This window comes from Rhizobacter sp. P2_H3, from assembly GCF_056403355.1.
The window spans coordinates 1-57671 of sequence record NZ_JBFUFQ010000012.1 but is presented as its reverse complement, the minus strand read 5'-3'; the positions used below and the strand labels follow the sequence as shown (position 1 = coordinate 57671).

At 70.1% G+C, this 57671-nt stretch carries 44 protein-coding genes (1 of these 44 running past the window's edge); 28 read left to right on the top strand and 16 right to left on the bottom strand.

Features of this window, described 5'->3' with window-relative positions; genetic code table 11:
- The 6 genes in view from AC1D1T_RS04255 to AC1D1T_RS04230 are tightly spaced (at most 37 nt apart) and all read left to right on the top strand, a layout consistent with a single transcriptional unit that may run on beyond the window.
- Positions 1 to 1100, top strand: the 3' portion of a protein-coding gene (locus AC1D1T_RS04255; RefSeq protein ID WP_477839004.1) for a hypothetical protein. It extends 1015 nt beyond the left edge of the window; 1100 of the gene's 2115 nt are visible here — the last part of the coding sequence; its start codon lies off the left edge, out of view; the stop codon is at positions 1098 to 1100.
- Positions 1101 to 1137: 37 nt separating this feature from the next.
- Positions 1138 to 6117 (top strand): hypothetical protein, encoded by a 4980-nt coding sequence (locus tag AC1D1T_RS04250; RefSeq protein WP_477991467.1) that lies wholly within the window; start codon positions 1138 to 1140, stop codon positions 6115 to 6117.
- Entirely contained in the window at positions 6114 to 7562 is a 1449-nt protein-coding gene (locus tag AC1D1T_RS04245) for a hypothetical protein (RefSeq protein WP_477839002.1), read from the top strand. Before AC1D1T_RS04250 ends, AC1D1T_RS04245 begins: the two co-directional genes overlap by 4 nt.
- A 17-nt stretch (positions 7563 to 7579) precedes the next feature.
- On the top strand, positions 7580 to 9475 hold the full coding sequence (locus AC1D1T_RS04240) for an ATP-binding protein (protein ID WP_477991463.1): 1896 nt from the start codon (positions 7580 to 7582) through the stop codon (positions 9473 to 9475).
- 4 nt (positions 9476 to 9479) lie between these two features.
- The gene (locus tag AC1D1T_RS04235) at positions 9480 to 18686 is read left to right on the top strand and encodes a hypothetical protein (protein WP_477991461.1); all 9207 of its coding nucleotides are present in this window, start codon (positions 9480 to 9482) and stop codon (positions 18684 to 18686) included.
- Positions 18683 to 19636: a hypothetical protein gene (locus AC1D1T_RS04230; RefSeq protein WP_477991459.1), complete on the top strand. Its 954-nt coding sequence runs from the start codon at positions 18683 to 18685 to the stop codon at positions 19634 to 19636. The genes AC1D1T_RS04235 and AC1D1T_RS04230 overlap by 4 nt, the downstream gene beginning before the upstream one ends.
- A 294-nt stretch (positions 19637 to 19930) precedes the next feature.
- Here the strand turns inward: AC1D1T_RS04230 and AC1D1T_RS04225 are convergent, their stop codons facing one another.
- From AC1D1T_RS04225 to AC1D1T_RS04215, 3 genes are all read right to left on the bottom strand, one after another.
- Positions 19931 to 20848 (bottom strand): hypothetical protein, encoded by a 918-nt coding sequence (locus AC1D1T_RS04225; protein ID WP_477827022.1) that lies wholly within the window; start codon positions 20846 to 20848, stop codon positions 19931 to 19933.
- Between the two features lie 36 nt (positions 20849 to 20884).
- On the bottom strand, positions 20885 to 21406 hold the full coding sequence (locus AC1D1T_RS04220) for a hypothetical protein (RefSeq protein ID WP_477827021.1): 522 nt from the start codon (positions 21404 to 21406) through the stop codon (positions 20885 to 20887).
- Between the two features lie 125 nt (positions 21407 to 21531).
- Positions 21532 to 22866, bottom strand: coding sequence for a S8 family serine peptidase (locus AC1D1T_RS04215; RefSeq protein ID WP_477827020.1), 1335 nt, complete (start codon positions 22864 to 22866; stop codon positions 21532 to 21534).
- Positions 22867 to 22935: 69 nt separating this feature from the next.
- Here AC1D1T_RS04215 and AC1D1T_RS04210 point away from each other — a divergent pair, with 69 nt between their 5' ends.
- The gene (locus tag AC1D1T_RS04210; protein WP_477844940.1) at positions 22936 to 23427 is read left to right on the top strand and encodes a sigma-70 family RNA polymerase sigma factor; all 492 of its coding nucleotides are present in this window, start codon (positions 22936 to 22938) and stop codon (positions 23425 to 23427) included.
- On the top strand, positions 23424 to 24176 hold the full coding sequence (locus tag AC1D1T_RS04205) for an anti-sigma factor family protein (protein ID WP_477844939.1): 753 nt from the start codon (positions 23424 to 23426) through the stop codon (positions 24174 to 24176). The genes AC1D1T_RS04210 and AC1D1T_RS04205 overlap by 4 nt, the downstream gene beginning before the upstream one ends.
- A gap of 175 nt (positions 24177 to 24351) precedes the next feature.
- Here AC1D1T_RS04205 and AC1D1T_RS04200 read toward each other — a convergent pair whose 3' ends face one another.
- The 7 genes from AC1D1T_RS04200 to AC1D1T_RS04170 all read right to left on the bottom strand — a co-directional run bounded on the left by AC1D1T_RS04200 (position 24352) and on the right by AC1D1T_RS04170 (position 32148).
- On the bottom strand, positions 24352 to 25320 hold the full coding sequence (locus tag AC1D1T_RS04200) for an ABC transporter substrate-binding protein (RefSeq protein ID WP_477991457.1): 969 nt from the start codon (positions 25318 to 25320) through the stop codon (positions 24352 to 24354).
- A 74-nt stretch (positions 25321 to 25394) separates the two neighbouring features.
- Entirely contained in the window at positions 25395 to 26399 is a 1005-nt protein-coding gene (locus AC1D1T_RS04195; RefSeq protein WP_477825060.1) for an NAD-dependent epimerase/dehydratase family protein, read from the bottom strand.
- Entirely contained in the window at positions 26396 to 27538 is a 1143-nt protein-coding gene (locus tag AC1D1T_RS04190; RefSeq protein WP_477825059.1) for a mannitol dehydrogenase family protein, read from the bottom strand. Before AC1D1T_RS04190 ends, AC1D1T_RS04195 begins: the two co-directional genes overlap by 4 nt.
- An 11-nt stretch (positions 27539 to 27549) precedes the next feature.
- Positions 27550 to 28560 (bottom strand): zinc-binding alcohol dehydrogenase family protein, encoded by a 1011-nt coding sequence (locus AC1D1T_RS04185; RefSeq protein ID WP_477825058.1) that lies wholly within the window; start codon positions 28558 to 28560, stop codon positions 27550 to 27552.
- Positions 28561 to 28579: 19 nt separating this feature from the next.
- Positions 28580 to 29524 (bottom strand): ABC transporter substrate-binding protein, encoded by a 945-nt coding sequence (locus tag AC1D1T_RS04180; RefSeq protein ID WP_477825057.1) that lies wholly within the window; start codon positions 29522 to 29524, stop codon positions 28580 to 28582.
- 64 nt (positions 29525 to 29588) lie between these two features.
- On the bottom strand, positions 29589 to 30572 hold the full coding sequence (locus AC1D1T_RS04175) for an ABC transporter permease (RefSeq protein ID WP_477825056.1): 984 nt from the start codon (positions 30570 to 30572) through the stop codon (positions 29589 to 29591).
- A gap of 16 nt (positions 30573 to 30588) precedes the next feature.
- Positions 30589 to 32148: a sugar ABC transporter ATP-binding protein gene (locus tag AC1D1T_RS04170; protein ID WP_477825055.1), complete on the bottom strand. Its 1560-nt coding sequence runs from the start codon at positions 32146 to 32148 to the stop codon at positions 30589 to 30591.
- A 184-nt stretch (positions 32149 to 32332) separates the two neighbouring features.
- On the opposite strand from AC1D1T_RS04170, the gene AC1D1T_RS04165 reads away from it, so the two are divergent.
- Positions 32333 to 33013, top strand: a complete 681-nt coding sequence (locus AC1D1T_RS04165) for a FadR/GntR family transcriptional regulator (protein ID WP_477825054.1) — start codon at positions 32333 to 32335, stop codon at positions 33011 to 33013.
- A gap of 179 nt (positions 33014 to 33192) precedes the next feature.
- On the opposite strand, the gene AC1D1T_RS04160 is transcribed toward AC1D1T_RS04165, so the two are convergent.
- On the bottom strand, positions 33193 to 33531 hold the full coding sequence (locus AC1D1T_RS04160) for a hypothetical protein (protein WP_477825063.1): 339 nt from the start codon (positions 33529 to 33531) through the stop codon (positions 33193 to 33195).
- Between the two features lie 44 nt (positions 33532 to 33575).
- Here AC1D1T_RS04160 and AC1D1T_RS04155 point away from each other — a divergent pair, with 44 nt between their 5' ends.
- On the top strand, positions 33576 to 34403 hold the full coding sequence (locus AC1D1T_RS04155; RefSeq protein WP_489739960.1) for a glycoside hydrolase family 62 protein: 828 nt from the start codon (positions 33576 to 33578) through the stop codon (positions 34401 to 34403).
- Positions 34404 to 34437: 34 nt separating this feature from the next.
- On the opposite strand, the gene AC1D1T_RS04150 is transcribed toward AC1D1T_RS04155, so the two are convergent.
- Together AC1D1T_RS04150 and AC1D1T_RS04145 are read right to left on the bottom strand one after the other, a co-directional pair.
- Positions 34438 to 36192, bottom strand: coding sequence for a methyl-accepting chemotaxis protein (locus AC1D1T_RS04150; protein WP_477838962.1), 1755 nt, complete (start codon positions 36190 to 36192; stop codon positions 34438 to 34440).
- A 222-nt stretch (positions 36193 to 36414) separates the two neighbouring features.
- Positions 36415 to 37803, bottom strand: a complete 1389-nt coding sequence (locus AC1D1T_RS04145; RefSeq protein WP_047512774.1) for an aminotransferase-like domain-containing protein — start codon at positions 37801 to 37803, stop codon at positions 36415 to 36417.
- A gap of 296 nt (positions 37804 to 38099) precedes the next feature.
- Between AC1D1T_RS04145 and AC1D1T_RS04140 the strand changes: the two genes are divergently transcribed.
- The 9 genes from AC1D1T_RS04140 to AC1D1T_RS04100 all read left to right on the top strand — a co-directional run bounded on the left by AC1D1T_RS04140 (position 38100) and on the right by AC1D1T_RS04100 (position 46178).
- Positions 38100 to 38582 (top strand): MSMEG_0572/Sll0783 family nitrogen starvation response protein, encoded by a 483-nt coding sequence (locus AC1D1T_RS04140; protein WP_047512776.1) that lies wholly within the window; start codon positions 38100 to 38102, stop codon positions 38580 to 38582.
- Entirely contained in the window at positions 38582 to 39571 is a 990-nt protein-coding gene (locus tag AC1D1T_RS04135) for a Nit6803 family nitrilase (protein ID WP_047512779.1), read from the top strand. The genes AC1D1T_RS04140 and AC1D1T_RS04135 overlap by 1 nt, the downstream gene beginning before the upstream one ends.
- A gap of 61 nt (positions 39572 to 39632) precedes the next feature.
- Entirely contained in the window at positions 39633 to 40715 is a 1083-nt protein-coding gene (locus AC1D1T_RS04130; RefSeq protein ID WP_047512974.1) for an MSMEG_0568 family radical SAM protein, read from the top strand.
- A gap of 18 nt (positions 40716 to 40733) precedes the next feature.
- Positions 40734 to 41300, top strand: coding sequence for an MSMEG_0567/Sll0786 family nitrogen starvation N-acetyltransferase (locus AC1D1T_RS04125; RefSeq protein ID WP_477838960.1), 567 nt, complete (start codon positions 40734 to 40736; stop codon positions 41298 to 41300).
- Positions 41301 to 41304: 4 nt separating this feature from the next.
- Positions 41305 to 42477, top strand: coding sequence for a sll0787 family AIR synthase-like protein (locus AC1D1T_RS04120; RefSeq protein ID WP_477991455.1), 1173 nt, complete (start codon positions 41305 to 41307; stop codon positions 42475 to 42477).
- A complete protein-coding gene (locus AC1D1T_RS04115; RefSeq protein WP_477825050.1) occupies positions 42474 to 43682 on the top strand; it encodes an MSMEG_0565 family glycosyltransferase in 1209 nt (402 codons plus the stop codon). The genes AC1D1T_RS04120 and AC1D1T_RS04115 overlap by 4 nt, the downstream gene beginning before the upstream one ends.
- A gap of 12 nt (positions 43683 to 43694) precedes the next feature.
- Entirely contained in the window at positions 43695 to 43985 is a 291-nt protein-coding gene (locus AC1D1T_RS04110) for an MSMEG_0570 family nitrogen starvation response protein (RefSeq protein ID WP_477838956.1), read from the top strand.
- 19 nt (positions 43986 to 44004) lie between these two features.
- Positions 44005 to 45321: an MSMEG_0569 family flavin-dependent oxidoreductase gene (locus tag AC1D1T_RS04105; protein ID WP_477828295.1), complete on the top strand. Its 1317-nt coding sequence runs from the start codon at positions 44005 to 44007 to the stop codon at positions 45319 to 45321.
- A 35-nt stretch (positions 45322 to 45356) separates the two neighbouring features.
- Positions 45357 to 46178 carry an IclR family transcriptional regulator gene (locus AC1D1T_RS04100; RefSeq protein ID WP_477828294.1) on the top strand — a complete coding sequence of 274 codons (822 nt, stop codon included), beginning with the start codon at positions 45357 to 45359 and terminating at the stop codon, positions 46176 to 46178.
- On the opposite strand, the gene AC1D1T_RS04095 is transcribed toward AC1D1T_RS04100, so the two are convergent.
- A complete protein-coding gene (locus AC1D1T_RS04095; protein ID WP_477991453.1) occupies positions 46179 to 47438 on the bottom strand; it encodes a Zn-dependent hydrolase in 1260 nt (419 codons plus the stop codon).
- Positions 47439 to 47684: 246 nt separating this feature from the next.
- Between AC1D1T_RS04095 and AC1D1T_RS04090 the strand changes: the two genes are divergently transcribed.
- Genes AC1D1T_RS04090 through AC1D1T_RS04065 form a run of 6 tightly spaced genes read left to right on the top strand, consistent with a single transcriptional unit; the run spans position 47685 to position 54410 of the window.
- The gene (locus AC1D1T_RS04090) at positions 47685 to 49313 is read left to right on the top strand and encodes an ABC transporter substrate-binding protein (protein ID WP_477825344.1); all 1629 of its coding nucleotides are present in this window, start codon (positions 47685 to 47687) and stop codon (positions 49311 to 49313) included.
- A 2-nt stretch (positions 49314 to 49315) separates the two neighbouring features.
- Positions 49316 to 50269, top strand: coding sequence for an ABC transporter permease (locus AC1D1T_RS04085; protein WP_465113505.1), 954 nt, complete (start codon positions 49316 to 49318; stop codon positions 50267 to 50269).
- 37 nt (positions 50270 to 50306) lie between these two features.
- Complete coding sequence (locus tag AC1D1T_RS04080; protein ID WP_477825343.1) at positions 50307 to 51176, top strand: ABC transporter permease; 870 nt, start codon at positions 50307 to 50309, stop codon at positions 51174 to 51176.
- Positions 51173 to 52201 carry an ABC transporter ATP-binding protein gene (locus AC1D1T_RS04075; RefSeq protein WP_477825341.1) on the top strand — a complete coding sequence of 343 codons (1029 nt, stop codon included), beginning with the start codon at positions 51173 to 51175 and terminating at the stop codon, positions 52199 to 52201. Before AC1D1T_RS04080 ends, AC1D1T_RS04075 begins: the two co-directional genes overlap by 4 nt.
- Positions 52202 to 52222: 21 nt before the next feature.
- The gene (locus AC1D1T_RS04070; RefSeq protein WP_477825340.1) at positions 52223 to 53209 is read left to right on the top strand and encodes an ABC transporter ATP-binding protein; all 987 of its coding nucleotides are present in this window, start codon (positions 52223 to 52225) and stop codon (positions 53207 to 53209) included.
- 16 nt (positions 53210 to 53225) lie between these two features.
- Positions 53226 to 54410: an amidase gene (locus AC1D1T_RS04065; RefSeq protein WP_477825339.1), complete on the top strand. Its 1185-nt coding sequence runs from the start codon at positions 53226 to 53228 to the stop codon at positions 54408 to 54410.
- Here AC1D1T_RS04065 and AC1D1T_RS04060 read toward each other — a convergent pair.
- A complete protein-coding gene (locus AC1D1T_RS04060; protein WP_477825342.1) occupies positions 54398 to 54907 on the bottom strand; it encodes an ureidoglycolate lyase in 510 nt (169 codons plus the stop codon). The genes AC1D1T_RS04065 and AC1D1T_RS04060 overlap by 13 nt on opposite strands.
- Positions 54908 to 55022: 115 nt before the next feature.
- Positions 55023 to 55511 (bottom strand): hypothetical protein, encoded by a 489-nt coding sequence (locus AC1D1T_RS04055; protein WP_477842648.1) that lies wholly within the window; start codon positions 55509 to 55511, stop codon positions 55023 to 55025.
- 294 nt (positions 55512 to 55805) lie between these two features.
- Between AC1D1T_RS04055 and AC1D1T_RS04050 the strand changes: the two genes are divergently transcribed.
- The 3 genes from AC1D1T_RS04050 to AC1D1T_RS04040 form a co-directional block, all read left to right on the top strand.
- Positions 55806 to 56696, top strand: a complete 891-nt coding sequence (locus AC1D1T_RS04050) for a DUF535 family protein (protein ID WP_477825337.1) — start codon at positions 55806 to 55808, stop codon at positions 56694 to 56696.
- A 4-nt stretch (positions 56697 to 56700) separates the two neighbouring features.
- On the top strand, positions 56701 to 57366 hold the full coding sequence (locus tag AC1D1T_RS04045) for a response regulator (protein ID WP_047512810.1): 666 nt from the start codon (positions 56701 to 56703) through the stop codon (positions 57364 to 57366).
- Positions 57363 to 57671 (top strand): hypothetical protein (locus tag AC1D1T_RS04040; RefSeq protein WP_477991451.1); only part of this gene is annotated, 309 nt, incomplete at its 3' end. The genes AC1D1T_RS04045 and AC1D1T_RS04040, both read left to right, overlap by 4 nt.

Below are 57671 nucleotides of genomic sequence, written 5' to 3'. Positions count from 1 at the left end.
CCTTGCCGCCGATCGATTTCCTCGCCAGCGAGGCGGCGCTCGACCTCACCGCCGTGCTCGTGCTGGCGCCGGTGCCGCGCAGCGACTTCCGCAGCGTGCTCGCCAAGCTGCAGACGCGCAACCGCGTGTTGAAGCCCTCCGCGCCCAACCAGGTCGCGCAACGCAAGCCGCTGGAGATCCTGCAGCGGCTGCGACTGCCGCTGCCCGTGCCCACGGTCGATCCGTCCAACCCCGCCGATGCCGAGTGGGCACGACTGGCGCAGCTGCCGACGCTGTGGTTCGTGCGCCGGCGCAACCTCGCCTACCGCGACGACCTCGTCGGCGCGCCGATCGCGATGGCCGGGATCAACGAGGTGGCCGTCGAGGGCGTGGTTCGCGAACGCATCATGACGCTGGGCCTGGCGCCTTCGCTGGACGGCCTGCTGCAGAAGTCCAGCAGCAAGGCGGCGGCCTCGGTGTTCTCGCTGCTCGCCTCGCCACGCGTCGCGGCCTCGCCCGCGCTCACGGCAGCCACGCTCGGTGCCTTGTCGGCGCAGACCGGCAGCGGTGCGGACGCGGGCCTGGACCACGCGAAGGTGCTCAGCGTGAGTGCGGAGATCAACGGCGGCGCGCTCGGCGAAGGCTTGCTCCGGCTGGAGAAGAACGCCGAAGGTGGCGTCACCAAGATGGCCCTCTCGACGCTGGCCGGCAGCGACGCCTGGCGCAAGCTCGACAGCAATGCGCTGAGCGCGTCGGGCGCGCAGTTGTCGCAGCTGACGGCCCGGCTGACCCGCACGCCGGGCAGCAAGGGCGAGGCCGAAGGCGGCACGCCGCCGGTACCGGTCCCTGCGCCGGAGCCGGCGCCTGTCCCGAGACCTGCACCCGCTCCCGTGCCAAAGCCTGCTCCGGCCCCGGTGCCCGCGCCGGTTCCCGTCCCCGCACCGGTGCCGCGGCCTTCGCCGACGCCGCCGAGTCCACGGCCCGGTCCGTCGCCAGGACCCGTCCCGCGCCGCGAATCTGCCCTTCCCGCGAAGAAGGCGGCCACGAAGAAGGCCCCGGCCGGGAAAGTGGCCGCCAAGAAAGTGGCCGCCAGGAAGACCACCGGGAAGCCGAGCCGCTGAACCGAGTGCCTGACATTCCAGGAGAACCGCCGTGAACATGACCCCTGTGCGCGACCCGGTGTCCGGCGAACGCGTGATCGCCCTGTCGCCGGCCAACGCCACCGAAGCGGCCGCCGCGTGGCTGCGCCGGCCGAACATCTTCCCGGGCCGCGCGCTGACGCAGGGTGCGCTCCAGCAATCTCAGGAATGGGCCGCAGGCCACCTCGCCAAGCGCGGCCAGGACTGGGTCGCCGGCATCGTCGATGGGCTCGAGCTGTCGGTGCAGCAGGTCGCGGTGGATCCGGCCGAGCCATCTGCGGTGCGCCAGCAATTCCTCGCGACCTCGCTGCAGGTCTCGCCCGGCCGCGGCCTGGCCACCAGCGGCGAAGACGTGGTGCTGACGCGCACGCTGCAATGTTCGCTCGCCGACGTGCCCGTGGTCGCGCCCGCGGCCTTCTTCGCCAACGGCGGCGGCGTCGGGAACGGCACGCCGGGGCAGCCACCGACGCTGCTGCCGCGCGAGGTCGGTGTTCCCCTGGGTGCGTTGAGCACCGTCTCGCTGGCCACGCTGCCGCCGGTCGGCGTGCTGGTGATGCAGCCGGTGCGCGTGGAAACCGCGCCGCTCGACCCGATGGACCCTTGCGAGCACAACGCCTGCGACGAAGGCACGGTCAACAACGCCGACAGCTTCATCGACTGGCGCAGTGCCGATGCCGTGCGCCTGCTCTGGTTCGTGTGGCCCGGCGAATGGCGGCCCTTGCCGGGCGTGCCGCCGGCGCAGTGGCGCAACGCGCTGGCCTGGACGGTGTTCGAGGCCGAGCGCCAGCTGGCCGTCGACGGCACCCTGCCCTGGGAAGACTGGGGCGTACCGATCGCGATGGTGAACCTCGACAACCAGCACCGTCCGCTGTGGCTCGACCGGGCCAGCGTGGTGCGCGAGGGTGGCCGTGCGCGCGACTCGCGCATGTACTCGCCGGGGCCGACCTTCAGCGGCGCACTCGCCTGCAACAGCCGCCTGCCTTCGTTGTGGCAGGCGCAGATCGAACAGCTGGCAGAGCAGATCGCCGCGACCGGCGAACCTTCGCCTGCGGCCAACCAGCTGGCCGACGCCTTCACCACGCGCCTGCCGCCGGTGGGCCTGCTGCCGAAGAACACCTTCGAGGCATCGACGCGGCGCAGCGGCTTCTTCCCGCCGGGTTTCGACATCGATGCGGTGCCCGTTCCCGTCGAACAGCTCGACCTCGCGGTGCGCGGCAGTGCTTCGCTGGCGCCGCTCAATCCCTCGGCGAGCGAGAGCGTGCGCATGCTGGTCCCGGTGCCGCTGCAATCGTGGGAACCGCGGCTGTTGCGCACCGAGGTGATCGACCCGCTGTTCAAGCAGACGCTCGACGAAAACCTGCTGCGCCGCGCACGCACCCTCGGCCTGCGCCAGGGCCTGCGCAACCGCGCCGCCATGCTGCAGCACGCGCTGAACGGCAGCTCGCCGGCCGTGCCGCTGATCCGAGACGATCCGCTGGCCCTCGAGACCGAGAGCCTGTCGCCCTGGGGGGAGCCGCCGCCGGGCGGGGGCCATCGCAGCACCCTGGCCGAGGGGCAGCACCAGCACTTCTTCGATGGCGCCAACCCGACCTTCCTGGTGCCGTCGGGCTGGTCGCTGTTCGTCTGGGTCTGCCTCGATCCCGACAACCCGCCCACCGAAGTGATGTTCCAGTGGCATTCGGGCGGGAACTGGGAACACCGTGCCTACTGGGGCGCGGACCAGATCAAGTGGGGCACCGCCAACACGGCCTCGCGCATGCGCATGGGCGACCTGCCGCCATCCGGACAGTGGGTGATGTTGAAGGTGCCGGCCAGCAGCGTCGGCCTGAACGGTGCGCAGCTCGACGGCATGGCCTTCACGCTGTTCGGCGGCCGCGCCGCCTACGGACTCACCGGTGCCCGCATGGGCGATCAGCAGTGGACGAAATGGTTCTGCAACTTCCTGCCGACTGGCGCGCGCGTGCAGGGCGACGAGGTGTGGGACCTGCTGGCGCCCAACGACCTTTGGGCGCCGTTCGAGCCGCACGACGGCGTGGTGCCCAGCCTGCCGCAACTGGTGGGCAGCACGGACGGCGACATCTTCGGCGAATCGACGTCGCAGACGCGGGCCGTGCCCGTCAGCGGCTTCAACCTCACCTACCCGACGGCGGCTGGCTGGCGCGGCCACACCATCGGGAATTTCGCCAACGTGACGATCAGCACGGACGGCAGCGACCGCCTGACCAACTGGATCTACCTCGACGAGCTGGCGCCGCCGCGTGCGCTGCTGGCCCTGGTGGTCACCCGGCGCAGCACGACGGCGCCCGAAGAGACGCGCACCGTGTTCTGGGGCGAGAACCACCTGGAGCAGCTCGCGGCCGCATCCTCCGCCTTCCAGTCGGTACTGACGGCCGAGCGTGCGGGCCCGCTGCCACAGTCCGGCACCTGGGTGCAGTTGAACCTGATGGCGCTGCGGATCGCGGAGATCGCCACGCAGCAGCTGGTGCGCGTGCGCTTCCTGGCCTTCGGCGGAACCGTTTCCTTCAGCGAGATGTCCCGCTATCCCACGGTGGCGTCCACCACGCCGCAGCGCCTGTGGCCGGTCAGCATTGCTTCGGGCGGCGGATCCACCACGCCGCCCTACTCGACGCTGCTGAACGGCACGCTGGTGCCGCAGAACAACCTCGGTGTGCTGACGCCGACGCCTTCCTCGCGCATCGGCACCGTGCGCATCTACACCGAGCTGGTGAGCGACCCGCTGATCAAGAAGCTGTCGGGCCACGAGCAATCCCAGTTGCTGTTGCGCGGCGTCTCCGGCTTCGCCGACTACCTGCGCGCGCGCATCGACCGCGCCGACGACATCACCGACTTCGGTTTCGCGCACATGCAGGTCGACATCTACCGGATGCGCCAGCTGACCATGAGCACGACCGATGCGTCGCGGCTCGCGGTGTCGCCAATGCTCGCGAGCATCGCCAAGTCCGACAGCGCGCTGGTGGTGCAGAACCAGATCCGCGACTACCTCACGACCGTCAAGACCTCGCCCRTGCGCGGACTGACGGCCGCGGCGGCGCCGTCGCCGTCGGTGCCGACCGCGTTGGCGGCCGCCAGCAGCCTGGCGATCAACAGCCTGGTGCCGGCCGCGCAATTGGCGATCTCGACCGGTGCCGCAGAGGTGGGCGCCGTCTCGCTGGCCAGGGTGGTCAGTCCCAGGGTCTCGACCTCCGGCCGCGTGCTGCTGCAGCCCCGCGCACCGCTGCCCGTCGTCTACTCGACGCCCATCATCGGTGCTTCCGAGGTGCGCACCACCGCCATCGCCGACCGGCTGCGCAGCCCGCCCTCGCCCGAGGCGCGCGACTATGCGCTGCTGAACCGCTATAACACCGTCAAGTCGCTGCTCGCGCTGCTGGACCAGTTCATGAAGGAGGACAGCGGCGAGATGCCGGCACTGCTGGATGGATTCAGCATCCCGGGACTGACCAACGATCCGTTCGTGCTCGGCAGCAACACGCCCGGCAGGCGCCTGCTGATGGAGTTCCGCACCACGCCGTCGCTGCTGGAGTTGCTGAGGCAGGCACCGCCGCCCGTCAATCCGAATTCGGTCGACGAGGCCACGATGTTCACGCAGACCGTGTCGCTGTCGGACCTCACCATCTCCATCCTGCGCCAGCTCGAAGCGCGCCTGGTCGTCTACCGCGACGCCCTGACGCGCGCCCAGACCGCGCTCGACCAGCTGCAGTCCGAGAACGACGCGAGCCAGGCGCGCCTGTCCGAAGTGGCCGACGAACTGGCCGAGGCGCGCCATGACGTCAGCGTGGCGCGCGCCCTGATGACCGAGGAACAGGAACGCATCGCCGCCGTCAACGCGCGGCGCGCCAAGGTGCTGAGCGAGGAGGTGAAGTTCGTCGCCTACATCCGCCCGCGCGAGACCGACACGGTGCTCGCCACGCCGACCCACTCGGTGGATCCAGGCCTGCTGGAGGCGCCCGTCCCGGCCTGCCTGCGCGAGCATCCGGACACGCCCGATGAACTGATGGACATGCTGCAGGTGCTGCGCGAGGCGCCCAGCAACTGGTTCGTGCGCGCCCCGAAGATCCTGCAGCAGCTCGACCGGCTGGAGCCCATGGTCAAGCTGATGCAGAGCGCGCAGCTGCGTGCCGTCACGGGCATTGCGGTGCCCAGGCCCGTGCAGCCGGCGGCCAGCGCCACGGTGCTGGCCAAGGGCATCGCACGTGTCGCCACGCGCCAGGTCGAGGCGCTGGCGCCGCGCCTGACCGCCATGCAGGGCTTCAACCTCGCGGCGCTGTCCACCACCACCACCTGGCAGAGCCTGCGCGTGCAGGCCGAGGCGGTGGTCAGCTTCGGCGACCTGGCCGAGGGCGGGCATGGCCGGCCGGACGTCGCGCGCGCCGCGGCCGTCGAGCTGCAGAACATGCGCAGCATCGTCAGCTGCCTGCATGCCGAGTTCTCCGGCGTGCCGGCCGTGCTGCGGCTGCAATGGGCGGAGCTGCTGTCCGAGTTCGACGACGCGCCCAACCTGCGCAACCTGGCGACGCTGACGGGTTGGGCGAGCATCGGCTACATCGACCGGCGCCAGATGCAGGCGTACGTCGACTGGCTGTTCGCGCAGATCGTCGACAACGTGCCGCAAGCGGTGGCGCTGGTCAACGACATCGTGCGCATGTGCCTGCTGCTGGCCAGCCACGCGCCGGTCGATCGCATCGTCAGCGGCCGCATGGCGCGGCCGGTCACGGGCATCAGCCCGGGTGTCAGCATCCCGCTGTCGGTGCTGGACGCGGCGCCGCTGCGCGTGGGCATGCAGGCCCTGCTGTACCGCAACGATGCGCTGGTCGCGCGCGCGCTGGTCGAGGACCTGGGCGCGGAGATCTCGGCACGGGTGATCCACACCTCGAGCGCGCGGGTCGACCTCGGCGACGACGTGCGCGTGCATTTCGACAGCAGTGCCATGGTCAGCCTGAAGGCGCAGACGGCCGGCCGCACGCTGTTCCGCACGCCATGAGTGAACGCAGGGTCCACCGGCTGCAACTGCGCGCCGCCGACGAGGCGTCGGTGACGCGCATGCTGCCGCGGCTCGAGGATGCGCTGCGCTGCGCCAGCCTGCCCGGCGACGACGCGCGCGTGCTGCTCGTGCGCCGGCTGGCGCTCGGGTGCATCGCGCCCGACATCAGCCCGCAGGCCTTGTCGATGCTGATCGAGCGTCAGGTGGCGCAGGCCGGCACGGCCTGGGCCGAGAACGATCCCGCGGCTGTTCCACCGCCGCAGGCCGAGGTGGTGTGTTTCGCGAGTCCGCTGGACGCGCGCGTGCGCCTGGGGCTGAGGTTGTTGCGCGGTGCGTCCTGCGAGGCGTGGTACTGGCCGCTGGCGGTGCCGGAATTCGAACCGGGGCTGCCTTTCGTGCTGCAGGCGCGCCGCGTGCTTCGGACGCTGGCCGCCTGGCCGCAGGCACGCATCGCGGTGCCGGCCTGGGTCGCCGCCATGGTGCGTGCCGGCGGTGCGGCGACGCTGGCCGCGGCGATGAACGAGCGCGAAGGCACGGGCTTGCTGCAGCAGGCCGCGCTGCCCGTCCTCGAGGATCTCGACGAACGTCCGGCCCCGCAAGACAGGCCCTCCGAGTCCGGACCGCATGGCGTTCAGGTGCCGGATGCGCCTGCGGATCCGCTGCTGTCTCTGCCGCGCTGGCTGCGCAGCGTGCTGCAGGCCTCCGGTGGATTCGATGCCGAGCTCGCCCCGCTGCGATCACACCGTTCACGAAGCGAGTCGGTCGGCGCGACACGCGCTACGGTGCCGGGTGGCGGGCCAGAAGCCCTCGAGGCGACGGCCTCGGTCGACACGGCACGGGCGCAGGAACGCGCAGGCGCATCACCGACGTCCCCGAAGGCCGAGCTGCGGCAGGCCACCGAGGGTCCGCGGAAATCGCCGGAGGCTTCCCCTGTGGTGGCCAGGCCGACGGACTTTCCACCGCTCGCCACGAGCCTGCATCACGTCCTGCTCGAGCAGTCGCCCTATCTCGAGCCCACCGCCTGCGGCGGCCTGCTGTTCCTGCTGCCGGTGCTGGCGCGGCTGGGATTCGCCGGCCAGGACCCGCTGCCTGCGGACCTCGCGCAACACGTGCTGCATCTCGCCTTGCAGCGATTGCCGGTGGACGACGACGACCCGGGCTGGCAGCTCGCGCGGCCCGCACCCGATCTTGAAAGCGGAGCGCGCGCGCTGCACTGGCTCAGGCTGGCCCGCCGCTGGCTCTGGCGTGCCGGCCGCCTCGGCTTGCGCCGCCTGGTGCTGCGTCCCGCGCGCCTCGGCGTGAGCGCGACGCATGCCGACCTGCACTTCACGCTCGACGACGTCGACCTGCGCGTGCGCCGCCTCGGCCTGGACATCGATCCCGGCTGGCTGCCCTGGTACGGCCGCGTCGTCGGTTTTCATTTCGAGGGGCAGGCCCGGCCATGAACGCACCGGAACGCCTGTTGCCACCGATCGCTGGCCTGACGCTGGCCGAACAGGCGTTGGCACAGCTCGCGCCGGACGAGGTCGACGCGATGGCTGCGCCGGAAGCCCATTGGCTGGTGAGCTTGCGGGACCGCGAGACCGCAGCCGGGCCTTCTGCGCTGGATCGCGCGGTCCAGCGGCTGTCGAATGCCCTGGCCCTGCTGCCGGTGGAACGCCATGCCGTGGCCCTCGCGCTCGCCGCCGACACCGACCCGATGGTCTCGCGCGCCCTCGCCTGGCTGCAGGCGCCGCTGCGCGAGATGCATCCGAGTGTCGGGCTGGTCGCGGCGCTGCATCGCGATGCGAACGGCGGCACGACGCAGGCGCTGGCGCAGCTGGTGGACGGTGTGGCGGTGCGCAGCGGGCTCCTGCAGCTGGATGGGGGCAACCGGACGCTCGCGGACGCGCCCTTGCGCGTCCCGTCGCCCATTGTTCTCGCAGCCTGCGGCGCACGTGGACAGTGGCCCGGCGTGACGCTGGAGGATGCGGCCGGTGTGCTGCCCGCGAGCCTGCAGCAGCAGGCCACCCAGTGCGCACGCAGCCTGCCGGCGCAAGGCGTGCTGGTCGTGCGCGCCGGCCACCCGCGCGAAGCCCGCGATGCGGCAGCGGCGGTGGCGCGTGCGCTCGGGAGGCGCACGGCCTTCATCGACGGCACCGACACCCTGCCCGGCCTCGCTGCATGGCTGGCCTTGCACGACGCCCTACCGGTGTTCTGCAGCGAGACCGCGCCGGGCGAACGCCAGCGCGTGCCCGTGCTGCCTGGGTACCGCGGGCCCTCGCTGGTGGCCACCGGCCTCGACGGCGCATGGACCTGCGACGGCGACACGCCGCCGGCCTGGCGCGTGCCGCTGCCGCAGGCCGGGGAACGCGGCGCGCTGTGGCGCGCAGGACGGGTCGACGAGACCCTGTCGGCCCGGCTGGCGGCGCAGCATCGCCACAGCGCCACCCGCATCGCGCAGCTGTGCGACGCGGCCGAACAGGATCGGCTGCGCACCGGCGAGGACCGCCTGCAACCCTCGCACCTGCACCAGGCACTGCGCCAGGCCCGCAGCGAACTCGGCAGCCTGGCCGAAGCCCTGCCCGAAGACGTGCCCGACGATGCCCTCGTGCTGCCGGCCTCGCTGCGCGACGAGCTCGAGCGCGTGCTGCAGCGCTGCCGCCTGCGCGACGGCCTGGCCGACGGCCTCGGCGCCGCCAGCCGCACGCGCTACCGCCCCGGCGTGCGCGTCCTGATGGTGGGCCCTTCGGGAACCGGCAAGACATTGAGCGCCGGCTGGCTGGCGACGCGCCTGTCGCTGCCGCTGTTCCGCGTCGACATCGCCGCAGTGACCAGCAAGTGGATCGGCGAGACCGAGAAGAACCTCGCCGAACTCTTTGCGCGCGCCGAGCACGCCGAAGCCATCCTGCTGTTCGACGAAGCCGATGCGCTCTTCGGCAAGCGCACCGAACTGAAGGATGCCAACGACCGGCATGCCAACCAGCAGACGAACTACCTGCTGCAGCGGATCGAGTCCTGCGACGGCATCGTGCTGCTCACGAGCAACAGCCGCAGCCGCTTCGACAGTGCCTTCACGCGGCGGCTGGACGCGATCGTCGAGTTTCCCGCACCGGGTCCCGAAGAACGCCGTGCCCTGTGGCTGGCTCACCTGGGCGAGGCGCATGAGCTCGCACCGGCCGTGCTGAACCGGCTGGCGGCGGCTTGCGAACTCGCCGGCGGACACATCCGCAACGTGGTGCTGGCGGCCCGTGCGATCAGCGGCGGTGGTCGCGTCGATGCGCGTTCGGTGGCGCTGGCGCTGGCCGACGAATACGGAAAGCTCGGCAAGGCCATGCCGGCGGGGCTGCTGGGGCTGCCGGGCACACCGGCCGGATGAGGCGATGAGCAGGTTGGCGTCGCGCCGCGCGCCAGCGCCCGCTGCGCTGGGGGCACCRCCGCGCAAGCGCGATGGCACCTCGCCCGACGAGGACAGCGAGAGCACTGCCGACCAGGATGCCGACCCGGAACAAGCCGCCGCGGCGCCCTTGCCCCGTTACCTGAAGCCGCGCAACGAGTTGCTCGATGCCAGGCTGGATGCACGGTTGGACGCGAGACTCGACGCGCGCCTTGATGCACGCTTGGACAACCGGCTCGACGGCTCGTTGCTGCAGCCGTTCTCGCCCGGACTTGGCGGCCGGCCGCTGCGTCCCACGCCGGCCGTGGAAGAGCAGCCCGGTGCACCCTCTCCGCAGGCCGGGACGGTCTCCGCGAAGGAGATGATCGCCGAGCTGACGCCCGTCCCGGCCCCGCGGCCCGCCACGCCCGCTGCACCCGTCCCTGCGCCCTCTCCCACTCGCCCGCCACCTCCCGCGCCTGCACCGTCACCGCAAGGCAAGCCAGGGGACAAGAAGGACGACAAGGAAAAGAAGGACGAGAAAAAGGACGACAAGAGAAAGGACGACAAGAAGAAGGATGCCAGGAAAGGCGGCGAGGAAGGTGAAGACAAGGCGAGCGGCAAGGACGAGGAAGGCCAGGACAAGGGCAAGGGCGACAAGAAGAAGGCTGCTGCCGGCGGCGGCCGGGCTGGCGGACTGCCCGATGACGTGGAGGCGCAGCCGGTCGGTGAGGTCGAAACCGATCCCGAGCCGCCCACCGAGGGAACGTCGCTGGACGTGCCGCTCAGCTTCGACCCCGAGGCCCTGGTGCCCGAGTGGGAGGCCGACGCGGAACTGCCGGCCGGCATCCTGCCGCGCCGCGAAGGCAGTGCCACCAAGCCGGCCGAGCAGAAGAAGAAGGACAAGGAGGAAGGCAAGCGTCCGGCCGGTCCCGCCGCGCATCCGGCCGCGCCGGAGAGCGACCCGCAGGCCGTGGACGCGGCGCGCGAGGCCGCGCGCAGCGCCTATGCCGACCTGCACCGCGAGGCACGCCGCGAACAGGAGACGCTGGCCTCCGAAGCCAGCCAGCTGACGGCCTGGATGAGCCACCACTACGGGCTCACCGCCGAGACCATCACCCAGCAGCACGATGCCGGCGTCTCGCAGCTCGACGCCGAGGCCAACCGCGCGTGCGAAGAGGCCGACGCGCGTGCCACCGAAGCGCAGTTCACGCTGCAGGCCAGCTACATCGATGCGGCGAACAGCCTGCAGCGCGCCGCCAACAGCGCCTGGGGCGCGATCAATGCCAACGATGGTGCCGCCTCGGCCATGATCAGTGCCCAGGTGAGCGCCATCGAGACTGCGCACACCACGCAGTTCACCACCGTGACGGGGCGCGCGGCCAAGCAGTTCGAGACCACGACGAAGGCGATCACCGAGTGGGGCGACAAGCGCGCCGAGACCTTCAAGGTCGAGGGCGTGGGCGCCCTGCAAGGTGCGAAGAACGAGCGCATCCTCCCGCGCGTGCCCGGCCTGGTGAAAAAGAAGGTCGATGAGCTGACCAAGCACAACACCGAAGTCGTCAAGGCCTGGAACACCACCAACACGACGACGCTGTGCAATGCCAGCTGCACCTACCGCGGCAGCCTGGACAGCAACCGCAAGAAGACCTTCGACGCCGGCCGCAAGTCGGTGGGCGGCGCCCTCAAGCGCGCGAAGAAGGGGCTCGCCGGTCAGTTCGCCGCCGCGCAGCTGAACCTGCGGCAGATGCGCGCCGCCACGCTGCACCAGCTGCGTTCACAGCAGAAGGCCGCGCGCACCCGGCTCACGACACAGGCACGTGCCGTGCTGAACGGCGCCTTGCGCGGCGCCAAGGGCGCCGTCGGTTCGGTCGAGTCCGCCACCCGCGGCGCCCTGCCCGGCTACTGGCGCAGTGTGCAGGGCTTCGGCCAGAACCTGCGCGCCACCGGCATGAGCGGCGGGGCCGCCGCCGTGCGCCGGCTGTCGCAGACTGCGCCCGCTTCCTTGCGCAAGGGGCTCGCATCCACTGGGGCGTCGGTGCGCGAACGCCATGCCGGCAACCGCGATCGCCTGGAATCCGAGCAGGCACAGCAGAAGGACGAACTGGCGACGAACCGCGCCAAGGAACTCGACACGACCTTGCAGGCCATGGGCCAGGCCGCCACCCACGGCGAGCAGCAGCAGAGCGAGCGGGTGCAGGCCTTCGTGAAGTCGGCGATCCAGTTGCGCGACAGCGTCACCGCTGCGGCCCAGAGCTGCATGGGCAAGCCGGCCGACCTGCTCAAGGCATCGATCGAGAAAAGCCAGGGGCAGGCGCATGCCTCGCTCCTGGCCATGTTCACCGGCATCCAGCCGCCACCGCCGCCTCCTCCGCCTCCCGGCACGGACACCGAAGGCGGCGGCCCGGACTGCACGAGCTGCAACAAGGAGAAAGGCGGTGACAAGGGCAGCGGCGGCGACAGCGGTCCCAAGGGCCTCAATGCGCAGGCCGACAAGGAAGTCGAGCAGCTGCAGGAGGCCGCCAAGGTCGACGTGGTGTTCGAGCCCGCCCTCATCGCCATCGGCGCCAAGGTCGCCAGCAAGCTGACCAAGCACGGCCAGGACGTGAATGCCGCGTTCACGGGCGCCTTCGCCGGCTCCGTGAAGGAGGAAGCGGTGACCGGCGGCCTGCACGGCCTGACCAAGGCCCAGGGCAATGCGTTGAACCTCAAGGACTATCCCGCCGCGGTCACCGTGGTCGGTTCCACGCTGACCGACGAGCTCGCCTTCTACCTGGGCGAGAAAAGCGACGACTACCAATCCGCGATCAAGTACCTGGCAGGCGACGCGGTGGGTGGCGCCAAGCTGGAGGCGAAGGCCTCGCTGGGCGTCTTCAACGACGACGAGGCGCGCATCGAGAGCACGCTGCGCAACCTCTCGCCCACCGAGGCCGCCGAGCTGGCCGCCTCCGATCCGGCGCTGGCGGCCAAGGTGCGCGACGCCCTGGACGGCACCGACCAGAAGGTGTTCGACGCGCTGATGAAGGGCGACACCCAGACGGCGGACGCGCTTCGCATGAAGGACGCGGTCGACGAGGCGCGCCGTGACGGAGATGCCGATGCGGTGCACGCCGCAGAGGCAAAGTACACGGCGATGCGCGAGGGCGACTGGAACAAGCGCGACATGGACGAGCGCGCCGAGCTCGAGGAGTGGACCCCCGAGCGGCGCGAGCAGGAAGAGGACAAGCACCGCGCCGGCGTCGCCAAGGCGCTCGGCAAGATGGTGTCGGACACCGACGTCGCGCACGCCGCCGGCCCGAACGGCGTGGCCGCGATGAGCGACGAGGAACGCGCGGCCGCCTATGTGACGCGCGACATCACGGTCTACGTGGGCGGTGGCGGCGACATGCCGCCCCAGCCGGTGACCATGAGCATGACCGGCGCCAACAAGGACCTGGCCGCCGCCATCCTGCTGCACGGGAACAAGAGCGTCGAGGCGCAGTCCGCGCGCCTGGGCGTGGAGATCGAGCGCAAGGACGATGCGCCGAAGGCGATCAACGTCGACACCGCGGTGTTCGACGACCGCTTCACGCCCGACAACCCGCAGGCCGGCCCCGAGGAGAAGGCCGAGAACGAGAAGCGCCGGGCTGCAGCGCGCCAGAAGAAGGCCCAGGTCCTGCTGCTGGCCGGCCAGAAATACGCCGGCGCCGAAGCGCCACCCAAGGACTTCAAGCCCGACGCGGCCAAGCCGCTGGAGGACCCGCGCGTCGCCGCGGCGCGCGAGAAGCTGGGCACCAAGTTCACCGAGCGCTTTGGCGAGGACACGATCGGCGCCGACCTGGTCAAGGGCCTGATGAAGGACGACCGTCCTTCGGCCAAGACCAATTCGCTGGCCATGCAGCATGCGATGTACTCGCACGCGGGCACCAACGAAGACCTGATGTGGCGCTTCACCGAGCGCATGACGCGTGTCGAGATCGACGCGATGCGCGACCAGTTCAAGGCCGACACCGGCAAGGACCTGGACGGCGAGATGGGCCTGCACGGCAAGGGCCCGTTCTTCTCGGAGCTGTCGGGCGACGACCGGCTGCGCATGGAGCGCGCCATGCTCGGCGTGCCCGTCAACGACAAGGAGAAGCTCGAGGCGGCGGTGTTCGCGATCGAGCAGCAGAAGCGCGAGACCGGCGCGCTCGGCAAGCTGCTCGCCTCGGGCAGCAGCGGCGAGAAGTCGATGGAGACGACGCTGTCGAACCTCTACGAGGCCGCCGGCGTGAAGAAGGAGGACTTCACCCGCGAGGGCCTGCTCAAGGGCGGTGGCCTGTTCGACAAGAACGGCAACTACACGGGCAAGCAGAAGGACAAGTTCGTCTCCGGCACCGACAACGCACTGGGCGCCGCGCAGAACTACCAGGCGGTGATCGATTCGTACGCCGACATCGCGACCACGGGCATCGCGATCATCGGTGCGATCGCCGCGGCCGCGATCACCGTGGCGACCGGCGGGGCGGCCGGTCCGCTGATCGCCGCCGCGGTGGTCGCGGGCCTCGCCTCGATGGGCGCCAACTACGCGATCAAGGGYGGCCGCTACGGCTGGGAACAGGCGGCGGTCGACCTGGGCATGACCGCGGTGCAGGCGGTGACCGCGGGCGTCGGTGCGCAGCTCGGCGCGGCCGCCCAGGTCGCCTCCAAGGGCGCGCAGGCGGCCTCGCAGGCCAGCCGCATGATCGCGTCGCTGGCCCGCATCTTCACCGGCAACCCGGTGGTCGACCAGATCATCATCGGCGCGATCACCAGCAGCATCGGCACGCTGGGCAGCACGGCACTGCAGGAACAGACCTGGGAGAAGGGAGCGGGCCACGCGGTCGGTGCGCTGTTCGAGGGTCTGCTGAAGGGCGCGCTGACCGGCGCGGCCACCGCGGCCGTGTCGCAGGCGATCGAGGTCGGCGGCGGGCTCGGTCCGAAGCTGCAGGCGCTGTCCGCCGAGGGCGGACCCGCCGCGGCACTGCGGGCGGTCACGCTGCGCGGCGCGGGCCGCGCCCTGATCGCAGGGGCCGGCGGCATGGCCGGCAAAGGCACCGAGATCATGTTCGACCAGGCCACCGGCAAGTTCAAGGGCCGCGGCGAGGATGCCTTGTGGGAGATCGGCAAGGCCGGGCTGCATTCCGCGGTCCAGGGCTTCGGCGAAGGCGCGGCCGAGGCGGTGGGGCAGCGCTTCCACAACGCGTCGATGCGCAAGCTCGAATCCGACATCAACAACGAGCGCAAGAGCCGCGGCATGGAGCCCTTGGAACCCAAGGCCCTGGCCGAGGCGGCGCAGGACCTGGCGCTGCTCAACCTGGCCGGCGGCAACGACGGCCTGTCGCGCGCCATCCACCTCGACCACGTCGCCACGCACGGCGGCATCAACGCCACCATCGCCACGCCGCATCCGGATCCGGTGGTGCTGGACAGCATGCGCGCCGAGCTGCTGCGCCACGTGCCGCCGGAGCTGCACGGACAGTTCGGCGACGTCCCGATCCGCGTGATGCCCGAGGCCGAGTTCCGCGCGATGACGCGCAGCGAGTCCGGCAACGTGGTCACGCTGATCCACGAAGGCAAGCCGACGGTGGTGATCCGCGAGGGCACACCGATCTCGCGCCTGGCCGACGAAGGCCCGCACCTGATGCAGACGCGCGAAGGCCCCTCCAAGGTCCGCGTCGCCAAGCTGGACGAGGCTGCGCTCGCGCACTGGGACCAGCTGCCGGTGGAGGCTCAGCTGGAGCTGTACCGCAACAAGGTCGAGCTGGAGATCGAGGCGCACGAGCAGATCGCGCGCTCGACCGAGGAGGCCGTGGCGCGCGGCGACCTCGATCCGAAGCAGGCGGCGCTGGACAAGGCGCGCAACGAGGCCACGTTGCGCAACCTGCGCGAGCGGCTGGTGGAAGTCGGCACGGTCGATCCGGGCAAGCTGCCGAAGCCGCAGTACCTCGAGCAGCCGGCGCGCCTGTTCTCCAAGGAGGCGTCGACCGAGTCGGGCACGCTCTGGGAAGCGTCGGTGGCGAAGAAAGTTCTGGGCGACGAACCCGAGAGCACGGGGCGCCCGCCTCGGCCGGGCGAGGTCGAGGAGCCCCATCCCACGGTGCCGGACACTGCGCCGGAGGGATCGGACGGCAAGAGCATGTTCGATCGCACGCAGCAGCAGGCCGACGAGGCATCGGGTCGGCTCGACCGTGGCAACACCTTCAACAACGAGCAGGAGGTGCGCCATCCGCACAACGAGGTCTACGTCGACATCGGCGAGAACGGCAAGCGGGTGCGCGTCGACTCGTATGTGCCGGGCGAGGAAATCATCTCGCGCAAGTACACCCAGCTGTCCGAGCTGAGCGAGGAACATGCGATCGGCTACATCAACGAGCTGATCGAGAAGTACCCGCGCGGCGCGGTGATCTCCGACGTGCCGTCGACCCGCGCGAGCGGCCTGGCCGGCAAGACACTCGACGGCGAGTACGTGCTGCAGGTGCCGGAGCAGCTGCGGCCGATCCCGCGCGAGGTGCTGGAGAACGCGCGCAAGGCCGGCGTCACGATCCGCGACCCCGAAGGCCGCGTCTACACCGTGGAGCATCCGGAAGGCACCGGGCGCCCGGGCAAGCGGGCATCGGTGGCGGACCAGGAGATGCATGCGGCGGACATGCAGGTCGCATTGCTGCGTCACGTGCCCGAGTCGATGCGCGCGGCACTGGGCGACACCGTGATCGAAGTGGTGCCCGAGCATTGGTACAACAGGGAATACGAGAGCCGGCGCTCGGGCGCGGTCACGCTGGTGAAGGACGGGCGCCCCTACGTCGTGATCCGCGAAGGCACGCCGATTTCGCGCCTGGCCGACGAAGGCCCGCACATCATGCAGGCGCACGACGAGGCCACGCGCCAACGGGTGGCCCTGCACGATGAAGCCAACATGAGGCGCTGGAACTCGCTCAGCGTCAAGGAACAGACCGAGCTCTACCGCAACAAGCTCGAACTGGAGATCCTGGGGCACGAGCACATCGCCCGCTCGTTGCGGGCGGAAACGGCGCGCAGCGTGGCCGGTGAACAGGCGCTCGACTTCGAATTTGGTCGCAACCAGCAGACCCTGAAGAACCTGCGCGAGCGCCTGGCGGAACTCGACACGATCACCTCAGCCGGCGCGGCCAAGACGCGCGAGCAGAAAGCCATCCTGAAGGAGCGCCTCGAACAGCCGGCGCGGCTGTTCTCCAAGGAGGTCTCGCCGCTGATGGAGACGCAGACGGCCCAGCGGTCCGTCGTCTTCGAGCCCTTCTCCGGCCCGTCGCTGGCGAGCGCGCGCGAGCTGCAGCAGCGCAACCCCGGCGCGGATGTCGTCACGTCCGAGGCCCGGCGTCCGCCGGGACAGGCCGACATCGAGCAGTTCCAGGCGGGTGGCGGCCGCTTCATCGGCGAGCGCTTCGGCCAGTCGCTGCCCGACAACTCGGTGGACGAGATGCACGTGCGCTTCCCGCTTCCGCACAGCAAGGGCAGTGAATTCGCGATCAGCCGCAACATGCTCGAACCGGGCAGGAGCATGATCGATCTCGCCCTGGAGATGCAGGCGAACGTCGAGAGCATCACCAACCTCGCGCCCCATGCGCTGCGCAAGCTCAAGCCGGGTGCCACGATGGAAGTGGTGTTCCACGAACGCGAGATCAGCGCCGAACTGGCCAGGCTGATCCATCCCGACCCGGACAGCCCGCTCGGCAGGAGCGGTTTCCGGTTCGAACGGGTCGGGCCCGAACAGCGCGTGCCGCGCAGCGAGGTGGCGCCCCATTCCGGCCACGGACTCCTCGAGATGGGCGTGGACCTGACCGAGGTCAGCGTGATGAAGCTGCGCAAGGTGCCCAAGGAGGCGCCACCGGTCGAGCCGCCACCGGCTGCACCGCCGCCCTCCTCGGCGCCCCCCGGGCCGCCTGACACGCCGCCCACCCGCTCGGCACCGAGCGAGCAGGAACGCGCCGAAGGCCGCGCCAAGCGCAGCGAACGCAAGCAGAAGGAACGCCAGGAACACCAGGCGCGCGCCGAAGCGCGCCAGCAGAAGCTCGAGCAGGAGGCCGCACAGCGCCAGGCGATGCAGGACCGGGTGGCTGCCGCCGCCACCGAGACGGCCGCACGCCGCGACGCCGTCGCGCAGGGCCGCGTCAGCCCCGAGGCCGACCTGCAGCAGCGCGTCGCGGAGGTGGCGAAGAGACTGGACATCCCGGTCGCCGACCTGGCCGAGGCGATCCGCCATTTCACCGACGACCTGGGCGGCAGCGGCCGGACCCTCGATGCCCAGGAGCTGATCGACAGCCTGCGCAACCGCACGCGCGAAGGCCAGCCGCCGCGTTACGGCGAACTGGAGACCTGGGTGGCGCAGAGCGTGCTCGAGCAGAACGCGTTGGCCATCAAGATGATGCGCGAACACATCGCGGAGGTTCGTCCGCATGCGGTGCTCGGCGTCAAGCGCGGCGGCGCGCTCCTGGCCGAGATGCTGGCGCAGGGCGTGGCCGACTTCCCCGAGTCCGTGCACGTGCCAAAGTCCGACAACGGCGAGCGCATCCGCAACCTGCGCGGCGAGATCATGAAGCGCATCGCGGCCGGCCAGACCGACTTCGCCATCGTCGACTTCTACATGGGTGGCGTGTTCGCCGGCGAGCTGCTGAAGATGATCCGCCCCATCGTCGAAACGCAGCCGGGCGTGCGCTTCGAGGTCATGTGGATGCGCGAGACGCACGGCTTCGACCGCCTGACCGTGCGGCCCGAGCCGGGCAAGCGGCTGAAGCCGTCGCTGGGGGAGCTCGAGCGCGGCGTGGCCACCGGAAGCGGCATGAGGCTGCAGACGCAGGAGAGCAAGATCCTCGTCAAGCGGGCAGACGGCTCCGTCATCGAGGTGCCGGCGCCGAAGATCAAGTTCCTGCTGCCGGAGGGGCCCGGCGTCGTGGTGCCTGCGCCGCACGGCACCGATGCCGCCCTCGCACAGCGGCAGCGGCTGCGGGTGACCGAATATCCCGTGCAGGTGGCCCTGGGCGACGACATGGACACCGTGGTGGACGGCAAGGCGACGCATCCGATCACCCTCTACGATCGCGAGGGCAGGACCGTGCGGCAGATCCCCGTCGGCACCATCGATCCCGCCACCGGACAGCCCCTGCGCACGACCAAGGAGATCCTGATGAAACTGATCGAAGATCCGGACTTCGACGGCAAGGGCAGCGAGGACAAGCGATGACGAACGCGACGACAGGCCCCGAAGCGGCACAGCRCAGGCCGCGCGTGCTCGACCCCGGTTGCAGCTACGGCGACCTGCTGCGCCGCCTCGCGCCCCAGGGCTGGCAGGTGGCAACCGAGGCGAAGGCGCCGCTCGTGCCGGGCGAGCCGGAACATGCCTCGCTGGTGCGCGGCGGCGAGCAACTCGTCTACACCTTCAACCCGGTGTGCCGTCTGCGCGTGCTGGAAGCGTCCGCGGGATTGGACGCGGACAGTCTCTCGCAGCTGCCGATCGCCGGGGCCGAATCGGTCGGCGCCTGGCTGGACAGTTCGGACGAGCGCACCCTGCTGCGCGGCGTGCTGGCCGCTCGGGTGCTGGGCCTGCTGACGCTGCGCCCTCGCCTCCAAGCCCTGCGCGCGAATGCGAGCCAGGCCGTGCGGCAGGCCGCCGAAGCGGCGGAGGCGGAACTGGCCCGGCAATCCGAACCGTTGGCTCGCCAGTCCGCGATGGCCTCGATCGAGTTGATATCTGACCAGCTGCGGCCGCTGCTGCAGGCGCTGCTGCATGACCCCCAGGGCAGCGTGCTCGCCTCGCTGCGGCCGCGCGACGAGGACTACGGCAAGGCCTTCGTGCCTTCGTCGGTGCAGGCCGCACGCGAGGGCTACGCGGCGGTGTGGGCGCAGCTGCCGCGCCTGGGCCGTGCCTCACGCGACAGCCGCATCGTGCCGCGCCTGGCACCCGCCGGCATGCTGGCGGACGAGAACGACCTGTCCTGGCACTTTCCCGGCGGCTACCGCAGCATCGCCGGGCTGCTGCAGCCGCAGCGCGTGTGGGCGGCGTGGAAAGTGATCGAGCCCGGTCGCGATGCCGGCACCTCCTATGACGGGCTGGTGTGGCTGGATGACCACTGGGCGTGGTTTCCGAAGCCGTACCGGGTGCTGGGGCCGCGAGGTGAAGCGCCGCGACCATAGTTTCACAATCGAGCGGACTTGCGAGCAGTACTCCTTATCCAGTGGTGACCGCAAACGAGCCCCGGCTACCAGCGGCTGAACTCTCCCGCACGGTGGCTTTTTGGTGGCGAGGATTGCCGCTCGTGGTTGCATACCGACGTTTTCCACCGCATGTGGCCACCCAATGCTGAGGGTTAGCTCCCTTCGATCGGAGGGGTACTTGCTCGACATTTTTTAGCAATCTCTTTTAAATCAATAGGTTAGGCAAGCCTCGCCCGGATGAGGTTTACCTCCGGCACACAGTTCGAGAAGCTGTCACCAGGCGTGCGTCACTCCGATCCCGCCGAAGAGAACACCGCCATGGGTCTTGCCATGCGTCTGCCCGAGAGTGGGCATGACCGTCCACCTCGGTGTGGGTTCGACTGCCGCCGTGAATTGCAGCGTTCGCACCGTTCCCGGCTCGTCCTGGACCTTGTCGACCAACACCTCGGCGGACACGGAGGCCGTGCCGATCTGGTGTCGGCTGCCGAGCTTGAAGCTGCGGCTCAGCGCTGCTTCATCGCGCGATACCACTGAGGCGCTGGTGGGCTGCAGCACGCCGGCGAGAAGGCCAGTCCCCCCGCTGCCGCCACCCTGCTGCGTCGAGAGCTTGTAGCCGTAGCGCATGCCAGACGCATAGATCCGCCACGCCGGCGTGACGTGCACATGGCCGTGGAGACCGAAGCCAGGCCCCTTGAGCTGTTGTTGCTCGACGGTGACGTCGCCCGGTACGAGCGACGTACCCGTGGTGCCCTGGCCGTGCGCATCGCGGTGGTGCCCGTCCACCCCCACGCCGACGCGCTCGCCCAGCCACGTGACCGAGGCGTCCCAGTCGGTCTGGCGCCATGCATCGCCGCCGTTCCGGCGGTTCGCGGCCAGCGAGGCATTCCAACCGTCACCGATGAAGCCGGTGGCCGCGCTGAACACGCTCACGCGGCGGGCGGCGCCGGCCACGTCGAGGCGTGTCTGCCCGCTCCCGAACTGGACCCAGCCCCGTTCGCCGACCGGGAGCGACAGCACACCAAGCGCCGCCGTGTTGTGGCGGGCATCCCGCTGCACGTTGGCCTCGACGTAGCGCATGCCGGCATTGGCAGCTTGCGTGTCGCCGGACTCGTCGGCAAGAGCAGGACGGCAGGCAAGCAAAGCCAGGCAGCAAGCGAGGGAACTGGCGGGCAGGCGCTGGAGACGGGTCATGTCAATGCGGGAGGCAGTCGTGGAGGCATCCTCGGATCAGCGGCCCACATGGGCGCTGGTGCCGCCCGAGGCCGAAGCGTTCACCGAGCGGTCGGGACGCGTGACCTCGGCCGATCCTGCAACCGAGGCGTTGTCGCCGACGGCAGTCTGGCCCTCGGCCTGCGCGTGCACCGGGGTTGAGGTGACCTTGCGAACCGCAGTGCCCGCCGTGGTCCTGGCGGCGGCCGCCTTCTCGACGACCTGGCCGCGACCGGCCTGCGCCGTGGCGTTCGCCTTCTGCTGTGCATCGGCCGACACGTCGACCGCCGCCTCCTTGGCCTGGTTCATCTGGCCGCTCACGGCGCCGGCCGTCTCGCGCACCTTGCGGCCGGCCGCTTCGTCGCGCTGGACGTTGACGCGCGCCTGACCCTGCACGTCGGCGCTGCGCATGCCTGCGCTGCCGCCGAGGCCGGCTGAACCGCTGCCCAGCAGGCCGGCGTGGGCGGTCGACGCCAGCACGAACGTGGCGAGCACGGCGATCGAGAGAGTGGACAGCGACAAGGAATGTTGCGTGGTCATGAGAAGGATCTCCTTGGACAGTGGCGGAGGGGCGGCCTTCCCGACCCTCTTGCCATGTACAACGAGCCGCATCGGCGAATCCTTCCCTGCCAAGATGTAACAGTTGGCCGCGGGGTCGCCGTGCTTCACCAACGCCGCGCGGACACCCGCTCAGGCGCCGTCCTGGCGCCCTCGCCCACCAGCCCGAAGCCGAACACGTCGTCACGGCCGGCAGCGCCCAGGTCGGTCGCGCTGCGCTCCAGCAGCAACAGCGCTGCGGCGGCGGTCTTCGGATCGGGCTCCTGCAAGGCTTCCGCGAGCAGGCCGGCGACGATCGGCGCGGCGAAGGAGGTACCGCGTGCGGACGCATACCCGCCCCCTGCCCTTGCCACCGCCACGTCGGCGCCGGGTGCCACGAGGCACACCTGGGGACCCTGGGCCGCCTCGGGCAGTACGCTGCGACGGGTCGTCACGCCACTCACGCCCACCACGCCGGCATAGGACGCGGGATACAGCCGCGGCGCGGCCGGCCCGTCGTTGCCGACCGCCGCCACGATCAGGTGGCCGCGCCGGGTGACGGCCTGGGTGGCCCTGTCCAGCAGCGCGTTGGGCGGGCCGACCAGGCTCACGTTGATGACCGCCACGCGCTCTCGCACCATCCACGCCAGAGCTTGCGCCACGTTCTCGGCTGCGCCCCCGTCGGGCGCGTCGCAATAGACATCCGCGGCGAAGAGTTCGGCGCTGGGCTGCAGGCCGCTGAACGCGCCGTCGCGGCCCACCAGCAGCGAGGCCACGGCGGTGCCGTGCCGGCTGGGCACCTCGCGACCGTCGCAGCCCGAGGTATGCAGGCGCGCCTGCTCGAAGGCAGGATGGCGGCGGTCGACCCCGCCGTCGATCAGCCCGACGCGGCGCCGCGCAGCCGGTGCCGGTGTCGATGCCGCCAGAGCGGCCGATTCGGCTGCCACCGCGCCGCTGTGCCCATAGAGATGGTTGAAATCGACCGCGGCTTCGGGCTCGATGGCGCGCAGGCGCTGCGCGGCCGCGGCCAGCGAGTCGCCTGGCGGTGCGCGCAGCACCATCTGGCGCAGATCGAGCTCTGGGAGCAGCTGCTCGCGCAGCACGGTGAAGCCCTGCGCCTGCGCGGCGCTCAGCGCGGCCGCCGAGGGTGCGAGCCAGATCAGCTCGCCGCGGCGCACGGGCTGGCCGGCCGGGTCCAGCTCGATCCGATCGGGGTTGCGCCGCACCAGGTCGCGCTGGGTGCGCAGGCGCAGGTCCTGCAGCGGCACCGCCTGCTGCACGGTCTCCGGCAGGTTGGTCTGCGGAAGCCGGCCGAGGGCTGGCACGTTGACCGAGGGCAGGCGCAGCTGGGCGGCGGCCGGCGTCGTTACCAGGACGACCGCGACGGCCAGCGCAAGCCCCGCTGCACGGCGGACCGTGCGCCGGGCCTGGCGGAAGCGGCAGTGATGGAAGATCGGTTTCATCGTGGTTCGGGAGGATAACGAGCGGGGCATGGAAGAAAATCCATCCCCCATTCGTTGTCCCCTTCAATGATGAACTCTGCAACGGAAGTGCGAACCCAGATCGCCGCGCTCTTGCCGCGGTTGCGGCGCTTCGGGCGCACGCTGGCGCACTCCCGGGAGGACGCAGACGACCTGGTGCAGATGGCGATCGAAAAGGCGCTTGTGCGCACCGACCAGTGGACGCCTGGAACGCGTCTGGACAGCTGGATGTTCAGAATCATGCAAACAACCTGGATCGACGAACTGAGGTCGCGCGAACGGCGTGGGCAGACCTTCTTCGACGAAGCCGAAGGCGCGCACGTGGGCGTGAGCTCCAACGACGCCCAGGTCGACGCGATGTCGGTGCGCAAGGCCGTCTCGCAGCTCGGCGACGACCAGCGAGCGGTGGTCGGTCTGGTGCTCGTGGAAGGCCTCTCCTACCAGGAAGCCGCGCAGGTGCTGGACATCCCCGTGGGCACGCTCACCAGCCGTCTCGCCCGTGCGCGCGAAGCGCTGCAACAGATGCTCGGAGGTACGCCATGACAACGTGGAACGATGAAGAACTGATGGCTCACGCCGATGGCGAACTCGCCGGCGAACGCCGCGATGCGCTCGAGCAGGCCTTGCAGCAGGATGCGCGCCTGCGCGAACGCATCGGCAGCCTGAAGGGGCAACGCCAGCGTGTCGCGGCGGCTTTCGGCGACGTGCTGAACGAGCCCGTGCCCGACCGGCTCAGCGCCCTGCTGCGCGAGCCGGTGGCCGAGGCTGTGCCGCCGAAAGTCGGTGGCCTGGCCGAGCGGCGCCAGCAGCGCGACGAGCGCCGGGGCATGTCCAGCTGGGCCGCCTGGGGCGGCATGGCGGCCAGCCTCGCCCTGGGCGTCGTGCTCGGGGTCCAACTCCTCGGGTCAGGTGCCTCCGGCGCGGGCGACGTGCTGCTGAGCGACGCTGGCGGACGGCTCGTCGCTGGTCAGCAGCTCGCCAAGACGCTTGACGCCCAGGTGGCCGGCCAGGCCGCCGCCGGCGTCGCGGTGCAGCTGAGTTTTGTCGACAGGTCGGGCCAGTACTGCCGCACCTTCAGTGCAGGAGAGACGGCCGGCCTGGCCTGCCGCCAGGCCGATCGCTGGACCGTGGTCGCCACGGCGACGGCCGAACAGGCGCCCACGTCGGACATGCGCCAAGCCGGCAGCCCGCTTCCGCGTGCGGTGCTGGACGCCGTGGATGCACGGATCGAGGGTGCTGTGCTGACGGCCGATGAGGTGAAGCAGGCGCAGAAACGCGGCTGGCGGCACTGAGCAATACGCGCGTGAAGGTCTACTTTTGCGACCCGCACAGCCCGTGGCAACGAGGCACCTTTCCGGGCGACGAAGGGGCCGCGCCCCGGCGCCGACGACGAGTGAGCAGCAGCGTATCGAGGAACTCGACCGCTTGCGGCTCACGGCTCAGATCAACCCGCCCTGCCGCCCTGCCTCAATACTTCCGATTCGGAAACTCCTTGGCCGCGACCTCCTGCGGGAACACGCCCTCGTTGGTCTTGATCCAGCGCGGCAGTGTTTCACCCGCTGCCGCCTTCTTCGCGGCCTCCATCAGTTGCGGCCCGAGCAGCGGACTGCATTCGACCGACACGTTCATCTTGCCGGCCATCATGGCCTCGAAGGCGCCTTTCACCGCGTCGACCCCGATGACGAGGATGTCCTTGCCCGGCTTCAGCCCCGTCTCCTCGATGGCCTGGATGGCGCCGATCGCCATGTCGTCGTTGTGTGCGTAGAGGACATTGATCTTCCTGCCTTCGGCCTTCAGGAAGGCCTCCATCACCTCCTTGCCCTTCGACCGCGTGAAGTCCCCCGTCTGCGATCGGATGACCTTGTAGCGTGGGTTCGTCTTGATCACTTCCTCGAAACCCTTCTTGCGGTCGTTCGCAGGGTCGGAGCCGACGGTGCCCTGCAGCTCGACGATGTTGACGTCGCCCGTCGTGTCCTTGGTGTGGTCGAGCAGCCAGCGGGCGGCGCGTCGCCCTTCCTCGACGAAGTCCGAGCCGACGAACGAGACCCAGGTCGTCGGGTCCTTGACCTCGACGTTGCGGCTCTCGAGGATGACCGGAATCTTCGCCGCCTTCGCTTCCTTCAGCACCGTGTCCCAGCCGGTCGTCACCAGCGGCGCGAGGATGATCACGTCGACCTTCTGCGCGATGAAGGCCCGGATCGCCTTGATCTGGTTCTCCTGCTTCTGCTGCCCGTCGGAGAACTTCAGGTCGACGTCGGCGGCCTTCGCCGCGGACTTCACCGATTCGGTGTTCGCCGTGCGCCATTCGCTCTCCGCGCCGGTCTGCGCGAAACCGATCACCAGTCGCTTGCCCGCGGCCGCACACAAGCCGGGAGCGAGCGACCAGCCCGCCGCGGCGAGCAGGCTGGCGACCAGCGTTCTCTTGTTCATCTGCATGATGTCTCCTTCCGATGGAACAGGACAGGCCGGCATGGCGGGATGCCACCCGGGTCCGGGTGATGCCGCGGCCCTCAGCCCGGGTACCAGACCTGGCGCGGGTCGTCGAGGGCGCGGCGATACGACCAGGCTGTCTCGACCAGCCTGGCCATGTCGTACTTCGGCCGCCAGCCGAGAAGAAATCGGGCCTTGGTGTTGTCGAGCCAGGTCGAGTGGTACGTCGTCCTGACGGGCACGAACGGCACGCCCCGCGTGCGAGCGAGGTAGTCGCCCAGCACGCCGTAGTCGACCGGCTCGTCCATGGCGATGTTCATCAGCTGCTGCCGCGCCCGAGGGTGATCGACCGCGATGCAGATGGCGTCGACGAGGTCGTCCACATGCACAAAATTGCGCTGCACCGGAACGCCCGCCTCGTCGAGCATCACGGGCACCGCACCGCTGGCGACATGTGCGGCGGCTGCTTCGGCGCCCACCAGATCGCACCAGCGCGGCCCGCCGAACACATCGGGGCCGAAGGACAGCTGGAACCTGAAGTCGTCCTTCTCCATGATCCAGGGGGCGCGCAGGCAGCAGCCGTTGAGGCCGTACTGGACGAAGTACTGCTGCAGCATCACTTCTTCGAGCACCTTCGACAAGGCATAGCAGCCGGGGTAGGCGCTGTGGGGCTGTGTCTCGACGACCGGCACCGGGTGCGGATAGAAGAAGTGGCCCACGCCTGCATCACCACCGACGAGCAGGAACTGTTCGAAGCCCGGGCTGCTGCGGCAGGCCTCGAGCAGCCAGAACATGCCCTTCACGGCAACGTCCATGACGTCGTCGGGCGTTTCCTTGCTGGTGGCCAGGTGCAGCACATGGGTCACGCCGTCCAGGGCGCGGTTGACATCGTCGCGGTTCTGGATCGAGCCCTGCACGCATTCGAGGCGATCGTGCGCCTCGAGGGCCCGTCGATGCGTGAAGGCGCGAAACACGAAGCGGTCGAACGCCGGATCGTGCAGCGCGCGCCCAAGAAAGGCCTGCCCCACCTTGCCGGCCGCGCCCGTGACGAGCATCCGGCCCCTGCCCTCACCGGTTCGCTTCATGAATGCAGCTCCTCATCGGTGGCCATGGCCGCTCTCAGCCTCGTCTGCGTCGGCGGCAGTCCGAGCCTGTCCGCATGGGACAGCAGCAGGCCGATGCGTGCCTGCTTCTTCGACGCGTGGTTCTGCGCGATGTCGGCAAGGCGATGTGCAAGGAACGGATTGAGCAGGCGATCGCGAAGGACGGCGAGGTAGTCGCGCGCCTCGCGGCCTTCGCCGAGGGCGTCGAACACCGGCATCACCTCGTCGTTCCAGACCGCTTCCAGCTCGGCGCGCAACGACGCATCGCCCAGGGCCTGCAGGACGGTTTCATCGCGCGGCCGCCCGCCGGCCAGCCAGCGTTCGGCGAGAAACGTGTGACCGAGGTTCAGCAGCATCAGCTTCAATCGCTCGAAGCGCCCCAGTTCGTCGGTCAGGACGATGGCCGGATGTGTGCACGGCAGCACCATTGCGCGTTGCCGCTCGATCGCCCACAGGGCATACGGTTCGGCGACCGCGCCGACCGGAACGAGGGGCTCCGACACGATGCGATCGACCAGCGAGTTGACCCACACGCACTCGTCGTGCAGGTAGTCGATGAAGGACGCCGGCGCCTGCCACGCCTTCGCGAGTTCGCAGACGACTGCACGCAGCGCATCGCCGTTCCTCGGCACGAGCTCGCACGGGAACAGGGACGGCCCACCGCCCGGCTGATGCCGCCAGCGGCGATACAGCAGCACGGCCAGCTTCGCAGGGAAGCTGCGCGGCGCGGCCGTGCCGGCACCGGACAACAAGGACAGCCCGTCGGCGGGATCGAGCGCGTAGCCGCGTTCGCCCGTGTTCGACACGATGACGCGGACGTCCGTCGCGACGGCCTCCATGACCTGCGGCCAATGGGTGTCCGCATGCCAGGCCTGCCGCACCGAGTCGACGTGCACGGTCTCGGACACGCGGCGCCCGTCGAGCAGGCCGCGAACCTCGACGGGATAGCCCGCGCCGCCGGCCAGCGCGGCCGTTCGCGCCGTGCTCTGCACGCTGCCCGTCGTCTGCACGACGGCGATGCCTCCGAGGGCCTCGCCCCGCGCGAGCGCCTGCGACACGAACAGGTCCACGTGCGCCTGCAGGAAGCGGCCGGTGCCGAACTGAAGGATGGGCAATGCCATGGTGCGAACCCTCAGCACTCGACGATGGCCTTGACCACGCGCCGCGACGGGTCGAGCAGCTGCACGAAGTCGGCGGGCAGGTTCGCGAGAGCGAGCCGGTGCGTGTTCAGCGCCGCGTGCGGGATCCTGCCCGCACGCATGGCGGCGAGCACGGTCTCGAAATCCTCCATCGTGGCGTTGCGGCTGCCCAGCAGGGTCGCCTCGCGCTTGTGGAACTCGGGGTCGGCGAAGGCGATGTCGTCGCGCACGACGGAGACCAGCACGTACTTGCCGCCGTGGGCGATGAAACGAAAGCCGCGTTCCATGGCGCGGGCGTTGCCGGTGGCGTCGAACACGACGTCGAAGAAGTCGCCGCCGGTCAGCCGCGACAGCTCCGCCTCGTCGCCCTGGCCGATCGTCACGCCGGCATGCGCGCCGAGGTGCTCGCAACAGAAGTCGACGCGATCGCGGCGCGTGTCGAGCGCGGTGACGGTGGCGCCGCGCAGGACGGCGAACGCCAGTGCCGCCATGCCGATGGGCCCGGTGCCGACGACCAGCACGCGCTGGCCGGGCTGGACGTCGCCACGCCGCACGGCGTGTGCGCCGATGGCCAGGAACTCGAGCATCGCCGCCTGGTCGAGCGTGACGCCTTCTGCCTTGTGAACGAAGGCCTGTGGAACGCTGATGTACTCGGTGAAGGCCCCGTCGCGGTGGACGCCCAGCACCTGGATGGCCACGCAGCAGTTGGTCTTGCCCTGGCGGCATGCGATGCAGCGGCCGCACGACAGGTAGGGCATCACGAACACCGGGTCATCGACCGCCAGCGCACTGCCGGCGGGTGCTTCGGCCACGGTGCCGGAGAACTCGTGGCCCATGACGCGCGGGTAGTCGAGATAGGGTTGATGGCCGGTGAAGATGTGCAGGTCGGTACCGCACACCCCCACCCGCCGCACCCGCAGCAGCACCTCGCCTTCGCCGCGCAGGGGCATCTCCCTGTCCACGACACGCAAGGTGCCCGGGGTGTCGCAGATCACGGTCAGCATGACGCTCCCTTCGAGTCGGTCAGTACAGGACGTTCTTCGCTTCGGTCGACTCGATGTTCTTCTTGGTCACCATCACCACGCCGGTGTCGAGGAACTTCGGCACCTTCTTGCCCTGGCTCGCTTCGACCGCAGTCTTCACGCCCAGGTGGCCCATCTGGTAGGCGCTCTGCACGGCGATGGCTTCGAGCGTGCCGTCCTTGATGAAGCCCTGCAGGTCGCCGTTGCCGTCGAAGCCGATGGCCACCACCTTGCCCGCCTTGCCCGACTGCACGAGCGCGCGGCCCATGCCGATCGCGGTCGGCTCGTTGGCGCCGAAGATGCCCTTCAGGTCGGCGTTCGCCGCGAGCACGTCGGTGGTCTGGTTCAACGCCGTTCCCATCTGCGAGTTCGAATAGAACGGGCCCACGACCTGCAGCTTCGAGTGGGCCTCGATGTACTTGCGGAAGCCCCCGACGCGGCCGATCTCCGAACCGGAGCCTGCCGTGTACGACATGATCGCGATCTTGCCCGTCGTGCCGATCTTGGCGATCAGGGCCTGCGCGCACAGTTCGCCCGCCTTCTTGTTGTCCGTGGCGAGGAAGGACTGGTAGTAGTCCTTGCCCGCGTCGCTGGCCGCGGAGTCGATCAGGATCACCGGGATCTTGGCCTCCCAGGCCTTCTTCATCGCGGGAATCAGCGCATCGGGATCGGACGGCGCGAGCACGATGGCCGCCACCTTGCGGTTCACGGCGTTCTCGACCAGCGCGACCTGGCCGGCGAGATCGGTGTCCGACGCCGCGCCCTGGAAGCTGGCGGTGTAGCCCTTGAGTTCGCCGGCGGCGGCGATCGATCCCTTCTTCACGTTCTGCCAGAAATCCGAGTTCGCGGTCTTCACGATGACGGCGATCTCCTTGTCTGCGGACGATGCCGCAGATGCGGCGAACAGGAACGTGGATGCGAACAGGGTGGTCAGGAATTTTTTCATGTCAGTCCTCTTGATGAACGAGCTTGTCTCTCTCCAATTCCCGGGCGGGCCTGCCGGTGAGGTGTCATCTGCGATGACGCATCTGGTCGATCCACACGGTGAGCAGGATGACCAGACCGATGATGATTTGCTGCGTGAAGGCGGACACGCCGCCCATGTTCAGGCCGTTGCGCAGGATGCCGATCACGAAGGCACCGATGACGGTGCCCGATATCGTCCCGACGCCACCCGATAGCGAGGTGCCGCCGATCACCGCGGCGGCGATCGCGTCGAGCTCGTACATCAGGCCTTCGCTCGGTTGGGCGGTGACCAGGCGCGACATGAGCACGCAGCCCGTCAGCCCCGCGAGCGTTCCCGACAGCACGTAGGCAAAGACGGTGACGCCGCGCACGTCCACGCCCGACAGGCGCGCCGCCTCGGTGTTCGAACCGATGGCATAGATGAAGCGGCCGAGCGTGGTGCGGTTGAGCAGCACCGCCACCGCGACGGCCAGCGCGATCATCAGCAGCACCGGGTAGGGAATGCCCGGGAACACGACGTCCGGGAATCCATCGGCGCCGATCTTGACGATGCGGCCCAGCGATCCGTTGCCGAGTGCCGCGAACCCCTCGCCGAGTCCGCCGATGGCCTTGGCATCGGTGATCTGCAGCGCCACGCCGCGCGCGACCATCATCATGCCCAGCGTCGCGATGAACGGCGGCAGCCTGAGCAAGGTCACGCACAGGCCGTTGACGAGCCCGCACAAGGCCCCCACCGCCAGCCCGCACAGCATGCCCAGCGGCACCGGCAGGCCCGCCTTCACCGCCAGCGCGGCGACGACACCCGCCAACGCGAGGATGGCGCCCACCGACAGGTCGATCCCGCCGGTGATGATCACGCAGGTCGCGCCGATGCCGAGGTAGGCGATGGAGGTCACCTGCAGCGCGACCGTCATGCCGTTGCCGACGGAGAGGAACGAGTCGCTCACGAACGAGAACACCGCCGTGAGCGCGATCAGGCTCGCCAGCGCCGCGAACTTCTGGAACAGGTCTTTCTGCTTGTCGGTCATGGGGTGCCTGGCCTGGTCATGCAGCCGCGCGTGCCGGCCGGCCCGAGGCGAAATGCATGATTTCTTCCTGTGAGGTCCTGCGCGTGTCGAGCGTGCCGGTGATGCGCCCGGCATGGAACACCGCCACCCGATCGGTCATGCCCAGGATCTCGGGCAGCTCCGAGCTGATGAGCACCACGCCGATGCCTTGCGCGGCGAGTTCGTCGAGCAGTTGGTAGATGGCGTACTTCGCGCCCACGTCGATGCCGCGCGTGGGCTCGTCGAAGAACAGCACGCGCGAGTCGCGGAACAGCCATTTGGCGATCACGACCTTCTGCTGGTTGCCGCCCGACAGCAGTCGCACCAGCTGGCGTGCAGACGGCGTGCGGATGGCCAGCGAGTCGACGAAGCGCCGGGCGGACGCCTCTTCCTCCCTGAAGCGGATGAAGCCCGCACGACCCGACACCGCCGCCATGTTGGCCATCGTGACGTTGTGCACCAGCGGCATGTCGATCGCGAGGCCGTCGTGCTTTCTGTCTTCCGACAGGTAGGCGATGCCGTGGCGGATCGCGTCTCGCGGCGACCGGATGCGCAGCACCTGGCCGCCCAGCTGCACGGTGCCGGCGTCCGGGAGGTCGGCGCCGAAGACCGCTCGCGCCGCCTCGGTGCGGCCGGCCCCCAGGAGTCCTGCGAAGCCGAGGATTTCTCCGCGCCGCAGGTCGAAGCCGATGCCTTCGAACGCCTGCTGGCGCGCCAGGCCGCGCACCGACATCAGGACCTCGGTGGTCGGCACCCGCGTGGCGGGCGGGAACTTGTCTTCCAGCGGGCGGCCGACCATCCGCTCGACGATGCGGTCGACCGTCGTCGCGGCGAAGTCATCGGTGCTCACGTGGCGGCCATCGCGCAGCACCGTCACGCGGTCGACGATGTGCGCCATCTCGTCGAGCCGATGCGAGATGTAGACCACGCCGACGCCGGCGCGCTTGAGCTCGTGGATGACCTTGAAGAGTTGCTCGGTTTCCGTCTCGGTGAGCGACGAGGTGGGCTCGTCCATGATGAGGACTTCCGCATCCAGCGACAGCGCCTTGGCGATCTCGACCATCTGCCGCTGCGCCACCGACAGCGTGCGCACCAGGTGCGTCGGGGCGATGTCCACGCCCAGCCGCTGCAGGCAGGCCGTGGCGCCGGCATGGAGTTTCGCCCGGTCGATCCACCCGCCCCGGCCCGGCTCGCGGGCCAGGAAGATGTTTTCGGCCACCGACAGGTGGGGGACGAGATTGAGCTCCTGGTGGATCATCGCGATGCCGGCGGCCTCGGCCTCGCGGGTCGAGGCAAAGCGGATCCGCGTGCCCTTGAACGCGATGTGCCCCTCGTCGGGCTGCAGCTGTCCGCTGACGATCTTCATGAGCGTCGATTTGCCTGCGCCGTTCTCGCCGCACACGGCATGCACTTCGCCGCGGCGCAGCTCGAAGTTCACGCCTTGCAGCGCGGTCACCGCGAGGAACCGCTTGCCGATGCCGTGCAGGCTCAGCAAGGGTTCGGGCGATGCGCGGCGTGGCGAGTCCGCCGTGCCGGCTGGCTCTGCGTGAAGCTGCAAGTCGTGTCTCCTTTTGGTCAAACCACCTTACCGATCAGTTGCGATTTGGCCTGACCAAGATCTACCGGGGAACCTGGGACATTCCCTGAATCTGCCGGTGCGTTGCTGCGTCGGAGGCGGCATCGGGCAAACGATGTCGCTATCATGGTCAGGCCAATTTCCCGGACCCGCCATGACCCTTCAGTTGAAGCAGGTCGAGCCCCGCCGGCTCTACCAGCAGATCGCCGACCAGATCCGCGAGCTCATCCAGCAAGGTGGTTTCGACACCGGCACGCGGCTGCCGCCGGAGCGCGACCTGGCGCAGCAGCTGGGTGTGTCGCGGCCCTCGCTGCGTGAAGCCTTGATCGCGCTCGACGTCGAAGGCAGCGTGGAGATCCGGAGCGGATCCGGCGTGTATGTGTGCGCCCGGGCGGAACGGCCGCCCGAGATGACGGCCGCACTGGGCGAAAGCCCGAGCGAGCTCATGCAGGCGCGCGCGGCGTTCGAGGGTTCGGTGGTCATGCTCGCCTGCGCACACGGGAGCGAGTCGGCGCTGCTGCGCCTGCGCGAGATCGTCGGAGGCATGCGCAGCGAGGTCGCCAAGCGCCGCATTCCGATCGACCACGACCGGCAGTTCCACCTGACCATCGCTGAGATGAGCGGCAACTCGGTGATGGTGCGGATCGTGGCGGAGCTGTTCGACGAACGCCACAGCCCGATCTCGGCCAAGATCAGTTCACGCTACGAGAACGCCCGCACCTGGAATCTTGCGCTGAAGGAACACGAGGCCATTCTTCGCGCCATCGAAGCGCGTGACCCACTGGCCGCCCAGTCCGCGATGCACACGCACCTCAAGCTGTCGGAGGAACGCTGGGTCGGTGGCTGACGGAATTTGCATCCTGTTGCATGGCGTCTCGCTGTGCCAACACCCCGCGTGGCATCCGTCGACTCCGCAAGTTTCGTCAGCTTTCCTGGCATCGCGACTCAGACACTGGCGCCGGAATCGAGGGCACCGCGTGTCGACCGACATGGGCGTGCCGCGCCAACTCTGACGCAACAGGATCTTCACGATGAGCATGCCAAGCCAACGTCACGGACGCGCGACTGCAACCAGCATCCTGCTGTGCGCCATGGTGCTGTCTGCCTGCGGGGGAGGCAATGACTCGGGCCCTGCCGCGGCACCCGTTGGGTCGGCCCCAGCACCTGCACCTGCACCTGCACCCGCACCTGCACCTGCACCTGCACCTGCACCTGCACCTGCACCTGCACCTGCACCTGCACCTGCACCTGCACCTGCACCTGCGCCTGCGCCTGCGCCTGCACCTGCACCTGCGCCTGCGCCTGCACCTGCGCCTGCGCCTGCGCCTGCGCCTGCGGCCTGCGACCTGCCTTCCACCTTTTCATGGGTCTCTACGCAGGCCCTGATTGCGCCGCAATCGGCCAACTTCGTGTCGATCAAGGATCCGACGATCGTTCGCTACAACGATCTCTATCACGTCTTTGCGACGGTCTTCGATACGTCGAGGAATGCGTGGAGCGCCGTCTACATGAACTTCAGCGACTTCTCGAAGGCCGCGAGCGCGGTACAGGTGCCGCTTGCCAACAAGCCCGTGGGCGACTCAGTCGCGCCGCAGGTCTTCTACTTCCGGCCGCACAACAAGTGGTACCTGATTTCGCAATGGGGTGCCAAGTACTCCACCAACACCGACATCGCCAATCCCGACGGATGGAGCGCGCCCAAGCCCCTGCTGAGCGGCGGTCCGTCCAACGGAATCGACTACTGGGTCATCTGCGACAGCGCCAATTGCCACCTGTTCTTCTCCGGCGACGACGGGAAGCTCTATCGCTCCAAGACCGCCATCGGCAACTTCCCCAACTTTTCCGGCTATGAAACGGTGATGTCCGACCCGGTGGCGGGCAAACTGTTCGAAGCCAGCAACGTGTACAAGGTCGAAGGCACGAACAAGTACCTCCTGCTGGTCGAGGCTTACGGGCCGCGCTATTTCCGGTCCTGGACGTCGACCAGCCTGGATGGCCCCTGGACTGCCTTGGCAGACAAGCAGTCCGCCCCCTTCGCGGGCGCTGCAAACGTCTCGTTCGACGGCGCGAAATGGACGAACGACATCAGCCACGGCGAAATGATTCGCGCCGGCTACGACGAAACGCTCACCATCAACGCCTGCAACATGCAGTTCCTGTACCAAGGGGTCGACCCAGGTTCGACTGCGAGCTACGAGCGCCTTCCGTATCGCCTCGGATTGATCCGGGCGCGGTAGCCGTACAGCAACTGAACCCCGCCCGCTCCCCCGATCAGAAGCTGGCCCAGTCGTCGGTGCCGGTGCGCGCCACCGCCACCGCGGCGGCCGGCGTGGCGAGGGGTCCRGCCGCGGGCCCCTTGGCCTTCGCCTTGCCGAAGTCGGGTCGAGTCACGTTCTTCGCGCGCTCCGGCCCGCGGCGCTCGCCGTGGCTGCGCACGTCGTCGGCCGGGCCGGGGCGCGCTTGATGTTCCGCGCTGCCGGCCGGCAGCTTGAAGACGGCCACGGCCTGCACCAGGTGCAGCGCCTGCACCTTCAGGCTCTCGGACGCGGCTGCGCTTTCTTCGACCAGCGCTGCGTTCTGCTGCGTGACCTGATCCATCTGGCTGACCGCCTCGCCGACCTGCGAAACGCCCACGCTCTGCTCGCTGCTGGCGGCGCTGATCTCGCTGACGATGTCGGTCACGCGCTTGATGGAGCTGACCACCTCGGTCATCGTGACGCCGGCCTGGCCGACGAGCGTCGTGCCTTGCTCCACACGCTCGACGCTGGCGTTGATCAGGCTCTTGATCTCCTTGGCCGCCTCGGCCGAACGGCCGGCCAGGCTGCGCACTTCGGCGGCCACCACGGCGAAGCCGCGGCCCTGCTCGCCTGCACGCGCCGCTTCGACCGCCGCGTTCAACGCGAGGATGTTGGTCTGGAAGGCGATGCCGTCGATGACGCTGATGATGTCGGTGATCTTCTTCGAGCTGTCGTTGATGGCCTTCATGGTCTGCACCACCTGGCCCACGACTTCGCCGCCTTCGATGGCCACCGTGCTCGCGTTGACCGCGAGTTGGTTGGCTTGCCTGGCGTTGTCGGCGTTCTGCTTGACGGTGGAGCTGAGCTCTTCCATCGAGGCGGCCGCCTGTTCGAGTGCCGAGGCCTGTTCTTCGGTGCGCTGGCTCAGGTCCAGGTTGCCCTGGGCGATCTGGGCCGATGCGGTGGCGACACTCTCGGAGTTGCTGCGCACGTTCGAGACGACTTGCGCCAGGTTGGCCTGCATCGCCTTGAGTGCGGCCATGACGCTGGTCGTGTCGCCGATGCGCACGTCGATGTTCGTGCTGAGGTCACCGCCGGCAACGCTCTGGGCCAGGTGGGCCGCCGCAGCCGGTTCGGCGCCCAGCTGGCGCACCAGGCCGCGCGTCAGCCAGAAACCGATGCCGATGCCCAGCAGCAACGCACCGGTGACCAGGGCCAGCATGAGATTGCGGGCATTCTGGAAACTCGCCGCATTGGCTTCGGAAGCGTGCTTGGCATTGGCCTCCTTGACGTCGGCCAGCGCCGACATGTCGTCATCGAGCTTGGTGACGATCCGTGCAAAGTCCCCGAACATGTACTTCGTGATCTCGGCGCGCTCGTCCAGCTTGGCCGACGCCGTGTCCGCCTGCAGCTTCCTGACGCCCTGGGTGTATTCCTGCCAACCGCTTTCCAGTTGGGCAAATGCGGCCTTCCCCTTCTCGGACCAGAACAGCGGCTTGGCCTTGTCGAGGTTCTCGCGCAGCAGCGCCAGCTCCTTCTCGCTCTTGGCAAGCGCGCTGGTGCGCTGCTCTGCCGTCGGGGCCAGCAATGCGTTGCGCAGCGAACGGCCGACGTACAGCAGGTTGATGTTCGCCTCCTTGGCCAGCGACAGGCCGATCATGTCCATCTTGTAGATCTTGTCGCCCGCGTCGTTGATCCGGCCCATGTTGCTGATGCCGATGGCGCTGACGACCGCGCCGACGAGGCAGACGCCGATGAAGGCGCTGATCAACTTGGTACCGAGTTTCATGCGGTGGAAGTTCACGGGCGGACCTTTGCAATAGAACCTGGATCCGGTCGGTACAAGCCGTACCCGGCGCGAGCCGCCCTGAGGACATGCTGCGGCATGAAGACCGTATCGACCCGCGGCGGCTGGGCTTGAGCCGCTGCCCGGCCCCGGACAGTGCCCTGCTGCGAAAGTGCACGAGAAAACCCGTTCCAGTCCGTCCGCTGGCGAGCGCGCAGCAACGCGTCAGGCCCGATCTGCCTCGCTCCTCCCCAAGGCCGCCGCCACCGCCTGCAGCGCCCGTCCGCAATCGTCGCGCGTGAGCCCGCCCCCCAGGCACAGCCGCAGGCCCTCGGGCGGCTGCCGGTCGGTGGAGAACGCGTTGGCGGCCACCGCGGCCACGCCGAGTTCGCGCAACGCGCCGGCGATGCGGCTCGCCGATGAACCGTTGCCCTCGCCCCCGGGCAGCGGCAGCCAGCCGTGGAAGCCCTGCGGGTGCGTGCGCACGCCGAGCCCGCCGAGCCGCTCGCGCATCAGCGTGCTGCGCCAGCCGCATTCGGCGCGCACGGCGGCCAGCACCGCGTCGCAGTGCCCGTGCGCCAGCCAGTGCGAGACCACCGCGTTGACGAAGGGCGATGCCATCACCGTCGTCGCACGCAGCGCCCCCGCGAGGCGCTGCTGCGCCGCCTGCGTCGGCGCGAGCACGTACGCGACGCGGACCCCCGCGCCCAGCCACTTCGACAGGCCGCTGATGTAGTAGGTGATGGCGCCCGCGTAGTCGGCCAGCGCCGGCGGCGTGGCGGCGGGGAGCATGCCGTAGGCGTCGTCCTCGATGATCGGCACGCTGTAGCGCAGCGCGATGTCGGCGAGTTGCTCGCGGCGGCGCATCGGCAGCGTGGCGGTGGTCGGGTTGTGCAGGTTCGGGCACAGGTACAGCGCGCCGACCGGCGTGCTCTTGCACGCGGCTTCGAACTCCTCCGGCACGAGCCCGTGCTCGTCCATCGCCAGCGGTTGCAACTGCGTCCCCAGCTGCGCCGCGATGGCCTTCATGCCCGGGTAGACGAGGCTCTCGACGCACAGGCCCTGGCCCGGCCTGACCAGCATCGAGACCAGCGCCAGCAGCACGGCATGGATGCCCGGCGCGACCAGCACGCGCTCGGCCCGCGCCTCGGGCACCCACTGCGCGAGCCAGTGCGCCGCGAGCGCCCGGTCGTGCGCCGTGCCGCCGAAATCCTGGTAGCGCATCAGGTCGTGCAGCGTGGCCGCGGTGATCGCCTCGGCCGCGCTGTGCTGCAGCGCCTGCATCGCGGGGTGGTCCTCGATCTCCGGCGGCATGTTCATCGTCATCTCGGCACCGGTGCCCGCACGCAGCGGCAGGCCGATGAAGGAGCCGCGCACGTACGAGCCCATGCCGGGGCGCGACGCGATGAGCCCGCGTTCGCGCGCGGCCGCGAAGCCGCGCACCACCGTCGTGTAGTTGAGCTGCAGCGTGCCCGCCAGCTCGCGCAGCGGCGGCAGTCGCTCGCGCGGCGCCAGCCGGCCCTGCTGCAGGTCTTCGGCGATCAGCTCGGGGATGAGCTGGTAGGCGGGAAGTCCGCTGTTGCGGATGCGGGCGATCCAGTGCGAAAACGGCATGGCCCAGTGTGCCTGCCGGACCCGCTGATTGCACGGCCCTGCCCTCGATGCCGGGGGCCGTTCGAGGTGCACGCCCGCCCTTGATCGGGTGCATTGATTGCATCGCGCCGCAGTCTGATGGTGCGGCCGTGCCGCCGGCCGCCGCGCCGGCAGCGCGGCAGCGCGAACCGCCGACGCCCCGTTGATCGCATGTTGATCGGCCGGCCCCGGCCGCGCGTGGCACATCGCTCGCAATGGCATCGTCATCCGGCGCGCCCCGCCGGTCGAACGTCTCCAACCCACGCGAGGACACATCCATGCCCACCGTCACCCACCCCGCCGCCCAGAAGGGCGACTTCCTGGTCGATTACGAAGAGAAGGTGTTCGAGGACGTCAAGGCCGCCCCCGGCGAGAAGGCCCTCGTGACGTTCCACACCGTCGCCTTCGAGGGCTCGATCGGCTTCGTCAACCTGCTGCAGGCCACGCGCCTGCAGCGCAAGGGCTTCGACACCTCGATCCTGCTGTACGGTCCCGGCGTCACGCTGGGCGTCAAGCGCGGCTTTCCGAAGCTCGGCGACGCTGCCTTCCCCGGCCACCAGAACTTCAACGAGCAGATCACCAAGTTCATCGCCGAAGGCGGCAAGGTCTACGCCTGCCGCTTCGCGCTCCAGGCGCTGTACGGGCATGGCGAAGGCGCGCTGATCGAAGGCATCCGCCCGATCAACCCGCTGGACGTGCTGGACGTCGTCCTGCTCCACCGCAAGGCCGGCGCCTTCATCCTGGACACCTGGACCCTGTGATGCCGGCGCCCAGGTCGGTTCGCGCGGCCGCGGCCCAGATCGCACCCGATCTGGACAGCGCCGACGGCACGCTCGCCCGCGTGCTCGAGACCGTGCGCGAGGCGTCGCGCCGGGGCGTGGAGCTGATCGTCTTCCCCGAGACCTGCGTGCCCTACTACCCCTACTTCTCCTTCGTGCAGCCGCCGGTGCAGCAAGGCCCGGCGCACCTGCTGCTGATGGAGCGCGCGCCGAGCGTGCCGGGCCCGCTCACCGATGCGGTCTCGGCCGCCGCGCGCGAGGCGGGCATGGTGGTGGTGCTCGGCGTCAACGAGCGCGACCACGGCAGCCTCTACAACACCCAGCTCGTCTTCGACGCCGACGGCCGCCTCGTGCTCAAGCGCCGCAAGATCACGCCCACCTACCACGAGCGCATGGTGTGGGGGCAAGGCGACGGTGCCGGGCTCACGACGGCCGCCACCCGCGTGGGCCGCGTCGGGGCGCTCGCCTGCTGGGAGCACTACAACCCGCTCGCGCGCTATGCGCTGATGGCCGCGCACGAAGAGATCCACTGCGCGCAGTTCCCCGGTTCGCTCGTCGGCCAGGTCTTTGCGGACCAGATGGGCGTGACCATCCGCCACCACGCGCTGGAGTCGGGCTGCTTCGTCGTCAACGCGACCGGCTGGCTGCGCGACGAGCAGGTGCGTGCCATCACCGCCGACGAGAAGCTGCAGGGCGCGCTGCGCGGCGGCTGCCACACCGCCATCGTCTCGCCCGAAGGCAGGTACCTCGCCGAGCCGCTGACCGAAGGCGAAGGCCTCGTGGTCGCCGACCTCGACATGGCGCTCATCGCCAAGCGCAAACGCATGATGGATTCGGTGGGCCACTACGCCCGCCCCGAGCTGCTGAGCCTCGCGATCCGCCGCGATGCCGCCAGCACCGTCGTTCCCTGGCCGTCCCCGCCTTCGCAGGAGACCGCCCTGCCCCACCCCGAAGGAGCCGCCCATGAGTGATGCCGTGCTCGCGCTGCCGCCAGCTTCCCGCGCGCTGACGACAGAGCTGATGACAGAGCTGATGACCGAGCTGCAGTCGCAAGGCATGCGGCTGCTCGACCCCGGCGCCGGCGCGGCCAGCCGCCGCGGCGGCGCGGGTCCGTCGGACCACAAGGCGGTGACGGTCGACGGCGTGACGCTGATGGTGCCGGTGCACACCGCCGGCGCCTTCGCATCGCCCTTCGTCGCCGACGCGCCCGGCCCCGACGGCCGCAGCGTGYTGCGCCGCGGCAGCATTCCCATCGCGAGCGTGAGTTTTCCGCGCCAGCCCCGCTTCTACGGCCTGAGCACGGCCGACGGCATCCCGTACGCGCAGATCGCCACGCTGCATGGCGCCGACGTGCTCGCCACCACCGTGCTGCAGACCTGCATCCGCTACGAGAGCCGGCGCAAGGCCTGCAGGTTCTGCGCGATCGGGCAGTCGCTCGCGGCCGGCCGCACCATCGCGCACAAGACGCCTGCCCAGCTCGCCGAGGTGGCGCGCGCCGCGGTCGAACTCGACGGCGTGAAGCACATGGTGATGACCACCGGCACGCCGCCCACGCCCGACCGCGGCGCCAAGGTGTTGTGCGACAGCGCGCAGGCGATCCGCGCCGCGGTCGACCTGCCGCTGCAGGCGCAGTGCGAGCCGCCCGACACCGACGCCTGGTTCCAGCGGCTCAAGGAGGCCGGCGTCGACACGCTCGGCATGCACCTCGAGGTGGTGGACGAGACCCTGCGCCGGCACCTGCTGCCCGGCAAGTCCGAGGTGCCGATGGCGCGCTACTGGGATGCGTTCGGCGCGGCGGTGCAGGTGTTCGGCCGCGGCCAGGTCAGCACCTACCTGCTGGCGGGGCTGGGTGACAGCGCCGAGACGCTGCTCGAGGCCAGCCGGCGGCTGCTCGCGATGGGCGTCTATCCCTTCGTCGTGCCCTTCGTGCCCATCAGCGGCACGCCGCTGGAGGACCACCCCGCGCCATCGGCCGGGTTCATGCGCAGCGTGCTGGAGCCGCTCGGCCGCCTGGTCGACGAGGCCGGCGTGCGCGCGGCCGACATCAAGGCCGGCTGCGGGCGCTGCGCGGCCTGCTCCACGCTGTCGCGCTACGAAACGCCGCTGTCGGCCTGACCCCACCGGAGCCCCGCGATGCACCTCCACGCCTCCCCCCTGCCGCCCTGGTGCGAGCTCGACCCGGCCTATGCGCCGCAGGAGTTCCGCATCCAGTGGGCGAGCGATCCGTGGATGGACCGCGAGGCCCTCGCGCTGCGCCGCCGCGTGTTCTGCGAGGAGCAGGCGCTGTTCGCCCACGATGACCGCGACGCGATCGACCGCGACGCCAGCACCCGTTCCCTCGTGGCCCTCACCTGCCTCGCCGGCGAGGCCGACGAGGTGATCGGTACCGTGCGCATCCACCAGGCGGCGCCCGGCGTGTGGTGGGGGTCGCGCCTGGCGGTGCGGGCCGACTGGCGACAGCACCGGCGGCTGGGCTCGAGCCTCATCCGGCTCGCGGTGAGCAGCGCCCACGCGCTCGGCTGCGGGGAGTTCCTCGCCCATGTGCAGGCGCAGAACGTGCCGCTGTTCGAGCGCCTGCACTGGCAGCAGCTCGACACCTGCGAGCTGCATGGCCGGCCGCATGCGCTGATGCAGGCCTCGCTGGCCCATTACCCGCCGTGCACCACGCCGTACGCCGGCTTCGTGCTCGCGCAAGGCTGACGCCATGGACCACCTCGCCCGACTCGCCGCAGCGCTGCGCGACAGCCGCGGGTTCCGGCACAAGCGCGACATCGCCTCGGTGCTGCCGCAGCTCGGCAGCGTCGCCGGCCGCACCGCCGTGCCCAACGGCGACGATTGCGCGGTGCTGCCCGACCCCGCCGGCGACGGCCACCTGCTGTTCGCCATCGAGGGGCTGGTGCAGGACTTCGTCGACGCCATGCCCTGGTTCGCGGGCTACAGCGGGGTGATGGTGAACCTGAGCGACATCGCTGCGATGGGCGGGCGCCCGACCGCGGTGGTCGATGCGCTCTGGGCCGCCGATGCCGAGCTGGCGCGGCAGCTCCTCGCGGGCATGCGTGCCGCGTGCGAGCGCTATGGCGTGCCGCTCGTGGGCGGCCACAGCAACCTGCATGCCGCAGGCGGCCAGCTCGCGGTGGCCGTGCTCGGTCGTGCGCGGCGCCTGATCAGCAGCTTCGCGGCGCGGCCCGGCGACCGGCTGCTGATGGCCGTGGACCTGCGCGGGCAGTGGCAAGGCGGCCACCCGTTCTGGGACGCGTCGACCTCGGCGCCCGCGCAGCGCCTGCGCAAGGACCTCGCGCTGCTGCCGCAGATCGCCGAGGCCGGCCTGTGCGATGCCGGCAAGGACATCAGCATGGCGGGCGTGCCGGGCACCCTGCTGATGCTGCTCGAATGCTCGGATGTCGGCGCGCAGGTGGACCTGGCCCGGCTGCCGCTGCCGACCGGCACGCCCGGCTGGCACGAGACGGGCCCGGAAGCCTTCGCCGCGCACCTGCGCTGGCTGTGCGCCTTCCCGAGCTACGGCTACCTGCTGAGCGTGCGCGAGGCGCAGGCCGAGGCGGTGCAGGCGGTCTTTCGCTCGCAGGACATCGCCTGCGCCGACATCGGCGGCGTGCAGCCGGGCAGCCGCCTCACGCTGGCGCTGGCCGGCGCACACGCCACGCTGTGGGACCTGGCCAGCGAACCGTTCATCGGTGCCCGAGTGGACGGCCGCATGAGGCGGGCCGAGCGCCGGGCCGCTCCCAAGCCGGCCCGCGCCAGTCACGAGACGCGACTGGCACTCTGGCCGTCCAAGCCCGCGCAGGCGGGCTTGGAGCCGCGGCCATCGTTCCCCTCGGGGGATCGATCGATGTACTCATCGAGCGAGGGGTTGTCATGACGCTGCGCATCGCGTTGCTCACCCACTCCGTGCGGCCGCGCGGTGGCGTGGTCCACACGCTGGAGCTGGCCGACGCGCTGATGCGGCGCGGCCACCAGGTCGCCGTCATCGCGTCGGCGGAGCCTGGCGAATCGCTCTTCCGCAGCACCGGCTTTCCCGTCGAGCTGATCCGCCTGCCGGTGCTCACCGGCGATCTCGTCGAACAGGTGCGCCGGCGCATCGACGCGCTGTTGCAGGCGCTGCCCGCGCTGCTGCAGCGCGGCCGCTTCGACCTGCTGCATGCGCAGGACAGCGTGAGCGGCAACGCCCTCGCGCTGCTGCGTGCCGGCGGCCTGGGCCTGCCGCGCTGGCTGCGCACGGTGCACCACCTCGACGTCTTCGCCCAGGAGACGCTCAACCGCTGGCAGGAGCGCGCCTGGCGAGCCGCCGACGGCGTGGCCTGCGTCAGCGACACCTGGTGCGCGCACTTGCGCGACCGGCACGGCGTGCGGCCGGAGCGCATGTTCAACGGCGTCGACCTCGGCCGCTACCGCATCGCCCCCGACGCGGGTGACGCGCACCGCCTGCGCACGCTCGGGCTCGACGACCCGGGCCCGCCGGTGTGCCTGCTGGTGGGTGGCGTGGAGGAACGCAAGAACACGGTGCGGCTGCTGCATGCCTTCGCCGCGCTGCGCCGGCGCGATCCCGACTGGGCCGAGGCGCGCCTGGTGATCGCAGGCGGTGCCAGCATGCTCGACCACAGCGGCGCCCGCCGCGCCTGGCGGCAGGCACTCGCCGACCTGGGCGCGGCCGCCGGTGCGGAGCTGCCCGTGCTGCTCACCGGCCCGCTGGCCGACGAGATGCTGCCCGCGCTCATGCGCCGCGCCCGCGTGCTGGCCATGCCCTCGCTGGTGGAAGGCTTCGGCCTGGTCGCGCTGGAGGCGCTGGCCTGCGGCACGCCGGTGCTGGTGTCGAAGCGGCCGCCCTTCACCGAGCACCTGGCCGACAGCCCCGCCGTCGCATGGTGCGACCCGGAAGACACCGACTCCATCGCCGCCGGCCTGCAGGCGGCCGCGCGCATGCCCAGGCTCGCCGAGCCGCCGCCCGTGTGCCGTGCCCATGCCTGGGAACGCAGCGCGGCGCTGCATGAGGCCTGGTACCTGCGCACGCTGCACGCCGGAATCCACCCACCCGCCCGCATCGAGCGCCTTCCGATTCCCCTTTGAGCCGACATCGCCATGCCCGCACTCCACTACCGGCTGCGCTGGCCCGACGCCAGCGAGACCCTCTGCTACTCGCCCTCGCTCGTGATCCAGGACTACCTGCGCGCCGGCGAGGACTACGCGCTCGACGACCTGCTGCGCCGCGTGCGCGAGGCCACCGCGATCGCCAACGAACGGGTGCAGGCGAAGTTCGGCTTCACGTGCTCGCGCGCCGGCGACCAGCTCGTGCAGACCGAGGCGCAGGTCGCCGCATTCGCGCACCGCGCCGATGCGCGGGTGCGCGTGCTCTCGTTCGAACCTGCCTGACCTTCCCGAGGAGTTGCCCATGAAGAGCCCCCACCCGCCCCATCACGAGGTCGTCGTCGTCGGCGGCGGCCAGGCCGGCCTGTCGATCAGCCACGGCCTGCAGGCCGAAGGCATCGAGCACCTGGTGTTCGAGAAGCACCGCGCGATGCACGTGTGGCAGACGCAGCGCTGGGACAACTTCTGCCTCGTCACGCCCAATTGGCAGTGCGCGCTGCCGGGCCATGCCTACCGCGGCAGCGAGCCGCACGGCTTCATGAAGAAGGACGAGATCGTGCAGTACCTCGAGGCCTTCCGCGCGCACGTGAACGCGCCGCTGCGCGAAGGCGTGGCGGTCGAGCGGGTCACGCCGCAGGGAGGTGACGGGGATCGGGGCGGCTTCCTCGTGCGCAGCAGCGAGGGCGAGTGCACGGCGGCCCAGGTGGTCGTGGCCTCGGGCGGCTACCACGAGCCCATCGTGCCCCGCCTGGCCGAGCGGCTGCCGCCCGGCATCGCGCAGCTCCATTCGGCGCAGTACCGCAACGCGCATCAGTTGCCGCCCGGCCGGGTCCTGGTGGTGGGGTCCGGGCAGAGCGGAGCGCAGATCGCCGAAGACCTGCACCTCGCGGGTCGCGAGGTGGTGCTCGCGGTCGGCGACGCACCGCGCTGCGCGCGCTTCTACCGCGGCCGCGACGTGGTGGACTGGCTGGCCGACATGGGCTACTACGACATGCCCGTGGGCCGGCATCCGCTGCGCGAGGGCGTGCGCGACAACACCAACCACTACGTGACCGGCCGCGACGGCGGGCGCGACATCGACCTGCGCCGCTTCGCGACGGAAGGCATGGAGCTCTACGGCGTGCTCACCGGCCTGGACGGCGACGGCGACACGCTGCGCTTCGCACCGCGGCTGCGCGAGGTGCTGGACCAGGCCGATCGCACCTACGACGGCATCAACGCCTCGATCGACCGCCACATCGCCGAGCGCGGCCTGCAGGCGCCCCCCGGCGGCGCCTACCGGCCGGTGTGGCAACCGCTCGAGGAGCGCGAATCGCTGTCGCTGCGCGGTGCGGGCATCACGAGCGTCGTGTGGTGCATCGGCTTCGCGCCGGACTTCCGCTGGCTCGATGCGCCCGTCTTCAACGGGCGCGGCCATCCCGTCCATGAACGCGGCGTGACCCGCGTCCCCGGCCTCTACTTCATCGGCCTGCCCTGGCTGCACACGTGGGGATCGGGGCGCTTCTCGGGCATCGCGCGCGACGCCGCCTTCGTCGTGCAGCGGGTGGTCGAAACGCGCGCGGCACATCAGTGGCAGTCGAGAATGCCTGATCTCCATCGAGATCGAATGTCGGTCATCTAGAATCGATCATCGATACTCAGCCGGGGCTCAGCCGCATGGCAGCGAGCAGGAAAACGCTTCCGAAGAAGCAGGCACGCGTCGCCGAGCCGCCGGCGGCCGACGCGCTCTACAACGTCTCGCTCGACAAGGGCCTGCAGGTGCTGCGGGCCTTCGATGCCGCGCATCGCACGATGACGCTGGTCGAGCTGGCCACCCTCACCGGCATGAGCAAGGGCTCGGTGCAGCGCACCGTGCACACGCTGCAGGTGCTGGGCTACATCGGCAAGCATCCGCAGACGCGCCGCTTCCAGCTGCTGCCCCGGGTCATCGAGATCGGGTTCAACTACCTCGCTGCGCATCCGCTGATCCGCGCGGCGCATCCCTACCTGTCGCAGCTTGCCAACGCCAGCGGCGAGACCGCCAGCCTCACCGAGGCGGTGGACCAGGAGATGGTCTACGTGGCCCAGTTGCTGGCGCCCAAGTTCATCCCGGTGCTCACGCCGGTGGGCATGCGCATCCCGATGTACTGCACCAGCTCCGGCCGGGCCTTCCTGAGCCGCCTGCCGGAAGCGCAGGCCCGCGCGCTGCTGGAGGCTTCGGCGCGCGAGCGGCGCACGGCCGCCACGTTGACCGACGTCGACGCGATCATGAAGCGCGTCGCCTTGTGCCGCAAGGTCGGCTACGCGACCAACTGCGAGGAGCTGTTCCTCGGCGACATGGGCCTGGCGGCTGCGGTGATCGACAGTGCCGGCCGCCCGGTGGGCGCCGTGCACGTGTCGCCGCCCACCAGCCGCTGGACGATGGACGAGGCGCAGAAGCAGCTGGCGCCGATGGTCATCGAGTGCGCGCGCGCGATCTCGCTCGCGATGACGCACTGATCAGGACGCCCTGTCGAGCATCGCGTGCAGCAGCACGTTGGCGCCTGCCGCGATGTGCTCGGGCAGTGCGTCCTCGATCTCGTTGTGGCTGATGCCGTCCTTGCAGGGCACGAAGATCATGCCGGTGGGGGCCACGCGGGCCACGTAGACGGCATCGTGGCCGGCGCCGCTGACGATGTCCATGCTGGGCAGGCCGAGTGCCTCGGCCGCCCGGCGCACGCTGCCCACGCAGGCCGCGTCGAACGCGCAGGGGTCGAACTTCACCACCTGGGCGATCGCCACCTGCAGCCGGCCGGCATCGGCGATGGCCGCGAACTCGCGCCGCATCGCGGCGTCCATGCGGTCCAGGCCCGCCTGCTGCGCGTGGCGGAAGTCCACCGAGAAGCGCACCTCGCCGGGCACCACGTTGCGTGAATTGGGCGTCACCTGGACGAAGCCCACCGTGCCGCGGCCGTCGGGCGCTTCTGCCAGCGCGATGCGGTTGACCGCCTCGACCATGCGCGCCGTGCCCAGCATCGCATCGTGCCGCAGCCCCATCGGCGTGGGGCCGGCGTGTGCGTCCATGCCGGTCACCGTCACGTCGTACCACTGCTGGCCGAGCGCGCCTTGCACCACGCCGATCGGCAGGCCCTGCGCCTCGAGCACGGGCCCCTGCTCGATGTGCGCCTCGAAGTAGGCCGCGAACATGCCGCCCGGGACCTCGCCGCAGGCCTGCGTGCCGCGGTAGCCGATGCGCTCGAGCTCGTCGCCCACCGCCAGCCCGGCCAGGTCCTGCTCGCCGAGGATGCGCGCGGTGTCGAACACGCCGGCGAACGCGCCCGAGCCCATCATCACCGGCGTGAAGCGCGTGCCTTCCTCGTTGGTCCAGAACGCGACCTCGATCGGTGCGCGCGTGCAGATGCCGTGATCGTTCAGGGTGCGCACCACTTCGAGGCCCGCGAGCACGCCGAAGTTGCCATCGAACTTGCCGCCCGAGGGCTGGGTGTCGATGTGGCTGCCCGTGGCCACCGCGCGCGCGGCGGGGTCGGTGCCGTCGCGCCGCGCGAACACGTTGCCCACCTCGTCGATGCGCACCGCCATGCCGGCCTCGTGGAACCAGCGCAGCACGAGATCGCGGCCCTGGCGGTCTTCGTCGGTCAACGCGATGCGGCGCACGCCGCCCTTGGGCGTCGCGCCGATGCGCGCCAGGTCCATCAGCGATTGCCACAGGCGCGCGCCATCGACCTGGWGCGTGGCGGGTGCGGAAAGGGTGTTGTTCACGGAGTGAGTGCAGATGGAAGGGGTTGAATGGCAGCGCCGGGCGGACAGCAAGTTACGAGCCAATGATATGGACAAACAGTCACCAGGTATCGAAAAAGAGTCTTGTGGTATCGATTATCGATACACGGCAAGCCGTTTGGCACAGCGCTTGCATATCCGGTGTCGAGCCCGTGAACCCCTCAACCCCACCCGGATGGTGACCCGATGAGCCCGAACCCGTTGTTGTCTTCGCGCCTGCGCAATCGCATGGTCGTGCCCGCGATGGCTGTCTCGCTGCTGTGCGGCGCAGCCGCCATGGCGCAGGAGAAGGTGCTTCGCATCGCGATGACGGCGGCCGACATCCCGCGCACGCTGGGGCAGCCCGACCAGGGCTTCGAAGGCAACCGCTTCACCGGCATCCCGATCTACGACTCGCTCACGCAATGGGACCTGTCGAAGGCCGATGCCCCGAGCGTGCTGATCCCGGCGCTGGCCACGTCCTGGGCGGTCGATGCCAAGGACAGGACGAAGTGGGTGTTCAAGCTGCGCCCCGGCGTCAGGTTCCACGACGGCTCGGCGTTCAATGCCGACGCGGTGGTGTGGAACGTCAACAAGGTGCTCGACAAGTCGGCGCCGCAGTTCGATGCCAGCCAGGTCGGCGTGACCGCCTCGCGCATGCCCACGCTGCGCAGCGCGAAGAAGATCGACGAGCTGACGGTGGAGCTCACCACCAGCGAGCCCGATTCCTTCCTGCCGATCAACCTGACCAACCTCTTCATGGCCTCGCCCGCGCACTGGGACGCCAAGCTGAAGGCGGTGCCTGCCGCCACCACCGATGCCGCCGAGCGCGCCAAGCAGGCCTGGACGGCCTTTGCCGCCGATCCTTCGGGCTCCGGCCCGTTCAAGGTCACGCGCTTCGTCTCGCGCGAGCGGCTGGAGCTGGCCGCCAACAAGGCCTACTGGGATGCGAAGCGCACGCCGAAGATCGACAAGGTGGTGCTGATCCCGATGCCGGAGGCGAATGCGCGCACCGCCGCGCTGCTCGGCGGCCAGGTCGACTGGATCGAGGCGCCCTCGCCCGATGCGATGCCGCAGATCCAGCAGCGCGGCTTCAAGATCTACTCGAACGCGCAGCCGCACGTCTGGCCGTGGCAGCTGTCGTTCGCCGAGGGCTCGCCCTGGCTCGACAAGCGCGTGCGCCAGGCCGCCAACCTGTGCGTCGACCGCGGCGGCCTCAAGCAGCTGCTGGGCGGCATGATGGCCGAGCCCAAGGGCACGGTGCCGCCGGGCCATCCGTGGTGGGGCAACCCGGCATTCGACATCCGCTACGACGTCAAGGCGGGCCAGGCCTTGATGGCCCAGGCCGGCCACTCGGCCGCCAAGCCGTTGAAGGTCAAGGTGCAGATCTCGGCCTCGGGCTCGGGCCAGATGCAGCCGCTGCCGATGAACGAGTTCGTGCAGCAGTCGCTGAAGGCGTGTTGGTTCGATGTGCAGTTCGACGTGATCGAGTGGAACACGCTGTTCACCAACTGGCGCAAGGGCGCGAAGGACCCGTCGGCCAACGGCGCCAGCGCCGTCAACGTGAGCTTCGCGGCGATGGACCCGTTCTTCGCGATGGTGCGCTTCGTCAGCACCAAGACCTTCCCGCCGGTGTCCAACAACTGGGGCTACTACGGCAATGCCGAGGTCGACAAGCTGGTGGCCGATGCCCGCACCGCCTTCGACGACACGGCGCGCAACGCGGCGCTGGCCCGGTTGCACGCCCACATCGTCGATGACGCGCCCTTCGTCTGGATCGCGCACGACGTCGGCCCGCGCGCGATGTCGCCCAAGGTGAAGAACGTCGTGCAGCCGAAGAGCTGGTTCATCGACATCGCGACGATGACGATGGACTGAGCATGCTTGCCTACCTGGCCCGGCGCATCGTGCTTGCGCTGCCCATCATGCTCGGCGTCGCGCTGGTGTGCTTTGCGCTGGTGCACCTGGCGCCGGGCGATCCGCTGGTGTCCATCCTGCCGCCGGATGCGTCGGCCGAGCTGCAGGCGCAGCTGCGGCAGCTGTACGGCTTCGACCGCAGCTACCCCGAGCAGTTCGCCGCCTGGCTGTGGCGGGCCCTGCACGGCGACCTGGGCGTGTCGATCGCGACCAACCGGCCGGTGGTCGGCGAGGTGCTCAAGGCCGTGGTCAACACGCTGCGGCTGGCGGTGGTGGCCACGCTGATCGGCTTCGCGCTGGGCGGCCTGTTCGGCTTCGTGGCGGGCTACTTCCGCCGCACGTTCATCGACCGGCTGGCATCGATGCTGTCGGTGCTGGGCGTCAGCGTGCCGCACTACTGGCTGGGCATGGTCCTGGTGATCGTGTTCTCGTCGCAGCTGATGTGGCTGCCCGCCACCGGTGCCGGCCCCGGCGGTTCCGACGACTGGGCCTGGGACGGCGCGCACCTGCAGTACCTGCTGCTGCCGGCACTGACGATGTCGGTGATCCCGATGGGCATCATCGCGCGCACGGTGCGGGCGCTGGTCTCGGAACTGCTCGACCAGGAGTTCGTCGTCGGGCTGCGGGCCAAGGGCCTGACGAGCTTCGGCATCTTCCGCCACGTCGTGAAGAACGCGGCGCCCACCGCGCTGGCGGTGATGGGCCTGCAGCTGGGCTACCTGCTCGGCGGCTCGATCCTGATCGAGACGGTGTTCTCGTGGCCGGGCACCGGCTTCCTGCTGAACTCCGCCATCTTCCAGCGCGACCTGCCGCTGCTGCAGGGCACGATCCTGGTGCTGGCGATGTTCTTCGTGCTGCTGAACCTGCTGGTCGACGTGCTGCAGACGCTGCTCGATCCGCGCATCGCGCGAGGGTGAGGACAGTGAGGAAAGGATGGCCGTGAGCACCCTTGTCATGTCGCCGTCGGCCTCGCCCGCACGGCGTTCGCGCGGCTACTGGGCCTCGGTCGGCCACCGCTTCCTGCGCGATCCGGTGGCCGTCGGTGCCGCCATCGCCGTGCTGATGTTGCTGGGCCTCGCGCTGTTCGGGCCCTGGCTCGCGCCGGCCGATCCGTACCAGGCCTCGATGCTGCAGCGGCTCAAGCCCATCGGCACGCCGGGGCTGCCGCTGGGCAGCGACGAACTCGGCCGCGACATGCTGTCGCGCCTGGTCGTCGGCGCGCGGCTGTCGCTCTTCATGGGCATCACGCCGGTGCTGTGCGCCTTCCTGTTCGGCGCGTCCATCGGCATCGTCGCGGGCTATGCGGGCGGCTTCGTCAACGCCGCGATCATGCGCACGGTCGACGTGTTCTATGCCTTCCCGTCGGTGCTGCTGGCGATCGCGCTGTCGGGCACGCTGGGCGCCGGCGTCTTCAATTCGCTGGTGTCGCTGACGATCGTGTTCATCCCGCAGATCGCGCGCGTCGCCGAAAGCGTCACGACGCAGGTGCGCGGACGCGACTACGTCGAGGCGGCGCGGGCATCGGGCGCCGGCGCCTTCACGATCGTGCGCGTGCACGTGCTGGGCAACGTGCTGGGGCCGATCTTCGTCTACGCGACCAGCCTGATCGCGGTGTCGATGATCCTGGCCTCGGGCCTGTCGTTCCTCGGGTTGGGCGTGAAACCGCCCGAGCCCGAGTGGGGCCTGATGCTGAACACGCTGCGCACGGCGATCTACGTGCAGCCGTGGGTCGCCGCCTTGCCGGGCGCGATGATCTTCATCACCTCGATCACTTTCAACCTGCTTTCCGACGGCCTGCGCTCGGCGATGGACAACAAGGGATGACGACAAGTCCTGTGCATGACGACGTCGGCGGTCCGGCGCAGCCGCTGCTGACCATCCGCGGCCTGCAGAAGCACTACCCGCTGTCCACGGGCTTCCTGGGCCGCGGCGGCGGCAGCGTGCGTGCCGTCGATGGCGTCGACTTCGAGGTGCGCAAGGGCGAGACGCTCGGCGTCGTCGGCGAGTCGGGCTGCGGCAAGTCGACCACCGCGCGGCTGCTGATGCAGCTGATCCGGCCGACCGCCGGCGAGGTGGTGTTCGACGGCCGCACCGTGGGGGGCCGCGAGCTGCCGCTGAAGGAGTTTCATCGGCAGGTCCAGATGGTGTTCCAGGACAGCTATGCCTCGCTGAACCCGCGGCTRACGATCGAGGACTCGATCGCCTTCGGGCCCCAGGTGCACGGCAGCGGCCGCCGGCCGGCGGTGCAGCGGGCCCGCGACCTGCTGGCCCGCGTCGGGCTGGAGCCGCAGCGCTTCGCCGAACGCTATCCGCACGAGCTGTCGGGCGGGCAGCGGCAGCGGGTCAACATCGCCCGGGCGCTGGCGCTGCAGCCGCGGCTGCTGATCCTCGACGAGGCGGTGTCGGCGCTCGACAAGTCGGTCGAGGCGCAGGTCATCAACCTGCTGCTCGACCTGAAGGCCGAGTTCGGCCTCACCTACGTCTTCATCAGCCACGACCTGCAGGTGGTGCGCTACCTGAGCGATCGCGTGATGGTGATGTACCTGGGCCGCGTGGCCGAGCTCGGGCCGTCGGAGTCGCTCTACGCCGGGCCGCTGCACCCGTACACGCGGGCGCTGCTGTCGTCGATGCCGTCGATGGACCCGGACCACCGCACCGAACGGGCGCTGCTGGCGGGCGATCCGCCGAACCCGATCGACCCGCCCGCGGGCTGCCGCTTCCATCCGCGCTGCCCGGATGCCGCGCCGGTGTGCGGCCAGCGCGCGCCGGTGCTGGCCGAGCGGCGCGGCGCGCACACCGTGGCCTGCCTGATGCACGAACCGGGCAGCGGCCACCCGGCAGCAATCTAGAGGCAATCGATGCAGGACCCGATGGTGGAATTGCGAGACCTGGGCGTCGTGTTCACCGGCGGACGCGCGCCGGTGCAGGCCGTCAGCGGCGTCAGCCTGCAGGTGCAGCGCGGGCAGGTGCTGGCGCTGATCGGCGAATCGGGGTCGGGCAAGAGCGTCACGCTGCGCACGCTGCTGCGCCTGCATCCCGAGCGGCGCACCCGCATCGGTGGCAGCGTGCGGGTGGCGGGCCGCGACGTGCTGGCGATGTCGGCCGGCGAGCTGGCGGCGTTCCGCGGCAAGGTCGCGTCGATGATCTTCCAGGAACCGCTGCTCGCGCTCGACCCGGTGTACTCGGTGGGCGCGCAGATCGTCGAATCCATCCGCCGGCACGACAAGGTATCGGCCGCCGTCGCGAAACAGCGCGCGCTGGCGCTCTTCGAGCTGGTGCGCATCCCGAGCCCCGAGCGCCGGCTGGCGGCCTACCCGCACGAGATGTCGGGTGGCATGCGCCAGCGCGCGATGATTGCGCTGGCCCTGGCCTGCCGGCCGCAACTGCTGCTGGCCGACGAGCCGACCACCGCCCTCGATGCCACGGTGCAGATCCAGATCCTGCTGCTGCTGCGCGAGCTGCAGCGCGAGCTCGGGCTGTCGGTGATCTTCGTCACCCACGACATCGGCGCGGCGGTCGAGGTGGCCGATCGCATCGCGGTGATGTATGCCGGCCGCATCGTCGAGGAGGGCAGCGCCCGCGAGCTGATCCGCTCGCCGCGCCATCCGTACACCATCGCCTTGCTGAGCAGCCGGGCCCACGGCGCGCTGGCGCGCGGCAGCCGGCTCGAGACCATCGGCGGCGCGCCGCCCGACCTGTCGGCCTTGCCGCCGGGCTGTGCCTTCGCCGAACGCTGCAAGCTCGCGGTGGCCGAATGCCGCAGCGTCCAACCCGAGCCGGTGCTCCTGTCGCCGGGCCACCAGGCGCGCTGCCTGCGCACCGATGCCGCAGCCGGGCTGGTGAGCGCGCTGCCTTGAATCCCCGGGAGACACGATGCCCCTGCACGACCCTGTCCACGCCTTCGTCCCCTACCCCGACGCGCCGGTGCCCCACGCATCCACCGGCCCGTTGTCGGGCCTGGGTTTCGCGGTCAAGGACCTGTTCGACGTCGCCGGCTACCCGACCGGCGGCGGCAACCCGTTCGTGCTGGCGATGTCGGGCATCAAGCCGCAGACCGCGCCGACGGTGCAGCGCCTGCTCGATGCCGGTGCGCGCTTCATCGGCAAGACGGTGACCGATGAGCTCGCGTTCTCGATGAACGGCGACAACGCGCACTTCGGCGCGCCGCTCAACCCTGCCGCGCCGCTGCGCATCTGCGGCGGGTCGTCGTCGGGCTCGGCCTCCGCGGTGGCGGCAGGCCTGTGCGACTTCGCGCTCGGCACCGACACCGGCGGCTCGGTGCGGGCACCGGCCAGCCATTGCGGCCTCTACGGCCTGCGGCCGACGCATGGCCGGGTGAGCCTGCAGCGCACGCTCGATCTGGCGCCCAGCCTCGACACCTGCGGCTGGTTCGCGCGCGAGGTGCAGACCTTCGCCCGCGTGGCCGATGTGCTGCTCGGTGCGGATGCGGCGTCGCCGGGCGGCGGCGTGCGGCTGCTGTGGCCGCGCGACCTGTGGGCGCTGGCCGAGCCCGCGGCCGTGCAGGCGTTGCGGCCTGCCGCCGAGCGCCTGCAGGCGTTGGCCGGATCGGCGGCACAGGTCAGCGTCGCGCTCGATTCCTTCGACGCGATGTACTGGCATCTGCGCCACCTGCAGGGCCGCGAGGCCTGGCAGACCGACGGCCCGCTGATCGAGCGCTTTGCGCCGCCGCTGGGGCCGGGCGTGGCCGAGCGCTTTGCCTGGTCACGCGGCGTGACCGACGAGCAGGTGGTGCAGGCGCGCGCGTTCCGCGAACGCTTTCGCACGCACCTCGGCGAACTGCTCGGCAGCGACGGCGTGCTGGTGATGCCGACGATGCCCGACATCGCACCGCTGCGCGCCGTCGGCGAGGCCGGGCTGGAGGACTACCGCAACCTGGCGATCCGCCTGCTGTGCCTGGCCGGGCTGAGCGGGTTCCCGCAGTTGTCGATGCCGCTGGCCCGCCGCGACGGTGCGCCGCTGGGGCTGTCGCTGCTGGGGCCTGCCGGCAGCGACCGCGGCCTGGTGGCGCTGGCCGAACGCATGGCTCACCAGGCCTGATCGACGACGGCCGGCCGGGCCAATGGGTGCACGTCGCAATCGACCTGCGGCGCCGCCCGTTCGAGCACCACGAAGTCACCGGCATCGACGGCCAGCAGTGCGTGGTGCCAGGTGCCCGGCGCGAGCGTCACGCCCTGTTCGCCATCCGTGATGAAGGCCGCCAGGTCCGCCGCCTCGGGCCGCGGGCCGGCGGCTGCCACCACGATGACGAAGCGGCGCGCGCCGAGCGGCACGAAGCTCTGGCTGCCCAGCGCGTGCCGTTCCATCTCGTCGACGCTGTGCGGGAAGCGCCGGGCCGCGGCGCGGAAGATCGCCAGCATCGGCCGCCCACCCTGCAGCTGGAGCTGCAGGTCGTCGACCAGGTCGAAACGCTGCGATGTGCCGCCGTTGATGGGCCGGCCCGTGCCGCCGGGGGCTTGCAGCACGGTGCCGTAGGGCGCGAAGGCTGCGGATGTCAGCGGCTGCGGGACGAGGCGGTGGGGCGGCGGCGGGTTCATCGGGCAGATTCTGCCCGGCGCGGGGCCGGCGCTCTTGCGGTGGAGCGCAGGGACGTTGAACTCGTCGGTGAACTCCCACTCGGGCAGCAAGCGTTCTTCCGGCTGTTGGCAAAGCCTACGGACAGGCTTGCACCAGGACCGAATCGATCAGCATGTAGAGATCGCCCCGCCGTTGCAGGTCAACGAGGAGCACCGGGCCCGCGAGATGTCGGGAGATCAACGCCGACTGCAAGCTCCCGAGGCGTGTCAAAGACTTGTCGGCCTCCCCGTAGACGCCAACGCTGATGGCAGGCAAGGCCCGCGCATCGCCGCATGCGTCCAGGCACACCAGCAAGTCGCGGACAGGATGGGGGCGGCCGCCATCGACCAGGACAATGAGGCCCATGGGCTTGGCAGCGCGGACGACTTCGGCACACGCGGTGGGCGGTACACCGAACAGGACGACTCTCTCGCCGTCGTCCAGTTCGCAAACGCTGAGATCCAGCATGGCGGGAAGGAACTGTCGCAGCCTGGCCAGGTGGCTGGTGCCACCCAGAAGCCCGATGGCCTGGGTCGTGTCGGTTCCAGAGATTCCAGTGACGACGATGGTGCGGATGGAAGGCAAATTGTTCTCGCAACGCGGCTGCGGCCGGCTCCTTGGTGAGCTTGAGATTGCAGCAGTCACCGCCTCTGGCGTCTTGATGGAGCGTCGATTGAAGCGTGATGCCACTCCGGATCCGCGACGATCGCCCGAGCCTGGTTGCTAAGGAACCCTTAAGGAAACGAGCCCTCCCAATCATTTCTGGATGGTAAAGTTTTGCAAACATTCAATCGCCGGGAGGCGATTCGATTCACCAGGGCCGGAGGAGACCAGAGGATGTTTGCAGCAGCGGCGCAAGCCCGGGGGGATTGGCGCGCCTTGTTCCGAAGCACGGACGATGGCGCGGGAGGCAGGTGGGCCACGTTCAGGCGCGCCGTCAAGTTCTTCTGGCGCTTTGCGCTGCACAAGGCCGGCGTCCAGACCTGCCTGGCTTCGCTGCACCGCCTGAAGCTGGAGCACGGCGCGCACTACCCGATCGAGGTGAGCCTGCGGCCCCTGCGCCCCTACCTCTGCGACGGACTGAGCGTGGCCGACCGGGCAGCCTGCGTCGTGCTCCATTTCAACTGGCTGCACACCACGCTGCGGCCCGAACCCTGCCGGGCCTTGTGGCAACAGCAGGGCCTGCTGCTTCCGCTCGCGGCCGAGAGCTGCAGCGATGTCGCGCTCGTGCTGCGGCAGTCGGCCTCGCAATGCCGCGAAGGCGAGCTCAGCTTCGACCTGATGTACCGGGGCCAGCGCCTGGTGTCGACCCATTTCAGCGTCGTCGGCGCCCGCGCGGCCGGCATCGCCTGCGCAGAACGCAGCGTCGCCTTCGTCGCCGGCTTCCAGGGGGTGCGCGGCACCGAGGCGCTGATGCGCGAGTTGGGTACCCAACTGCACCGCCTGCGGCCGTCGGCCCTGCTGCTCTGCGCGCTGCAAGGCCTGTGCGCGGGCTGGGGCCTGCCGGCGCCGGTCACGGTCGCCCAGCATGCGCACGTCTCGGCAGGCTATGCCCGGCGGCGGCGCATCCAGCTCGACTACGACAGCGTCTGGTCCGAGGCCGGCGCGGACCGCCTCGGCCCGCGCCATTGGCAACTGCCGGCCCTGCCGCAGATCCGGCCGGACGGCGAGGTGGCCTCCAAGCACCGCGCCCAGTACCGCCGCCGCAATGCCGCCAAGCTCGCCTTCTTCGAGGCCTGCCGGGACGCCGCATCGGCGATGACGCGATGACGCGATGCACCTGCTGCTGATCGAGGACGACGTGGACCTGGGCGCGTCGCTGCAGCAGGCGCTGCGCGGCGCCGGATTCAGCAGTGAATGGCTGCGCACGGCGTCCGACGCCCACCGCTTCGCCTTGGCAGGCGGGCATCACTGCATCCTGCTCGACCTGGGCTTGCCGGACGGCCACGGGCTCGACCTGCTGCGCGCCTGGCGCCGCGACGGCCTGGCCGTGCCGCTGATCGTCATCACCGCCAGCGACGCGCTGGGCGATCGCCTGGCCGGCCTGGACGAAGGCGCCGACGACTTCATCGTCAAACCCTTCGCCGTGGTCGAGCTGGTCGCGCGCGTGCGCGCGGTGACGCGGCGCGCAGCGCAGCAGGCCGCTTCGGTATGGACCATCGGCACGCTGGCCATCGACATGCGCCGGCGCTTCTGCACGGTGGACGGCGAGCCGGCGGGCCTGTCGCCGCGCGAGTTCGACGTGCTGGCTGCGTTGGCACACGCCGGCGGCAACGTGGTGCCCAAGCACCGCCTGGCGCAGGCCCTGGCGCCACTGGGCGAGCCGCTGGACTTCAACGCCATCGAGGTCCATGTGCACAACCTGCGGCGCAAGGTCGGTGCGGAGCGCGTGAAGACCGTGCGCGGCATCGGCTACCTGCTGGCCGGAGAGCGCGCTTGAGCGCGGCCGCCGCCACGGCGCGCCCGCCGCGGCTGCAGCGGCGCGTGCTGCTGGCGATGCTGGGCGTGATCGTGCTGCTGTTCCTCGTCTTCTTCTGCATCATCCTGTGGGAAACGCTCAGGCGCGATTCGGGCGAACTGGATCGTGTTCTGCTGCGCAATGCGCAGAGCCTGGCACGCACGCTGGACCGCATGCCCGACGACGCCAGCGTCAGCGCCGGCGTCACCGTCTTCCTGCACCTGAGGGCCGACGCCGCGGCCAACGATCCGCACGGCGAGCCGCGGCCCCTGCTGCTGGTGTCGCGC

Coding starts and splice junctions, on each gene's coding strand:
- AC1D1T_RS04210 (WP_477844940.1), top strand. CDS start 22,936: ATGAACTCTGCAACGGAAGTGCGAACCCAGATCGCCGCGCTCTTGCCG.
- AC1D1T_RS04105 (WP_477828295.1), top strand. CDS start 44,005: ATGAAGAGCCCCCACCCGCCCCATCACGAGGTCGTCGTCGTCGGCGGC.
- AC1D1T_RS04215 (WP_477827020.1), bottom strand. CDS start 22,866: ATGAAACCGATCTTCCATCACTGCCGCTTCCGCCAGGCCCGGCGCACG.
- AC1D1T_RS04125 (WP_477838960.1), top strand. CDS start 40,734: ATGCACCTCCACGCCTCCCCCCTGCCGCCCTGGTGCGAGCTCGACCCG.
- AC1D1T_RS04180 (WP_477825057.1), bottom strand. CDS start 29,524: ATGAAAAAATTCCTGACCACCCTGTTCGCATCCACGTTCCTGTTCGCC.
- AC1D1T_RS04140 (WP_047512776.1), top strand. CDS start 38,100: ATGCCCACCGTCACCCACCCCGCCGCCCAGAAGGGCGACTTCCTGGTC.
- AC1D1T_RS04145 (WP_047512774.1), bottom strand. CDS start 37,803: ATGCCGTTTTCGCACTGGATCGCCCGCATCCGCAACAGCGGACTTCCC.
- AC1D1T_RS04245 (WP_477839002.1), top strand. CDS start 6,114: ATGAGTGAACGCAGGGTCCACCGGCTGCAACTGCGCGCCGCCGACGAG.
- AC1D1T_RS04085 (WP_465113505.1), top strand. CDS start 49,316: ATGCTTGCCTACCTGGCCCGGCGCATCGTGCTTGCGCTGCCCATCATG.
- AC1D1T_RS04175 (WP_477825056.1), bottom strand. CDS start 30,572: ATGACCGACAAGCAGAAAGACCTGTTCCAGAAGTTCGCGGCGCTGGCG.
- AC1D1T_RS04070 (WP_477825340.1), top strand. CDS start 52,223: ATGGTGGAATTGCGAGACCTGGGCGTCGTGTTCACCGGCGGACGCGCG.
- AC1D1T_RS04045 (WP_047512810.1), top strand. CDS start 56,701: ATGCACCTGCTGCTGATCGAGGACGACGTGGACCTGGGCGCGTCGCTG.
- AC1D1T_RS04220 (WP_477827021.1), bottom strand. CDS start 21,406: ATGACCACGCAACATTCCTTGTCGCTGTCCACTCTCTCGATCGCCGTG.
- AC1D1T_RS04100 (WP_477828294.1), top strand. CDS start 45,357: ATGGCAGCGAGCAGGAAAACGCTTCCGAAGAAGCAGGCACGCGTCGCC.
- AC1D1T_RS04065 (WP_477825339.1), top strand. CDS start 53,226: ATGCCCCTGCACGACCCTGTCCACGCCTTCGTCCCCTACCCCGACGCG.
- AC1D1T_RS04195 (WP_477825060.1), bottom strand. CDS start 26,399: ATGAAGCGAACCGGTGAGGGCAGGGGCCGGATGCTCGTCACGGGCGCG.
- AC1D1T_RS04115 (WP_477825050.1), top strand. CDS start 42,474: ATGACGCTGCGCATCGCGTTGCTCACCCACTCCGTGCGGCCGCGCGGT.
- AC1D1T_RS04060 (WP_477825342.1), bottom strand. CDS start 54,907: ATGAACCCGCCGCCGCCCCACCGCCTCGTCCCGCAGCCGCTGACATCC.
- AC1D1T_RS04080 (WP_477825343.1), top strand. CDS start 50,307: ATGTCGCCGTCGGCCTCGCCCGCACGGCGTTCGCGCGGCTACTGGGCC.
- AC1D1T_RS04190 (WP_477825059.1), bottom strand. CDS start 27,538: ATGGCATTGCCCATCCTTCAGTTCGGCACCGGCCGCTTCCTGCAGGCG.
- AC1D1T_RS04160 (WP_477825063.1), bottom strand. CDS start 33,531: ATGAAAAGGTGGAAGGCAGGTCGCAGGCCGCAGGCGCAGGCGCAGGCG.
- AC1D1T_RS04090 (WP_477825344.1), top strand. CDS start 47,685: ATGGTCGTGCCCGCGATGGCTGTCTCGCTGCTGTGCGGCGCAGCCGCC.
- AC1D1T_RS04110 (WP_477838956.1), top strand. CDS start 43,695: ATGCCCGCACTCCACTACCGGCTGCGCTGGCCCGACGCCAGCGAGACC.
- AC1D1T_RS04185 (WP_477825058.1), bottom strand. CDS start 28,560: ATGCTGACCGTGATCTGCGACACCCCGGGCACCTTGCGTGTCGTGGAC.
- AC1D1T_RS04205 (WP_477844939.1), top strand. CDS start 23,424: ATGACAACGTGGAACGATGAAGAACTGATGGCTCACGCCGATGGCGAA.
- AC1D1T_RS04120 (WP_477991455.1), top strand. CDS start 41,305: ATGGACCACCTCGCCCGACTCGCCGCAGCGCTGCGCGACAGCCGCGGG.
- AC1D1T_RS04225 (WP_477827022.1), bottom strand. CDS start 20,848: ATGACCCGTCTCCAGCGCCTGCCCGCCAGTTCCCTCGCTTGCTGCCTG.
- AC1D1T_RS04200 (WP_477991457.1), bottom strand. CDS start 25,320: ATGCAGATGAACAAGAGAACGCTGGTCGCCAGCCTGCTCGCCGCGGCG.
- AC1D1T_RS04135 (WP_047512779.1), top strand. CDS start 38,582: ATGCCGGCGCCCAGGTCGGTTCGCGCGGCCGCGGCCCAGATCGCACCC.